The sequence below is a fragment of the Mycobacterium sp. SM3041 genome (assembly GCF_039668335.1).
In the GTDB taxonomy this organism is placed as follows: domain Bacteria; phylum Actinomycetota; class Actinomycetes; order Mycobacteriales; family Mycobacteriaceae; genus Mycobacterium.
In genome coordinates, this window is the sequence record NZ_JAYXBQ010000042.1 from 114,871 (window position 1) to 172,541 (window position 57,671).

The following is a 57,671-nucleotide window of genomic DNA, read 5'->3' on the forward strand; positions in this document are numbered from 1 at the left end:
TCCCGGATGAAACCGGGCGCGGTCCTGGTCAACACGTCACGCGGCGCCGTCATCGACGAAGCCGCACTCGTGTCCGCGCTACAGAACGGACCGCTGCAGGCCGCCGGCCTCGACGTCTTCGCCACTGAACCCGTCGATCCCGGCAACCCGCTGCTGGCGCTCGACAACGTCGTCGTCAGCCCGCACACCACCTGGTACACCGCCGACACCATGCGGCGCTACCTGGCCGAAGCGGTGGGTAACTGCGAGCGACTCGCCGCCGGACAGCCGCTCGCCAACGTGGTTAACGAAGTGAACCTCTAAACACCCGTCAAGTGGGTTACGCTCGGAGTCAACCGACCAGTTATTTGGTTGGGTGCGCCACAAGCCCACAGCCGGTCACAGGAGGCAACGATGCCCATCGCGATCACGTCCGAGCACAACGATCTGGCCGATTCGGTCCGGTCCCTGGTGGCGCGCGTCGCGCCGTCCGAGGTGCTGCACGAGGCCCTCGAGACACCGATCAGCAACCCACCGCCGTACTGGGCTGCCGCCGCCGACCAGGGCCTGCAGGGCCTGCACCTGTCGGAAGCCGTTGGGGGGCAAGGCTTCGGCATCCTCGAACTCGCGATAACCCTGGCCGAATTCGGCTACGGCGCGGTCCCCGGCCCGTTCGTCCCGTCGGCCATCGCCAGCGCACTGATCGCCGCACACGACCCCAAATCGGCCCTGCTGCCCGGCCTGGCCTCCGGCGAGACCATCGCCGCGTACGCCTTGACCTCGGGACTGACCGCCACCGCCCAGGGCGACGGACTCGTCGTCAGCGGTGAAATCCGCGCCGTCCCCGCCGCCGCGCAAGCCGCCCTCCTGGTGGTGCCCGCCGACGACCGGTGGGTCGTGCTCGATACCGCGGGCCTGCAGATCGACCCGGTCCAGAGCGTCGACCCGCTGCACCCCGTCGCCCATGTGCGCGCCGATGCCGTCCCGGTCGCCGCCGACCGCGTCCTCACCGGCCTGACGAACCCGCACGCACGGGCCCTGATCACGACGCTGCTGTCGGCCGAATGCGTCGGTGTCGCCCGGTGGGCCACCGACACCGCCGCCGGGTACGCCAAGATCCGGGAGCAGTTCGGCCGGCCCATCGGACAGTTCCAGGCCATCAAGCACAAGTGCGCCAACATGATTGCCGAGACCGAGCGCGCCACGGGCGCCGTCTGGGATGCCGCCCGGGCGCTCGACGAGCATGCGTCGGGGGACGCCGACTCCGACTACCTGTTCGCCGCCGCGGTGGCCGCCACGTTGGCACCCGTCGCCGCTCAGCACTGTGCGCAGGACTGCATCCAGGTGCACGGCGGCATCGGCTTCACGTGGGAACACGACACCAACGTCTACTACCGGCACGCCATCGCGCTGGTCGCCGGGTTCGGCCGCGCCGCCGAGTACCCGCGGCAGGTCGTGGACCTGGCCACCACCTCCGGCATGCGGTCCATCGACATCGACCTGGACCCGGACACCGAGAAGCTGCGCGCCGAGATTCGTGCGGAAGTGGCTGCGCTGAAGGCACTTCCGAGCGGACCGGAGCGCAACGCCGCGATCGCCGAAGGTGGCTGGGTGCAGCCGCACCTGCCGACACCGTGGGGCCGGGCCGCGACGCCGATCGAGCAGATCATCATCGCCCAGGAATTCAGCACCGGGAAGGTGCGGCGCCCGCAGATGGGCATCGCGGCATGGATCATCCCGTCGATCGTGGCGTTCGGCACCAGCAAGCAGCAGCAGGACTTTCTGCCGCCCACGTTCCGCGGCGACATGATCTGGTGCCAGCTGTTCTCCGAGCCGGGCGCCGGTAGCGACCTCGCCAGCTTGACCACCAAGGCCGTCAAGGTCGACGGCGGCTGGCGCATCACCGGCCAGAAGATCTGGACCACCGGCGCGCAGTTCTCCGCGTGGGGAGCGCTGCTGGCCCGCACCGACCCCAATGCACCGAAACATCAAGGCATCACGTACTTCCTGCTCGACATGAAGAGCCCCGGGGTCGAGGTCAAGCCGCTGCGTGAGCTCACCGGCAACGCGATGTTCAACACCGTCTTCATCGACGACGTCTTCGTCCCCGACGACATGGTGCTCGGCGAGGTGAACCGCGGCTGGGAGGTCAGCCGCAACACCCTGACCAACGAGCGGGTGTCGATCGGCAGCAGCGAGCCGCCGTTCCTGGCCAGCTTGGACCAGTTCGTGGGGTTCCTGCGGGACGGCGAATTCGACGAGCTGCAGCGCCACGAAGCGGGCAAGCTGATCGCCGAGGGCCACGCCGCCAAGCTGCTCAACATGCGCTCGACGCTGCTGACCCTCGCCGGTGGCGATCCGATGCCGGCCGCCGCGATCTCCAAGCTGCTGTCCATGAAGACCGGCCAGGGCTACGCCGAATTCGGGGTCGCGTCATTCGGCAGCGACGCCGTCGTCGGTGACCCGCAGCAGCCCTCCGGCCGGTGGGACGAATACCTGCTGGCCGGCCGCGCGACGACCATCTACGGCGGCACCTCCGAGGTGCAGCTGAACATCATCGCCGAGCGGCTGCTGGGCCTGCCCCGCGACCCGTAGCCGGCACTCGCCGACGGTCGGAAAACCCCCATTTCAGTGCAGAAATGGGGTTTTCCCTACTGTCTGCGGGCATTCACCCAGGTGTACCGTTGACGTAGACGGAAACATTTTTGGTGGTGATGATCATGACCACACGAGTACTGGCGACACGAGCGTCGCGCGCGCTGCGACTGGTGTTCATCGGGGCCGTCGCGATCGCGTTCACGATCCTGCCGACGGCGCTGCGCAACCCGACCGTCACGCTGCATGCGACCGGGGAACCGTGCGTCGACGGCGTCGTCCCGTGGAACCCCTACGTCGTGAACTGCAACCTGCCGGCGCGCAACACCCCCAAGGTGCGCGGCGCGGCTCCCGACGCGGGCGCCATCATCGCGTGCCACGACAAGCCCGGTTGCCTGTCCTGGTACGTCAACAACTAGGCGACTAGACGTCCATGTCGCGCAACGCGCGCTTGAGGATCTTGCCCGTGGGGTTACGCGGCAACTCGTCGAGGAAGATGACCTCGCGCGGAACCTTGTAGCGCGCCAGGTGATCTCGCACGTAGGCCTTGATGTCGTCCTCGGTGACCGTCGCCCCGTCGACCTTGACGACGAAGGCCCGCAGCCGCGCGCCGAAGTCCTTGTCGTCGACGCCGATCGCGGTCGCCTCCACCACGTCGGGGTGTCCGCTGATCAGGTCCTCGACCTCAGCGGGGAACACGTTCTCGCCGCCGGAGACGATCATCTCGTCGTCACGGCCGCTGACGTACAGGAGCCCGCGCTCGTCGAAGTAGCCGACGTCGCCCGACGACAGCATCCCGTCGATGATCTCCTTGCCACCGCCGCCGGTGTACCCCTCGAACGGGAAAGTGGTGCCGACGAAGATGCGCCCGACGCTGCCCTGCGGCACTTCCTTGCCGTTGTCGTCGAAGATCTTCACGCGGACGCCCTTGACCACCGGGCCGACGGTCGCCGGGTTGATCGACAGATCCTGCGGACGCGCGATGGTGGCGAACGAGATCTCGGTTGACCCGTAGAGGTTGTAGATCACCGGCCCCAGATCTTTGAGCGCCCGCGTCGCCAATTCGGATCCCAGCTGCGACCCCGACACGAACACGATGCGCAGGCTCGACAGATTCGGCTTCGGTGACGTCTTGTCCAGTTCGTCGAGGATGCGCGACAGCATCACCGGCACGACCACCATGGCGGTGACCCGGTGCCGCTCGATGTCGGCGAGTACGGTCGCCGGCTTGAACCGGCGCCGCAACACCAACGTGCTGCCCAGCAGCATGGCGATGGTCGAATGCAGGTAACCCAGCGCGTGGAACATCGGCGCGGGCAGGCTGGTGACCTCACCCGATTTGAACGGCACCGACGACAGCACGCCACCCACCGGGGCCAGCGACGGCGGGGCACTTCGGTTGGCGCCCTTGGGCGTTCCCGTGGTGCCGCTGGTCAGGATGATGATGGACGCGGGCTTCGCGACCTTCGGCGGCGCGAGGCTGCTGGTCCGGGCGATGACGTCGGCCAGGGATTCATCGAGGCTGCCCGACGGTTCCGCCTTGTCGGGGTTGTGCCCCAGGGCCCGCAGCTTGCCCAGCGGCGGTTCGGACAGCGCGACGGCGTCGGCGTACTCGTCGTCGTAGATGATGAGCTGCGCGCCCTCGCGTTCGGAGACCTCCTTGATCTGCGGACCCGAGAATTCGGTGTTCATCAGGATGATTCGCGCGCCGACCCGCGCCGCGCCGTACACCGAGATCAGGAACCACCGATGGTTGCGGGCCAGGATGGCGACACCTTCGCCGGCCTGAACACCCTTGGCGCGCAACGCGTTGGCCGTCGCGTTCACGGCGTCGTCGAACTCCTGGAAGGTGATGTCGCCGTCGTCGTCGATGACGGCGGTGCGGTGCGGGGTGCGGCGCGCGTTGAGCGCCGGGACCATGCCGATCTCACCCCAGCGGACGATGTCGGCCAGCATCGCCGCGATGTGCTGTGGCGATTCGAGTTTGAGCGCACCCGCTTCGAACATCTTCCGGGCGTAGTGCAATTCGGCGGCGCCGCGGTCAACATATTTACCGACCGACTTCTCCAAAGTTTCCTGAACCTTGTTTGCCACCTGTGACGGGAGGTCGGTCAGCTTCGCCATGAGCCAACCATAGGTGACACCGCGGGAAACGCGGCCAGAACTCCGGCCCCAATTCTCGGGCCAATTACGATGACTTCATGGGTGACTCGCGGTCCCTCGAGGTGGGTGGGCGCGAGGTTGTCGTGAGCAACCCCGGCAAGGTGATCTTTCCCGAACCGGGCGTGACCAAGCTCGACCTGGTCAACTACTACCTCGCCGTCGCCGACGGCGCGCTGCGCGGCGTGGCCCGGCGGCCCATGATCCTGAAGCGGTTCGTGAAAGGCATTGCCCAGGAAGCGATCTTTCAGAAGCGGGCACCGGAGAAGCGGCCGGACTGGATCGACGTCGCCGAGCTGAAATACGCGTCGGGCACCTCCGCGAAGGAAGCCGTCATCGACGAGGCCGCCGGGCTGGTGTGGGCCGTCGGCCTGGGCTGCATCGACTTCAATCCCCACCCGGTCCGGGCCGACGACCTGGAACACCCCGACGAGCTGCGCGTCGATCTCGATCCGATGCCGGGTGTCGAGTGGCCGCAGATCCTCGACGTCGCAGCTGTCGTCCGCGACGTGCTCACCGACTACGGGCTGACGGCCTGGCCCAAGACGTCCGGCTCGCGGGGCTTCCACATCTACGCCCGGATCGAGCGGAACTGGCCGTACAAGCAGGTGCGGCTGGCGGCCCAGACCGTGGCCCGTGAGGTGGAGCGACGGGCACCCGACCTGGCGACGAGTCGCTGGTGGAAAGAGGAACGCCAGGGCGTGTTCGTCGACTTCAACCAGAACGCCAAGGACCGGACGGTGGCGTCGGCCTACTCGGTGCGGTCGCGGCCCGACGCCCGCGTCTCGACACCGCTGTTCTGGGACGAGGTCCCGGGCTGCCGTCCCGAGGAGTTCACCGTGGCGACGGTGCCCGGCCGGTACGCGCAATTCGGTGACCCCTGGGCCGGGATGGACGACGCCGCCGGCGGTCTGGAGGGGTTGCTGGCGCTGGCCGAAGAACTGGGTCCGATGCCCAAAACCGAGAAATCCGGGGGCAGCACGTCGGCCGACGGACGCCGGGCGTCGCAGATGCCGCTCATCGAGGTGGCCCGGACAAAGACGCGCGACGAGGCGATGGCCGCGCTCGACGAATGGCGGGCGAAGCATCCGGAAGCGGCATCTGCGCTGGAAGCCATAGATGTTCTGGTCGACGGCATGCGCGGTCCCAGCTCGATCTGGTACCGCATCAGGATCAATTTGCAGCACGTGCCGGAGGAATTGCGGCCGCCGCAGGAGCCTCTCATCGCCGACTATTCGCCGTGGGTCGGGTACCACGGCCATCAGATGCGCCGTCCGTGACCGTTACCCCGCTGAGACCATGTTTGCTAGCTGGAGCAATCACACTTCTTAGCGATGATTTAGGACTTACTCCCCGGTACCTTAACTTGGCCACATAACTTCGATCTCGAGCCGGAGAAACGACACAGCTGTCGGGCGTCCGGCAACATCGAAGGGAGGCATCACATGGCTGTAGTGACAGGCAAGGCCACCGGCGACGCAACAACGTCTGCCGCTTTCCGCTATGGCAATCCGGCGGTCGCCTGCGGCGACGCCGAGGTGCGCGCCCAGTGCCGTCAACTGGCGACGGTGCTCACCGTCACCGGAGTCATCGACGAAACCGATGTGGACCTGGTTGCAGCGCAGGCACGGCGCTGCGTACTCCCAGAGAAGCCGTTCATCCTGGACCTGAGCGGGGTCACCTCGTTCGCAGTGTCCTGCGTCGAACTGCTCGACAAGGTCAACGACAGCTGCATCGCAGCAGGCAACGAGTGGTCTCTCATCGCATCCCAGCCGGTTTCGACCGCACTGCTGGCCTGCGGCGCAGAGTCCGCCTTCCCGACCGCAACCTCCGTCTCGGAAGCGCTGCACCACTTCTCGGACAGCATGTACGAGCGTCGCCGGTTGCTGCCGTTCCTCACCAAGAAGTCCGCGTAAGACAGGAACTGAATATGTTGATCGATCTCCGCTGGCTGAGTGCCCTGCTCCACCACCGTCGTAAGACGCAGATGGCGACGCCGGCCTTCTGACCACTTCGACCTCCAACACGGTGCCGACACCAATCTGGTGTCGGCACCGTGCTTTTTGTCGGTGTCGCCTCCTGCCTGGGCACAGGATCGAACGTCAGGCGCCGAAGTCGATGCGCACGATCGCGCTGTCGTCCCAGACACCGCGGTTCCGCGCCTTCTGCCACTTTTCCCGCCACGGCAGCCCGGCGTGCACCTGGGTCACTCCCGGAATCCTGATCAGCGGCACCAGATTCCACTGCCACCCGTAGCGCCGGTGCAACACCCGGTTGGCCTCGGCTGCGGCCCCATCCTCGAGGATCGTCGCCGTGCCAGTGAATACGGTTGCGCCGCTGCGCTTTCGGCCGCGGTAGTCGCACGCCGTCAGTTCGACTTGCGGATGTGCGCGCAGCCGTGCGGTTTTCGGACCGCGCTTGGTCCGGAACACGATCGAATCCTGCTCGACGGCGAACCAGATCGGCGTATCGACCGGCTCGCCGTCGCGTCGGTAGCTCCGGAGCATTGCGTAGCGGGTCGTGCCCAATTCACTGATGTCTGATCGCTGTGTGTTGGTAGCCATGCAGACAGTCAACGACTTAGAGTTGGCTTCAAGTCAAGGCCGAACCAGGAGTGTCATGGCCACGTTCACCATCGGCGAAGTGTCGGCGCGCACCGACGTCGCCGCGACGACGCTGCGCTACTACGAACAGATCGGCCTCATCCCGGCGCCGGCACGCACCGGGGGGCAGCGCCGCTACGACGACACCGTCATCGATCGCCTCAACGTCATCCGGGTGTGCAAGACGGCGGGGTTCTCTCTCGATGAGATCCAACTGCTGTTCGCCGACGACGCGCCCGGGCGCCCGGCCAGCCGCGCATTGGCGGAGACCAAGCTTGCCGAGATCGACGCCAAGATCGCCGAACTGCACCTCGCGCGCGCGGTCGTCGAATGGGGCATGCAGTGCACCTGTCCATCGATCAGCGCGTGCAGCTGCGGTATTCACCCCGCCAAGCCCGGGGACGCCCGGACGGCCTGAGGCCTGCTGTCAGTGCCCGCCCGCGCGGGAACCGCCGACCTCCGCCGGCAACGGCGGCGGCAGCGGCGTGGTCGGTACGGGCGCGGGAGCTCCGGTGACCGGTGTGGGCGGCGCACCCACCGGTGACGCAGCCGGCGCAGGCGTGGCGGCCGCGGCTCCGGGCAGGGGCCCGCCGCTGCGGAAGAAGGTCATGGGCTCGGACCGGATGGACTGCGAACCCGCGCTGATATCAAGTGATTTCGCGCTGACGGTATAGGTGATGCCATCGCTCGTCGCGGTGTAGCCGCCGCGGCCGTCCGCGCTCGCGGCGACGATCAGCTTCGCGCCGTCGCTGATCCGGACGCCGCGATATTGGTACTCTCCGCCGGCGCTCCTGCAGATGGCGACCCGTGACGATGCGGTACTGCCGAACGCGACCGCGGTATCGCCCGTCGGACACCGCGCCGTCGAGTCGAGGAACCCCTGGGCGTCCGTCGCGGGCTCGGCCACCACCAACGGGCTTCCGGCCAGCGCCAACACCGCACCCGTCAGCGTCGCGGCAGCCAGCCCCGCAGCACGGAATCTGAAGTCGGACATCGTCACCACCACATCACACCCTGACCGGTTCGGCGAGCGCCCACACCGCACCGCCGGCAAATGATGTGGCCGTCACAGCGGCCGGGCCTGGATGAATTCTTGGAAAACTTCAGCTTGATTTATTTACCCGGGCAGGGAAATAGTGCACGTATTGCCTGGTCAGGCGGCCGATGGGGCTTTTTGCTCGGCTAGAGGCACCTCCGTCTTTCCGCTACTTTCAGACCGCCTAATTCCGCTCTGCCTCACTGAATCCGGGGTCCATCATGCAAATCGCTGTTCGGCACAACGCACTGCCTTCGTCTCTCGTTGCCGGCATGTGCTCGGTGTGCGTCGTCGCCTCGGTAGGAGCCGCGGCACCGCTGCCCGCGCCGCACTCCCTGCAGGCGGCACATTCCGCTGTGGCCACCGTGTCCCACGTGTCCACCTACGCGGAGAAGTACTACCTGACCGCCTTCCCGGCCGATCTGCTCCAGCTGATCTCGCTGCCGTTCACGGCATACCAGACGTTCCTGAACAACCTCATCGCCGGCCCGAATGAGTTCATCAAGGCCATCAACACGCTCAACGCCGCGATCTACAACCAGACCGTCGGGCCGTTCGTCGCGCAGTTGATCCAGGGCCCGAACGCCATCATCACCGGCCTGAACACCATCAACAAGGCGATCTACAACCAGACGCTCCTGCCGATCGTCAACACCCTGATCGCGGCGCCGAACGCCATCATCAAGGGCATCAACGCGATCAACGCCACCTTCTTCAACGGCACGACCGCGAAGATCCCGGTGCTCATCACCACCGCGATCAACACCGCGATCGCCGCGTTGCAGAACCTCAGCACGCTGCCGGCCACCATCATCAAGGGGATCAGCGCCTTGCCGGGTGCCCTCATCGCCGGACTGCAGGCGCTGCCGGGCGCCATCCTGTCCGGATTCCCGTTGGCCGCAACGCCGTTGGCCGCCACCACGTCGCTGAAGACGCTGGCCTCGACCACGACGCTGCCGACCACCCAGACGCTGTCGCTGACGGCCAAGCCCGCCGCCGCCGAGGCGGAGACGCCGAAGGCCACCGGTGCGACGTCGCCCGAATCCGGCACACCGGGCACGACGCCCACGAGCACCGACACCGGTAAGACGACGGAAACCGCCGGCACCCCCACGGACAGCCAGACGGACGCCAAGGACACCAGCAAGACCGCCGGCAAGACCGACGAGAAGGCCGAGACCAAGGGCACCGACACCAAGTCGACCGACACCAAGGGCACCGAGACCAAGGGCACCGATGCCAAGGACTCGGGCGCCAAGGACACCGAGACCAAGGGCGCCGACAAGCCGGACACCAAGTCCGACAGCAAGTCCGACGACAAGGCCGGTGCCGACAAGTCGACCGACGACAAGTCCGCGAAGGCCACCTCGGGCAAGTCCAAGAAGACCGACAAGTCCGCGAAGGGCGGCAAGCACAGCGCTCCCGAGGGCGCGAGCGGTTCGGTCTCCGTTCCCGCGGGTTCGACCGGCGGCAAGCACCGCGCCCCCGAGGGCGGCAGCGCGTCGCACGCGTCGAGCAGCAGCAGCCACGACAGCTGACCACTAGCGCAACAACATTGAGGGCTGTGGCTTTTCGAAGCCACAGCCCTCAATGCGTTCCCGTAGGCGGGATCAGGATCAGTAGCCGGGTATCGCCGGAACGACCGGCGAGGACGCCAGCTGCAGCGGCGCCTGCGTCGCGGGAGCCAGCAGACCCGGTGTGGGCACCGTTACCGCCGGGGCGGTGAGGCCCGGCGCCGAAGCCACCGGGGCGGTCGCCGCACCGAGCGCACCGGAGACCGGAGCCGTCGCGGCCCCCAAGGTGCCCGGCAGTGGTGCCGTAACAGCGCCCAGCGTGCCCGGCAGTGGTGCCGTCGCGGCCCCCAAGGTGCCCGGCAGCGGGGCCGTCGCCGCGCCCACGACGCTCGACACCGGGGTCGTCGCCGCGCCCAGCGTGCCCGGAACCGCGGCCGTCGCGCCCGACAGGTTCGGCAGGCCGACCGACGGCACAGAGGGCAGCCCCGGCGGCGTCACCGGCAGGCCGCCGTTCATCAGGGCCGGGATGTTGCCGTTGGCGAGCGCCGTCATGAATGCGGGGCACTGAGTCTGGATCGCGACCTGCGTGGCGAATCCGGCCAGCGGCGGGGCGATGCCGCCGTTGCCGCTCATCTGGGTTGCCGTGCTGGCCATCTGACTACCCGGCTGCACCAGCAGCGGGCAGATCGAGGTACCCACCTCGGCGATCGCGTTGCTGACGGGTCCGTTGTTGCCGATGCCGACATCATTGAGCGCGTCATGGACGACGTCGGCCTGGGCGCGTGGTCCCCACATGAGGGCGGCGGCCACGATGGCGCCGGCCACCACGACAGGTCGCAGCACCGCGGCGGACGTCGCGATGACATCCACCGAGCCGACCTGGGTCCTTCCGGTCTTCGGCCGGCCCGGGCGGGCGGCCACCGGTCGTCTGCGGTACGTCACTTCAGTAGTTGCGGTCATCAGCACGCTCCCTGTTCCTGAGTGCTCGGCGCCACACTGGGCACTGGTTTCACTTCGGTAACGGTGGGCTACAAAAGTCACAAAAACAACACGGACCGATAACCGTTCGAACCCTATGCGTTTCGCTACCTTGATCTCTGAGACCGGGCTGAAATTCTGTCTCCTTTTCTTACGGGAGCTTCAACTCAATAACACCAGTAGTCACATTCGCCTCATTTGCACCTTTTGACACAATTTGAAAGTGGCGTCAATACTTGGGCCGAACATTGGCCGTTTCGAGCCCTGTCATCACCGACCCGACCCGCCGTCGGACGTCGAGAAAACCCCGCATCAATTGACGCCGGAGTAGGCCTTACTTTGTTCATAGGTAATGGTCAGACGCGTGTGACATACTGCACTTTGGTCAGAAAAGGGGAGGTGATCTCCGCGTGATGCCCCACGCGCGGCTGCTCGCCGCCTCCAGCCTCGTAACAGCGGGTTTGCTGGCGCTGGGCCCCGCAGCCGTCGTGGCATTGGCCGACACAGACAGCGGCAGCTCCAGCACAGGGACCTCGGGCGGCTCGACCACAGGCGGCACCACGGGCACCACAGGCACCACGACGGGCACGACCACGGGCGGCACCACCACGGGCTCGGACACTTCGTCGACGACCGGTGGCAGCACCACAACCGGCTCCACGACCACGGGATCGTCGACCACCACCGGCTCCACGACCGGCGGCAGCTCGTCACCGAACCTGCAAACCACCTTGGGCGGCATGGTCGGCCAGTTCACCCGCATCATCCAGCACCCGACCAGCGTCATCGGCGGTGCACCGCTGACGGGCCTCGTGCCGGGCGTCAAGCCCAAGCCCGGTCAGAACGCTCCGCTGCTCACCCCCGGCGGCTCGTCGACGTTCTCCGCGCCCGCGCCGGCGAACACCGGGGCACCGCAGCCGTCGGCGGCTCTGACGCCGGAACCGACGAAGAACAGCCAGGACACCGGCCCCGCGACCGAGTCCAAGCCCCCGCTGGCGCAGCTGCCGCTGGCCGCGGCCCAGGTTCCATTGACCGCACTCGATCTCGTCAAGACCACCATCCCGACGGTCGTCGACGCGGTCCCGATTCCGGGTCTCGCGGCACTACCCGTCTTCGCCGACGCCCTGATCAACCCCATCGAGACCACCGTCCGCGAGTTGGCGACGGCCGCGTCCAACCTGCCGTTCCTGCAATACACGCCGGGCATGCCCGCCATCCAGTTGCCACCGGACAGCCGGTCCTTCCCGCAGAGCGCGCCCCAGCTGCCGAAAACCTTTGCCGCAAGCACTGATTCGTTGCCACGCGACATCTCGCCGGGTGCTCCGGGCACCACCGACAAGCCGGTCCCGCCGGTCCAGCCCCGGAGCGTCTTCGCTGCCGAGTCGCACCTCGTCGCGTCGAAGGACTTCCGGCCGGGTTATCCGGACTACCTGCGGGCCGCCGGCCTCAGCGAGGTGGCGGCGGTCGCCGTCCCCGGATTCGCCGGCATCATCACGCTCACCGCCGCCGGCGGGTTGGTCGGCTACCGGCAGGCGCGCGCCACCTCGTCGGCACCCGCTCGCGCCCAGCGATTCGTCAACTAGGTCCTGGCCCAGGTCGACGGCAGCATCGGCTTCCGCACCACATCGCTCGGCACCGTCGCACGTGAACCCACCAGACCACGTGCTGTGGCGTCGAGTCCGGCACGGCTGCCAGAAGCACTGACCTCGGGTTCGGCAGGTGTGCCGGGCAGCGTCACCCGACCGTCGGCTGCCATCGATTCATGCCGGTATTGCCGCGTTTTCCGGCGCCGGCGGGCCGCGCGGCGCTCGGCCACGGCCGCGCTTGCCGCCACCGGCTCCTGAACCGGGGTGGACACCGCCTGGCCGGCCGAATCGCGCACGGTCGGCGCGGAACCTTCCCCGCCCGGGCCGACACCGACGGCGTACAGGTACGGCACGTCGGCGACAGGAACCATCGGTGCGGCGGGCGACGACGGCATCGGCGCCGAACCCGATTGCGGCGCCGGTGCGGGCGCCGCGGCCGTCGGGGCAGGCGCTCCTGGCGTCGGCAATTCGCTGTGATCCTGAACATGGTTGTCGCCCAGAGCAATTGATTCGGCAACTGGACCCGCCGTCAGCTCCGGAGCCGGCTCGGCCGGGGCTGCGGCGCTCGCTGCCGCGGCCGCCGCGGCAGCGGCCGCGGGTGCGGGTATCGCGGCGAACGGGCCGAAGTAGATGAGTGGATCCAGCACCGAGTAGGTCAGGATGCTGAACAGTTTGGCGTTCACCGCCGCCGCCGCGCCGTCCAACACCTGAGTCACCATGCTGCGCAACGGTTCCGGTAGCTCGCGGGCCCACTCGGCCAGCCCGTTGACGAGCTTTCGTATCTGTTCGACGACGATGCCCGCGGGATCGCGGAACGTGAATTGACCGGGGCCCGGCGAGGCTGCCCGGGCGGAGACACCGGCTTCCGCCGACGTGATGGCCGGCGCCGGCGATGCGGTCGGCGCCGACTCGACACTCACGGTGGACACGCCCTCGTAGACCCGCATGGTCGCAGCCGCCTGCAGCCACATCCGGCCGTAGTCGGCCTCATTCAGCGCTAGCGGGATGGTGTTGATGCCAAGGAAATTTGTCGCGAGCAGGCCGGTGTGCACGGCATGGTTGGCGGCGAGTTCGGCCAACGTCGGCATCGCCGCGACGGCCGCCGAATAGGCGGCGACGACGGTGTCGTGCCGCTGGGCGATCATCTCGGCGACGGCGCTCATCGAGGTGAGCCAGTCGAGGAACGGCCCGTGCGCGGCCACATACTGCAGGGCGGTCGGACCTTCCCACGCCCCACCCTGGACCGTCGCCAGGATGCCTGCCAATTGCGTTGCAGCGTCGGCATATTGGGCAGCCAACGCCCGCCATGCCGCGCCCGCCGCCAACAACGAGCCTGGCCCCGGCCCAGTCGAGAGCAGTGCCGAGCTCACCTCCGGCGGCAGCGTCTCCCATATCGTCGACACGCAACTTAGGCTAACCTAAGTAACGATATCGAGGTTGGCTACGTCAGCGGCCAAGGATTTCGGCCGAGGACTCCCCCGATGCCCGCCGACCGGGAAGAATCGGTCGTGACCGGAATAACCCGGCTTCCTCAATCCGTTGGGAATCGACGTGACCGAACATGAACTGAGCCCCACCGACTGGGTGCGCAAGCAGACCGAACAGATTCTCGCGCAGGGCACCACCGATGGTGTGCAGATCCTCGATCGGCCGGTGGTCCTGTTCACCACCACCGGAGCCAAGTCCGGCAAGAAGCGTCTCGTGCCGTTGATGCGCGTCGAGCACAACGGCCGCTACGCCCTCGTGGCATCCAAGGGCGGCGCCCCCGAGCACCCGTCGTGGTACCACAACGTCAAGGCCCACCCGCAGATCACCGCGCAGGACGGCGACAAGGTCTACGAGCTGACGACACGTGAGCTCGAGGGTGAGGAACGGCAGGAATGGTGGGACCGGGCCGTCGAGGCCTACCCGCCCTACGCCGAGTACCAGACCAAGACCGACCGGCTGATCCCGGTCTTCATCGCCGAATAGCGTCCCGCTCCTCCACCGCAAGCAGCCGCCGCGCGGACTGCAACAAGATGCGGTGGAGTTCGTCGTCGGGGATGTCCTGCAAGTCGGGATCCATCGCGCTGCCGTAGACGCCCGAGGTGACCAGCGACATGGTCACCCGGGTCTCGGTATCCGCGCTGTCCATGCCCAGCACCTTGCGCAGGCGCTGGTTGATGGCGCTGCACTCCTCGTGGGTTTTGACCAGGGTGTCGATGGCCGGGTCGCGATAGAAGACGGCCGTCACGCGCCGGTGCCGGACCGCGAGCTCGACGAAACCCGTGATCGCGGCCTCCTGGCGCGCCGCCGCGCTCTCCGCGGCCTCGATCGCCGTGGCCAGCTGATCAAGTTCGGCGAACACCGGACGGATCACGGCGAGCACGATGTCGTCCTTCGAGTGGAACTGGTAGTACACGGAAGCCTTGCTGACCCCGAGGTGATCGGCGATCATCTGCAGCGATGTGCCGTTCACGCCGTGGTCCGCAAACAACGCCAGGGCGGCTTCGATCACCCGTGCCCGCGCCGATCCGCGTGGCCCCACCGATTTGGCCAATCCTCGCTCCCTGTTCAACGCCGACCCGAACCGGTCGTCGTGTAGCGGCGGTCACCGCTGTTGCGGCGACGTCACCTGCGTCACACGGGAAACCCCGATGTGGGCACCGACCTGCATCAATTGATTCGCTTAACTTGTCTAAGTTTACCGTGGTGGATACGCTGAGTCTGCCGATCGGCAGATTGAAATGTGACACAGCTGGAGGTGCCGCACAAGCGGTGCGCAACGCCCCAGCTCACACGGTCCGCCAAGGCATGTCGAGCAACAAGGACGGGGAGGTCAGCGTGACCAAGGAGATCGCAGCGTGATCGGCAATGCGCTCAAGAAGGCGTGGATCCCGTTGCTCATCCTCGCCGTGGCCCTCGTCGCCGGCTTCACCGTGCAGCGCGTGCGCACCTACTTCGGCCAGAACCCCGTCATCGTCACCCCGCGCAACTTCGCCGACGATGCCAAACCGTTCAAGCCCAAGGTCGTCACCTACGAGATCACCGGCACCGGCAGCTACGCCGACATCAACTACCTCGACCTGGACGCCAAGCCCCAGCGCATCGACCACGCGCCCCTGCCCTGGAAGCTCACCCTGTCCACCACCGCACCGGCAGCGTCGCCGAACATCGTCGCCCAAGGCGACGGTGACTCCATCACCTGCGCCGTCCACGTCGATGACGAACTCAAAGACACCCGCACCTCCACGGGCGTGCACGCCCAGACCTTCTGCCTGGTGAAATCTGCATGAGCAACCACAGCCTCGATACCCCGACCGACTCGTTTCCCAAGGCCGGGCAGGCACCGCACCGGCCGCTGATCCCGCGGGTCATCCGCACGCTCGCCGTCCCGGTCATCCTGGCCTGGATCGGCATCGTCGTGGTGCTGAGCACGATCGTCCCGCCGCTCGACGAGGTCGGCAAGATGCGCTCGGTCTCCATGTCGCCGCACGACGCACCGTCGATGATCGCCATGAAGCAGATCGGTTCCGACTTCAAGGAATTCGACTCCGACAGCTCGGCCATGGTGGTGCTCGAGGGCGAGCAGCCGCTGGACGCCGCCGCCCACGCGTACTACGACCAGATCGTCGCCAAGCTCCAGGCCGACACCGCGCACGTCGAGCACGTCCAGGATTTCTGGAGCGACCCGCTGACCGCGTCGGGCTCGCAGAGCGCCGACGGCAAGTCCGCCTACGTGCAGGTCTATCTGCGCGGTAATCAGGGCGAATCGCTTGCCAACGAGTCCGTCGAGACCGTCGACAAGATCCTCAAGAGCGTCCCCGCGCCGCCAGGCGTCAAGAGCTACGTCACGGGCGCGGCCGCCCAGGCGTCCGACATGAACGTCGCCGGCGACCGCAGTTTGAAGATCATGGAGGCCGTCTCGTTCGCGGTCATCATCATCATGCTGCTGCTGGTGTACCGGTCGATCATCACGGTGCTGATCGAGCTGTTCATCGTCATGGTGCTGGTGGGCGCGGCGCGCGGCCTGGTGGCCGTGCTCGGCTACTACAAGATCATCGGCCTCTCGACGTTCGCCACCAACCTGCTGCCGATGCTGGCCATCGCGGCGGCGACCGACTACGCCATCTTCCTGATCGGCCGGTATCAGGAAGCGCGCACCGCGGGCATGTCCAAAGAGGACGCCTACTACGACATGTATCACGGCACCGCGCACGTCATTCTCGGTTCGGGTCTGACGATCGCCGGCGCGACGTACTGCCTGCACTTCACTCGACTGCCGTACTTCCAGACGCTGGGCATCCCCCTGGCCATCGGCATGGTCACCGTGGTGTTCGCCGCGCTGTCCCTCGGCCCGGCCCTCATCACCGTGGTCACCAAGTGGGGCAAGACGCTCGAACCCAAGCGCGCGATGCGGGTGCGGGGCTGGCGCAAGATCGGTGCGGCGATCACCCGCTGGCCGGGCCCGATCCTCGTCGCCACCATCGCGGTGGCGCTGGTCGGCCTGGTGGCAATCCCCGGCTACAAGACGAGCTACGACGACCGCCAGTACATGCCCGCGGACCTCACGTCCAACGAGGGTTATGCGGCCGCCACCCGGCACTTCTCCCCGGCCCGCATGAATCCCGACCTACTGCTGGTCCAGACCGACCACGACCTGCGCAACCCGGCGGACTTCCTCGTGATCAACAAGATCGCGAAAGCCATTGTGGCCGTTCCCGGTATCGCTCAGGTGCAGGCCATCACGCGGCCCGAGGGCACGCCCATCGAGCACTCGACCATCCCGTTCCAGCTGGGCATGCAGAGCACCACGCAGGTCATGAACCAGAAGTACCAGCAGGACATGATGAACGATATGCAGAAGCAGATCGGTGACATCCAGGTGAGCATCGACACCATGACCAAGATGCAGGGCATCACGGTCCAGATGTCGACCGTCATGGACAGCATGGTCGGCAAGATGCACGGCATGTTGTACGACATCGAGGATCTGCGAAACCACATCTCCGATTTCGACGACTTCTTCCGGCCGATCCGCAATTACCTGTACTGGGAACCGCACTGCTACGACATCCCGGTCTGCTGGTCCATGCGGTCGGTGTTCGACACCCTCGACGGCATCGACACCATGACGGATGACTTCCAGTCCGTCATTCCGGACATGGACAAGATGTCCGCGCTGACGAAGCAGATGGTCACGGTCATGCCTCCGCAGATCGAGACCATGAAGAACATGAAGAAGTACATGCAGATGATGTACGCCACCCAGAAGGGGCAGCTGGATCAGCAGGCCGAGGGCCAGAAGAACTCCAGCGCCATGGGTGAGGCCTTCGACAAGTCGAAGAACGACGACTCGTTCTACCTGCCGCCGGAGGCCTTCGACAGCGCCGACTTCAAGCGCGGCATGAAGAACTTCATCTCACCGGACGGCAAGTCGGTGCGGTTCATCGTGCAGCACGAAGGCAATCCGCTTACACCCGAAGGCATCTCGCACATCGATGCCATCAAGCTGGCCGCCAAGGAGGCGATCAAGGGCACCCCGCTCGAGGGCTCGAAGATCTACCTGGCCGGTAGCGCGGCGACGTTCCGCGATATGGCCGAGGGTTCCGACTACGACCTGATGATCGCCGGAATCTCCGCTCTCGCACTGATTTTCGTCATCATGCTGCTCATCACCCGGGCTGTGGTGGCGGCGGCGGTGATCGTGGCGACGGTGGCGATATCTCTTGGCGCGTCGCTGGGTATGTCGATCCTCATCTGGCAGTACCTCATCGGGCTACCGCTGCACTGGATGGTGATCCCGATGTCGGTGATCATCCTGTTGGCCGTCGGCGCGGACTACAACCTGCTGCTGGTCGCCCGCTTCAAGGAAGAGATCCACGCCGGCCTCAACACCGGCATCATCCGCGCGATGGGCAGCACCGGCTCGGTGGTCACCAACGCCGGCCTGGTCTTCGCCTTCACCATGTCGTCGATGATCATCAGCGAGCTGCGCATCATCGGCCAGGTGGGTACCACGATCGGCCTGGGCCTGCTGTTCGACACCCTGGTCGTCCGGTCGTTCATGATGCCGTCGATCGCCGCCCTCATGGGCAAGTGGTTCTGGTGGCCGCAGATCGTGCGTCAGCGGCCGAAGCCGGTGCCGTGGCCGACCCCCGCCGAGAAGGTCGACGCGACCGTCTGACCCGTCGTACCGAAAAGCGCCGCGCTGAGATCGCCTCTCAGCGCGGCGTTTTTGTTCTGTAGAGAACTCTCCAATTGCGAGATACGTCGTTTCGGTCACGAGGCACTGACGGCCATCCCGACTGCAGCCAGGGACTTTCTCGGGCCGCCGGCGGTCCCTGGGCTCGATCGCGGCGTCAGATCGCGGTCACGATTGAACTCACGCACTCATTCGCGAGGCCGGCCGGTACGGGAGCAGCGCCACGGACCCCGGGCACGCAAAATGCCCGCCTCCGCGCGACCAGGTTGTCGCTCGGAGACGGGCACAAGCGTGAGTAGGGGTTGGAATGGCGGGCCGGCCGGGCCCTGGCAGCACCGCGGCGCTGCCGGGCTACGGAATCAGGCGCCGAAGCCGCGGCCCGTGGACCACGCGAACACCGCGTAGGCCGCCGAACCCGACAGCTGATGGATTTCGGCTTCCGTGCCACCGAGTTCGCGGATGCGGTCGGCGAAGGTCGACTCGATGATGCCCGAACACGTCGACAGCAGTTCCATCAACGATGCGTCCGCCGCCGGCTGCGCCGACTCGAACTGGTTCGGCAAATGCGCTACTGCTCCCACGACCACTCCTGACCTCAAACTGATATTTCCAGCTATCTAATTTTATCGGCTAAGTACCGGTCGTGACTAGGCCTTTTGCCGTGACACTGACCAGTGTACCTAATGCGTTGTGGTGTGCGTCACATCGACGCGACCGAGATTCAACTTTGATCGCATCGTTATCACCACTGGTCCCACGGCACACTCCAGTCGCCGTTCTGCCACAGCTCCAAAGGCTTGCCGCCGGTGTTCCGCACCTCGACCACGTCGCCGGGTACGGAGAAGTTGTAGAACCACTGCGCGTTGTCGTGGTTCAGGTTCAGACAACCGTGACTGGTGTTGGTGTTGCCCTGGGCCCACACCGTCGCGTCGAGCTGATGCAGGTACACACCATCGGTGCTGACGCGCACGGCGTACGGGATGGTCTCCTTGTACCCGAGGTGGTTGTTGATCGGCAGGCCGTACGTCGACGAATCCATGACCACCGGATTGCTCTTGTCGAGCACGGTGTAAACCCCCGGCTGGGTCCAGAAACTCAGCGTCTTGCCATTGACGGTTTCGGTGCCGCCGCGCCCCATCGAGGTCGGCATGGTCTTCACCAGTGCGCCGCCGTCGTAGACGGTGACCTTCTTGGTCTTGTCATCGGCGATCGACACGTGGGACGCGCCGATGTTGAACGTCGGTCCCCCGGCCACCGACACCACGGTGCCCGGCGCCCAGTATTGCGGCGGGCGCCAGTGCGCGGTGGTGTTGTTCACCCAGTGCCACGACCCGGTCACCGGCGGGTTCGCGGTCACCGCCAGATCCCGCGCGGCGGCGGCCTCATCGACCGGAGCGGCGAAGTGCGCGACGATCACCGTGCCGACGCCGTAGGTGGCGCCGTCCCGAATCGGCGCCCCGGAGGTCATCGTGAACGAGACCGGCGGAGGCCCGGGCGGGGGCGCATCGTCGTCTGCGGATGCCACCGCGGTGGGGACGAGAAGAATCGTGGACATTGCCAATACAAACGCGCGTGCCGCCAACATGCGGTCACAGTACCGATGCTCCATTCGCCACCCCCTCTCCGGTGAATCCCTCGTTGTGCCAGCAACATTAGGGACGGGTACTGAGGGCGGCTTAGTCTGCGCCTAAGAATCGGCTGAGTGGCCGAGTAACGCCCGCCACACCGCCACGAGCGCCCGCTCCGCCGTCACAATCCGTTGCCGTCCAAGGCGAACCGCGGGCGTTCACCTAGCATCGTCATCGATGGCGCACAGGCCCGACGACTCCCCTGCGGTCCCGGTCAAGACCGCCGATCTGGTGCTGTCGGGTGGCGGCGTCAAGGCAATCGGCTTGGTCGGGGCCGTCGTCGCTCTGGGCGACGCGGGCTACCGCGTCGGCCGGGTGTCCGGGACGTCGGCCGGCTCCCTCGTGGGGGCCGTCATCGCTGCCGCGAACCGTCGTCAGCCGGCCGGGTGCCAACTCACCGGTGCCCAACTCCGGGAATTGGCGATGTCTCTGCCCTATCGCAAATTCCTGGATCCCGTTGGCACCAGCCGAATCCCGGTGCTCGGCAAGTACTGGACGGCGTTCCGTGGCCAGGGGATGTACCGCGGCGACGCCATTCACGACTGGGTCGACGGCGAGCTGCGCAATCTGGGGGTGCGGACCTTCGGCGATCTGGCGCTCAACGACCGCGAGCTGCCGCAGGAGCAGCGCTACCGCCTGGTCGTCACGGTCGCCGACATCACCCGCGGCACGCTGGTCCGGCTGCCGTGGGACTACCGCCGGATGTACGGCCTCGACCCCGACGAACAGTCCGTCGCGGACGCTGTCAGCGCGTCCATGGCCATCCCGTTCTTCTTCCGGCCGGTGACGATCACGAGCGCCGCGGGGACGACCTCGACGCTGATCGACGGCGGGCTGCTGTCGAACTTCCCGATGTACTCGCTGGATCGCACCGACGGCAAGGTCCCCCGCTGGCCCAGCTTCGGCATCACTGTGACGGCACAGCGACCCGCCCAGGGTGACGGCGACCCGAGCCCGGGTCTGGCACCGGTGATCGATCTGCCCGGAGCCCCGCATCTCCTGGAGAACCTCATCAACACCGCATTGCTCGGTCACGACCAGACTTATCTCCGGCAGCCATCCGTCGCGGCGCGCACGATAGTGGTCGACGCCGCCGGCATCGGATACCTGAATTTCGACATTTCCCAGGCCGACCGGAAGCGGCTATATGACAACGGCTACTCCGCCGCAAACGAATTCCTGAATACCTGGGACTGGCCCGCTTACCTACATCGATTTCACGCCGGTTCGGCGTGAATTCACTGCCATCTCAATAGCGTGGGCGCGGCACTCCGTCGGCGCCGATGTTCAAACCGGGGCACAGATGCACCATCGCCATATCCATCACGAAAGTCGCGGAGGCCTTGTTCACCTTCAGGGACTTGGAGATGTCGTTGACGGCGTCGCCGGTCGGCTGACCGGCGTACACGAACATATTGCAGGTCAGGCGCCCGGTTTTGAGCAGATCGGCATCGCTGCTCTGCATGCGGCCGTGCAGTTCGGTGAGATAGGCGAGCTCCGCTGCGTTGGCGGCGGCATTCGTCGGCACGCAGTCGAGCGGGTTGCCCCGTTCGGCGCAGGCCGCCATCTGGCCCGTTCCGACGTCAGCCGATGCGGGGGCAGAAAGGCCTGACGCAGCCACCGCCAGAGCCGCCAACAACTGACCGGTGATCACGCGCGCAGTCATCGCAACGACACCTCCCGCCGCCATATAAGACGCTTCCGTCAATTAATGCCGGGCACCGCCCCCGCAGTGTCCGTAACGGAATAATAAAGATTGTTCGGGCATTGCGATAACCGAACGGGAAATGAAGCTTTAACGACCTATAGCCGTAATACCGGCGAAACGGTCAGACGGCGCTTCCGGCCACTTTTTGTTCGGCGACCTGCGGCACCATTCCGGCGGCGACCAGACCGAGCTCTCCCGACGGGTCCAGCGCATCGGGCCACGGCCCGGCGAGGGCGTCGAACTCCACCTGATGACGGCCCACCGCCCGCTCCACCGCGCGCAGCGACACGCTGCAGTCACGGGCCCTGCGGCCACACGCGCACTGCTGACCGGGATGCTCGGCGCAGCCGGCCACATAACGGTCGACCGCGGCACGAAGCGTCGGATGCACGGGACGGGCCAAAGCGATGCTGCGCACCTGGCCGCGGCGCCCGATCCAGCTGGCCACCACGTCTTCACCCATGTCGTCGAGAGCCTGGACGTACGCCTCCAACTCGGCGCGCGGCGAGGGGTCGCCGGCGGCGGCCGGGCCGACGATCTCGATCACGGCGTGGCCCTGCCAGTCGACCGGCCGGAACCGCAACGTCCGCCGGCCGGAACGCACGATCTGACCGCCCGCGCTCACCATCGCGCCGTCCGGTTGGGCCGTGTCGAACAACCACCGCATTCCGATGAGCAATTCGGGGAGATGCCGGGTGACGACGCGCTCCGGTCGCTTCGAACCGAGCCCCTGACGCACCTCGGCCCGACTATGTCGCCGCGAGCCGCGCAGCCCGCTCGAATCGATCGTCATAGCAGCCTCCCAGCAAATTCCTCTTGTCCGCCGAAGAACGACGTCCGTTCCCATTAGAGCATGGCCACAGGCGGCCCGACGATACGTCAAACGACTGACATTGCGCGGTTCTCGCTAACCCAATGCGCCAAACCACGGGTAACGACTGGACCACCTGCCCCAGGGGAAACGTGTGTTACATATCGGCATTTAACTGCCATTTTTGGGATACCCGCCCGCGAAAGCACCTGGCCACCGAAAGTTTGGCGGGCCACGGCACACGCGCGCCCAGCTAATAGTCCAATAAGGTACATACCTAGGGTATGTTTACCCTTCCCCATCGGCACGCAGCTTCCCCGCCATCGATATTTACGTTGTCGGCAAACCATCCCGGGAATTCGGTCGGTAACGGCATCCTGGCGCGTCACACACCAGCCGCCCCGGGTGCGTTCGCGTGTTAGCAGAGCCATTCCGCGAGGCAGATGCAAGACTCACGACGTGTACCCGAACCGCTCGCGCCGTAATTTCCTGGCACTGGCCGTCGGTGCGGCCGGTGCCGCGATGGTCGCCGCATGCTCCAAGCCGCCGGCCTCGGGCACCGTCGCCGGCGACGGGTCGGTGACGATCAATCACGCGTTCGGATCCACCCGCATTCCGGCGCCGCCGAAGAGTGTCGTGTGCGCGGGCCTCACCGGGCAGGACGACCTGCTGGCCGTCGGCGTCGTCCCGATCGCGGTGACCGAGTGGTTCGGGAATCAGCCATTCGCCGTGTGGCCGTGGGCGCAGCCCGCGCTCGGCCCGGCCCAGCCGGTCGTCCTGAACCTCAACGACGGCATCCAGGTGGACAAGATCTCCGCGCTGAAGCCCGACCTCATCATCGCCACCAACGCGGGACTGGACGCCGACACCTACAAGAAGCTCTCGGCGGTCGCCCCGACGATCGCCCAGTCCGGCCAGGACGCCTTCTTCGAGCCCTGGAAAGAACAGGCCACCGTCATCGGGCAGGCCGTCTTCAAGGCCGACGACATGAAGCGACTCATCGACGGCGTCGATGCGAAGTTCGCCGGCGCAGGGCAGGCCAACCCGCGGCTCGGTGGCCGAAAGATGTTGATCGTCAACGGTCTTCCGACTGCGGACGGCGTCGAGATCACACCGGCGGGCTGGCGCACCGACTTCCTCACCGAGATGGGCATCGCCCTGCCGGGCGGACTCGACTCGTTCACCAAGGGGCAACACGCCTTCGTGCCCCGCGACCAGATCGCCACGGCGTTCCGCGACGCCGACGTGCTGATCTGGACGCTCGACGCCGACGAACAGCGGCCCGCGGTGCTGGCCGACCCGACCATCGCACAACTGAGCCAGGCCAAGTCCAACCGGATCGTCTTCCCCAACAAGGATTTGTCCGCGGCCATCACATTCGCCTCGGTGCTGTCCTACCCCGCCGTGGCCGATCAGCTGCCACCCCTGCTGACCGCCGCGCTGGCCTGAGGTTGCACTCGCAGCTCTGCCTGCCAAGATGTTCGACGTGACCGTCGCCGAGCGCCCCGACCAGCACGCCCGCTTCGCGCAGGTCGGATCGGCCTACTATCCGATCCTGATCGCGGTGTTCACGGCCCTGGTGATCATTTCGAACGTCACCGCCACCAAGGGCGTGGCCTTCGGGCCGATCATCACCGACGGCGGCTTCATCGTCTTTCCGCTCACCTACATCATCGGTGACGTGCTGTCCGAGGTGTACGGCTTCAAGGCCGCGCGGCGGGCGATCTATCTCGGCTTCGCCATGAATATCCTTGCCGCCCTGACCTTCTGGGCGACGATCTACCTGCCGGCCGCGGACTTCTACCCGAACCAGGCGCACTTCGAGAACGTCGTGCACTCCTACACGCAGCTGATCATCGCCGGGCTCGCCGGCTTCATCGTCGGGCAGACGATCAATGCGTGGGTCGTGGTGGCCATCAAGGAACGCACCAAGGAGAAGCACCTGTGGGCTCGCCTGGTCGGCTCGACGTTCGCCGGGCAGCTCGGTGACACGCTGGTGTTCTGCGCCATCGCCGCCAACGCCATCGGCATCAGCACCCTCCACGACTTCGTCGTCTACACCGGCCAGGGCTGGCTGTACAAGACCGCCGTCGAGGTGATCTTCCTGCCGGTGACGTACCGGGTGATCAGCTACATCAAGCGGCACGAACCAACGTACGAATTTGCTGTCTGAGCGGTTGTTAAGGCTCTTCTGGCGAGTGCGTAAGGACGCGTTAATTACCGGCTACTCGCGGGTAGGTTGGAGTGATGACCGTCACAGTGGACAAAGTTGACATGACGATGCTCGGCACCGTCCGCGACTATGGCGACCAGGCGCTGCTCCTGGAATTCAACAGCACCGCCGAGGTCCTGGCGTGGACCGACACGCTGCGCACGGCGGGTTTGCCCGGCGTGCTCGACATCGTGCCGGCGTCGCGGACCATCCTGATCAAGCTCGCCGCACCGCGATATCAGATTCCCACCGCACAGCGGCTGTCCAAGCTCCGCCTCGGCGAAATCGACAACACCGAGGCCAGCGCCCCGCAGCAGGCCGACGTGACCATCGACGTCGTGTACGACGGCACCGATCTCGACGAGGTCGCCAAGCTGACCGGGCTGACCTCCGACGAGGTGATCGCCGCCCATACCGGGTCGCTGTGGCGCGTCGCATTCGGCGGTTTCACGCCGGGCTTCGCCTATCTGGTCGGTGGCGACGAGCGACTCCAGGTGCCGCGCCGCAGCGAGCCGCGCACGCGCGTGCCGGCGGGCTCGGTGGCCCTCGCCGGTGAGTTCGGCGGCGTCTACCCGCGCGAGACCCCGGGCGGCTGGCAGTTGATCGGCCGTACCGACGCCACGTTGTGGGACCTCGAACGGGAGCAGCCGGCGTTGCTGATTCCGGGCATGCACGTGCAGTTCCGGGCAATCGGTTAGGAGCGCGACCATGACCGCAACACTCGAAATCCTCAAGACCGGCCCGCTCGCGCTCGTCGAGGACCTGGGCCGGCCCGGCCTGGCCCACATGGGCGTCAGCCGCTCGGGCGCGGCCGATCGCCGCTCACACACGCTGGCCAACCGGCTGGTGGCCAACCCCAACGACCGCGCCACCATCGAGGTGACGTTCGGTGGCTTTTCTGCCCGGGTCCATGGCGGCGGGAAAGAGGGCGTGGCGGTGGCCGTCACCGGCGCCGACGCCGATCCCTCCGCGAACGGAATCCCGTTCGGCACCAACAGCATCCACTACGCGCACGACGGCGAGGTGATCTCCCTGGGTGCGCCCCACACCGGTCTGCGCAGTTACGTCGCGGTCCGCGGCGGCTTCGTCGTCGACCCGGTGCTCGGCTCCCGCAGCTACGACGTGATGTCCGCGATCGGCCCGCGGCCGCTGCAGGTCGGCGACATGCTGACCATCGGTGCGCACACCGCGGAGTTCCCGGAGCTGGATCAGGCGCCCGTGGCGGCCATCGCCGAGGACCTGCTGGAGCTGCTGGTGGTGCCCGGCCCGCGTGATGACTGGTTCGTCGACCCCGACGCCCTGGTGCACACGGAGTGGATCGTCACCGATCGCAGCGACCGCGTCGGCATGCGGCTGAACGGCCGGCCCCTGCAGCACCGCTGGCCGGACCGCCAGCTGCCCAGCGAGGGCGCGACACGGGGCGCAATTCAGGTGCCGCCCAACGGTTTACCGGTGATCCTCGGCCCCGACCATCCGGTCACCGGCGGGTACCCGGTGATCGGTGTCGTCGCCGACCACGACATCGACAAAGTGGGGCAGATCCGGCCCGGTCAGCACGTGCGCATGCACTGGTCCAGGCCGCGTCATCCGTTTGGCGCCTGAACCCGCACAGGCACCAGCGCAGGCTGCGCAATCCTGGTAGAACGAGGGGGTGCACCCCACGGATCTCTCCCGCGTCCACAACGTTCACACGGCGCGACTGGTCCACACCGCTGATCTGGATGCCGAGACCCGGGAGGGCGCCCGGCAGATGGTCATCGACGCCTACGACGGCGATTTCTCGGATGCCGACTGGGAGCACTCACTGGGCGGCATGCATGCGCTGGTCTGCCGCCACGGCGCGATCATCGCGCACGGTGCGGTCGTCCAACGCCGGCTGATGTACCGCAACACCGCGCTGCGGTGCGGCTACGTCGAAGCCGTTGCGGTCCGCGAGGACTGGCGGGGCCAGGGCCTGGCCACGGCGGTGCTCGACGCCGTCGAGCAGGTGATCCGCGGCGCCTACGAGATCGGGGCGCTCAGTTCCTCGGATGCGGGACGGCCGATCTACACCGCACGCGGCTGGCTGCCGTGGCGGGGCACGACGTCCGTGCTGGCGCCCGCCGGCGTCAATCGCACGCCCGAAGACGACCATTCGCTGTTCGTGCTGCCGGTCTCGGTTGAGGTCGACACCACCGCCGACATCACGTGTGACTGGCGCGAAGGCGACGTCTGGTGAGGTCTTGTGAGGTTTCTGCCCACAAAAGCCCAGTTCAGCACCGCGTGTGACATAAACGTCACCGTTTCCGGGGCGGCGACACCGCTGAGCAATGGCCGGGTAACCAGCCGGAAACACGTTGTCCCTTCACTGAACGCATGAGTGATCCCGAACGGGCCCCGCTCACCGGATTTCGGGTGGCGGTGACCTCCGCACGACGTGCCGATGAGCTGTGCACCCTGCTGCGCCGCCGCGGCGCGACGGTGATCGCCGCCCCCGCCATCTCGATGGTCCCGCTGCCCGACGACGACGAGCTCCGCACCAACACCCAGGCGCTGCTCGAAGTGCCGCCCGACGTCCTGATCGCCACGACCGGCATCGGCTTCCGCGGCTGGATGTCCGCCGCCGACGACTGGGGCGTGTCAGGCGAACTGACCGATGCCCTCAGCCGCGCCCGGATCGTCTCCCGCGGCCCCAAGGCCACCGGTGCGCTGCGGGCGGCAGGCCTGCCCGAGGAGTGGTCACCCGATTCCGAGTCGTCCCGCGAGGTGCTGGGCTACCTGCTGCAGGGCGGTATCGCCGGCATGCGGATCGCCGTGCAGCTGCACGGCGCCACCGATGAGTGGGACCCGTTCCCCGAGTTCCTCGATGAGCTACGCCGCGCCGGCGCCGACGTCGTCCCGATCCGGGTGTACCGGTGGCAGCCGGTGCCGTCCGGCGGTGCATTCGACTCGCTGGTCAGCGATATCGCCGAGCGCCGGCTCGACGCCGTCAGCTTCACCTCGGCGCCCGCGGTGGCGGCGACCCTGATGCGCGCGACCGAGCTCGGCATCAATGATCAAGTGCTGGACGCGTTTCGGGGCCCGGTGCACGCCATGTGCGTCGGGCCGGTGACGGCGCGGCCGCTGGCCCGGCTCGGGGTGCCGACGTCCGCCCCCGAGCGCATGCGCCTGGGTGCGCTCGCGCGCCACATCGCCGATGAGCTCCCCGTGCTGCAGACCCGAAAGCTGCGGGCCGCCGGACACGATCTCGAGATCCGTGGTACCTGCGTCGTGGTCGACGGGGTGGTCAAGGACCTCTCGCCGGCCGGGATGTCCATCGTGCGGGCGCTGGCGCTGCGGCCCGGTGCGGTGGTGTCACGGCAGGAACTGCTGGCCGCGTTGCCGGGCAGCGGGTCGGACACCCATGCCGTCGAGACCGCGGTGCTGCGGCTACGAACCACGTTGGGCGACAAGGAGATCGTCGCGACCGTGGTGAAGCGTGGCTACCGGCTGGCGGTCGATGACTACTCGGTAGGTGCACGATGAACCCCGTCCTGGTCGCCCACGGCACCCGCAAGGGCTCGGGTGTCGCGATGATCGGCGAGCTGGCCGAGCAGGTCAGCGGACTGCTGGACCGTCGCGTGCACACCGCGTTCGTCGACGTCCTCGGGCCCACACCGGCCGAGGTGCTGTCGACGCTGCCGCCCGGACCCGCCGTCGTCGTCCCGGCCTTCTTGTCGTCGGGCTACCACGTCCACAAGGACATCCCCGCCGGCATCGCCGAAAGCGGCCACCGGGACGTCACGGTGACGCCGGCCCTCGGGCCCTCGACCGCAATGGTCCGGGTGCTCGCTGACCGACTGATCGAATCGGGCTGGCGCCCATCGGATTCCGTGGTGCTGGCGGCTGCCGGAACCTCGGACCCGCGTGCAGCCGGTGACCTGCGCCGGACGTGCGCCATGCTGTCGGCGACGCTGGGCAGCCGCGTCGAGCTCGCATTCGCGATCAGTGGCACGCACTGGGTGGGCGACGTGGTGGCCCGGCTGCGGAAGCACGGCGCCGAACGCGTCGCCGTCGCGTCGTACCTCTTGGCCGACGGCCTCTTCCAGGACCGGCTGTACACGTGCGGAGCCGACGTGGTGACCGACCCGTTGGGCCGGCACCCGGGCGTCGCCAAGCTGGTGGCACACCGGTTCCGGACGGCCCGGTTGTCGCTGGCCGCCTAGGTTTTCGGCGGAAACGCAAGGGGTACCGCGCATTTGTGGGGGATATCGCGGCCCATACTGGAGACATGGCCAAGCGGACGGGCAATGACGTAGCGCTGGACACCTACCGGTTTCTCCGTGGCGGCATGGTGGTCATGGCCGTGCTGTTGGGTGCCGCGCTGGCCGTCGAGCGCGCGCACGCCACGTGCTGGCAGACGTCGATCAGCGCCTACTACTTCACCACCGCGCATGCCGTGTTCGTGGGCGTGCTGTTCGCCATCGGCGCCATGCTGATCGTTTACCAGGGCGCCAGCGACACCGAGAACACGCTGCTCAACCTGGCCGGGGTGTTGGCCTTCGTGATCGCCGTCGTCCCCACCACGCGGCCGGTACTGCAGTGCGGCACAGCTGATCCCGTGGCAGTGCAGACGGGGTCGGCCGTACTGTTCAACGCCTGGACGGTCACGGTGGTGCTCGCCGGTTCACGCGCCGCGTCGTGGTTGTTGTTCCGGCCCAAGCGGCCCGGCACCGTGCTGGGTGCCGCCGCGAGGTGGCTGCAGCGCGCGGTGCTCGGGACCGGCGTCGTGGTGCTGATCGTGGCCCCGGACTGGTTCCGGATCAACGCCCACGGCATCGCCGCGGCCGTCATGTTCGGCGCCATCGTGCTGACGGTGTTCAGCTCGGCTTTCGGCACCGCGCCGGCGTGTGGAAGTCGTTACCGTGGCGCGTACCAGACGATCTCACTGTTGATGGCCGCCAGCTTGCTGACCGCGGTGGTGCTGCACCTGAGTCTCGACGGCTTCAATCACGCCGTGCTGATCGCCGAGATCGCGCTGATCATCGAGTTCACGGCGTACTGGGTGTTGCAGACCATCGAGGACAACAGCTGCTCGCGCTGATGCCCAGCGGCAATCAGGCTGCCACGTCGACGCCCAGCGGGCCGATCTCGACCAGACCGGCCCACACCCGGATCGGGTAGACGGGCAGGCGCACCGAGGGATCATCAAGGCAGACACCGTCATCCAGGGCGAAGGCCTGCTTCTTGATGGGGCTCTGCACGCAGACCCGGCCGGCGCGGTCACCGACGAGCCCACGGGACATCACGGCCGCACCGGAGAACGGGTCGATGTTGCCGACGGCGTACAGCGATCCGTCGTGCAGGCGGAACAGCGCGGCCTGCGAGCCGTCGGGCAGCAGCACACCGGCACCGCGGCCGGGCACCAGCCGGTGATACGAGCAGACCGCGGTCCACTCCGAACGGTCCTGGTACTGAGCAACTTCGGAAAGGTCGTTGAGCGTCATCGTGGCCTCCTGATCAACTCTTGGCGGGCGGGACGGTGGGCATGCCGATCGGCACCTTGCGGCCGTTGCGTTCGGTGAACGCGATGGTCGGGTCGGCGACGTCAGGCGCGTTGACGAACGAGACGAACTGGGTCAGCTTGGCCTTGTCCTCCAGCACGCCCTTCCACTCGCAGGAGTAGCCGTCGACGTGCCGTTCCATGGCGGCTTCGAATTCGCTTGCCAGGCCGAGAGAGTCGTTGCACACGACGTCACGGACGTGGTCGAGACCCATCTGGTCGACCCACGGCGCCGTGCGCTGCAGCCGGTCCGCGGTGCGGATGTAGAACATCAGGAACCGATCGATGTAGCGGACCAGGGTCTCATCGTCGAGGTCACCGGCCAGCAGCTGCGCGTGGGCGGGTGTCATGCCGCCGTTGCCGCCGACGTACAGGTTCCAGCCGGTCTCGGTGGCGATGACGCCGACGTCCTTGCCGCGGGCCTCGGCGCACTCCCGGGCGCAGCCGGAGACACCCATCTTGATCTTGTGCGGTGACCGCAGTCCGCGGTAGCGCAGCTCCAGATCGATGGCCATCTGCACCGAATCCTGTTGTCCGTAGCGGCACCAGTCGCTGCCGACGCAGCTCTTGACGGTGCGCAGCGACTTGCCGTACGCCTGCCCGGACTCCATGCCGCCGTCGACGAGGCGCCGCCAGATCTCCGGCAGCTGGTCCACCCGCGCACCGAACATGTCGATCCGCTGGCCACCGGTGATCTTGGTGTAAAGCCCGAAGTCCCTGGCGATCTCACCGATCAGGATCAACTGCTCCGGCGTGATGTCACCACCCGGGACGCGCGGCACCACCGAGTAGCTGCCGTTCTTCTGGATGTTGGCCAGGAAGTGGTCGTTGGAGTCCTGCAGGGCGGCCTGTTCGCCGTCGAGGATGTGACCGCTGCTGGTCGACGCCAGGATCGAGGCGATGGCGGGTTTGCAGATGTCGCAACCCTTTCCGGTGCCGAACTTCTCGATCAGCCCGGAGAACTTCCGGATCTCGGTGGCCGAGATGATCTCGAAGAGCTCGGCCCGCGACTGCGGGAAGTGCTCGCACAGCGCCTTGGACTGCTCGACGCCCTGGGCTTCCAGCAGTTGCTTGAGCAGCGGAACGCAGGAGCCGCAGGAGGTACCGGCCTTGGTGCAGGCCTTCAGGCCGGCGACGTCGCTGCAGCCGCCTTCGATCGCACCGCACAGGTCGCCCTTGGTGACGTTGTTGCACGAGCAGATCTGCGCGGCGTCCGGCAGGGCACCCACACCGAGAGCGCTTGCGCCGTCGCCGGATCCGGCGGGGGCGATGAGCGCCAGCGGGTCACCGGGCAGTGCCTCGCCGACCATCGGGCGCAGCACGCCGTACGCCGACGCATCGCCGACCAGGATGCCACCCAGCAGGGTCTTGGCATCGTCGGACAGCACCAGCTTGGCGTAGGTCTGCTTCACCGGGTCGTTGACCACGACCTGCAGGCAGTCAGGTGTGACGCCCTGCGCGTCACCGAAACTCGCGACGTCGACGCCGAGCAGCTTCAGCTTGGTCGACATGTCGGCCTCGGGGAACTCGGCGGCACCCCCGAGCAGGCGGTCGGCGACCACCTCGGCCGTGGTGTAACCGGGACCGACCAGGCCGTAGCACCGGCCCTCGACCGCGGCCACCTCACCGACGGCGTAGATGTCCGGATCGCTTGTCACGCACGACAAGTCCGTCAGGACGCCGCCGCGCTCGGCCATGTCCAGACCGGCGTCGCGGGCCAGTTCGTCTCGCGGACGTACACCGGCGGCGAAGATGACCAGGCCGGCGTCGATCAGGGTGCCGTCGCTGAGCAGCACGCGCACGCCCTCGTCGAGCGGCTCGATGGCGTCGGTGCCGACATCCAGGTGCACCGAGATGCCCAGCTTGCCGATCATGCGGGCCAGCAGCGCACCGCCGGCGTCGTCGAGCTGCTGGTTCATCGGACGGGGCGCCCGCTCGACGATGTGGGCCTGCATGCCGAACTGGCGCAACGCATTCGCCGCTTCCAGACCGAGCAGACCACCACCGATGACCACGCCGGTGTTGTTGCCGTGTTCGGCCGACCGCTGCATGGCGGCGCGGATGCCGTCCAGGTCGTCCAGGGTGCGGTAGACGAAGCAGCCGTCGAGCTGGTGGCCGGGCACCGGCGGCACGAAAGCGTAAGAGCCCGTGGCGAGGACCAACTTGTCGTACGAGATGCCGCGGCCCGACTCGGTCACCACCGTCTTGGTGGCGCGGTCGATACCGCCGACCTTGTCGGCCAGCACGAGGTCGACCAGGCCGTCGCCGTCATACCCGTTGCCCGGCAACGCCAGCTTCGACCGGTCCCAGTGCTCGGTGTAACCCGTCAGCCCGACGCGGTCGTACGCCGCGTCCGCTTCTTCGGACAGCACGGTGATGCGCCATTGGCCCGCGGTATCCCGCGAGCGCAGCGCCTCGACCAGGCGATGCCCGACCATTCCGTGGCCGACGACCACAAGGTTCTTCGCGTCCATGCCCCAAAAGGTAGGAAGCCGATATTGCGGATTGTGTTGCCGCGTGTGAATCGACCGTCACGCTCTTCTCACAGGCCTCGGCAAACGCCGGTGAAGTGAGTGGCCCCGGTCACAGACCTGGGCTTCCGAGCTACCCGACGCCGGCAGGCGGGGCGGTGGTCGGGGTGGTGTACGGGTTGTAGATCGTGGTCGTGGTGGTCGTCGTCCCGTAACCGGAGGTGCTCGACGGCGTGTAGGTGCTGGTGGACGTCGTCGTGTCATCCGTCGTCGACGTCTCCGACGTGCTTTCCGTCGTCGTCGTCGTTGTGGTCGTGGTGGTGGTCGTCGTCGTGGTGGTCCGGGTCGTCGTCCGCTTGGTGGTGGTCGGATACGTCGTCAAAACCGTAGAGTCACCGACGGGACCGGACGGCTGCTCGGACTCCTCGGAAGTCTGGATCACCTGGTAGATCAGGATGATCAGCAGGATCGCGGCGGCAACGCCTGCGGCCCACCACAACCCGTAGTTCTCCTCGGCGCCGTCGGGCTCGCTCACTGCCACCGCGCCAGAATATCGGCGGCCACCGTACCCAGAGCGCGCTGCAGGAACGGCCCGAAGCTGATGCGGCCGACGCCCAGCGGGCCGAAGGACGCGGGATCGTCGGACTCCGGGATCGCGATGGCGTTGATGGGCAACGGCAGGTCGGCGGCCAGGCGGCGATAGGTGTCGTCATCGTGGCGGCCCACCGGGTACAGGGAATCCGCGCCGGCCGCCGCGCACAGCTTCAACCGCTGCACGGCGCGCTCGTACCGGTCGGCCTCGTCACCGATCTGGCGCAGGAACAGGTCGGTGCGCGCGTTGATCACGACGTGCACCCCGGAAGCGTCTGCCGCCCTGCGCAATTCACCGACCAGGTCGGCGTGCTCCTGCGCGTCGCGGATGCGGCCGCCGTCCTTGTGCACGGTGTCCTCGATGTTCAGACCCACCGCGCCCGCGGCGAGCAGCCCGGAGATGAGGCGGCTCGGGGCCTCGCCGTAACCGGATTCGATGTCGACCGACACCGGCACGTCGACGGCCGCGGTGATCTGGCTGACGCGCGTGGTGAGGTCGTCGAACGACATGCCTTCGCCGTCGGGCTTGCCCACCGAGTCGGCGACGGGGTGGCTACCGACCGTCAGCGCGACGAACCCGGCCGACACCGCGAGCTTCGCCGACCAGGCGTCCCACACAGTCGGGAGGACGACCGGATTTCCCGGCTGGTGCAGGGCCAATAGTGCTTCGGCGCGCTGCGCCAGAACCGCGTCGGACATGGTCATACCGTACCGACAGCCACTGCCACGACATGCCGACACCGTCGCGACAAACGTGACCTGTCTCACTTTCATCTCCGGATCTGACTAGCATCCGGTGTCGTACTGTGATTTATGACACCCTTCAGCCCAAGGAGGTCGCCCGATGTCCACCACCACTGAGCTCACCGAACTGCACGAGTTGATCGGCAGTTTGCGCCGGTCCGTCAGCTCGCTGGCCGCCAAATACGGGGACTCCCCCGCCACCCGCCGCATCGCGAATGACGCCGAGCGCCTGGCCGTCGACATCGAGCGGCTGGACATCGACATCGAAGAGCTGGAATTCAGCCGCGGCATCAAGACCCAGCACGCCAAGGAAAAGATCGTGATCCCCGACCACGACTACTCCAGCGAATTCTGGAACGACCACGACGGTGGCGTCGGCGGCTGACCGACTCGGGCACGACGGCCGTCGTGCCCATCACCGCCGTCCTACAACTTCATAGGTAGGCCCTGCCCCCAACCGAAATCGAGGATGCTTTCGTGAGCGCACCCGCCGCCAACCGCCCCGGGACCGGCGTCTTCTCCCCCACGCGTGCGCAGATACCGCAGCGCACCCTGCGGACCGACAACTGGCTCAAATCCCCGATTCTCATCGACCTGGGTTTCGCCGCGTTCGTCATCTACGCGACGGTGCGCGCCTTCCAGCGGGACCACTTCTACGTCGCGGACTACCACTACCTGACGCCGTTCTACTCACCGTGTCTGAGCGTCAAGTGTGGTGCGGCCAGCGAGTTCTGGCCCCAGATTCTGCCGGCCGACGGACCGCTGTCGCTGATTCCCTTCGCGGCGCTGTCCCTGCCGTTCCTGCTGCTGTTCCGGCTGACCTGCTACTACTACCGCGGCGCCTACTACCGCACGGTGTGGCAGTCCCCGACCGCGTGCGCCGTCGCCGAACCGCATGCCAAGTACACCGGTGAGACGCGGTTCCCGCTGATCATCCAGAACACCCACCGGTACTTCTTCTACATCGCGGTCATCATCTCGGTGATCAACACCTACGACGCCATCGTCGCGTTCCACTCACCCAGCGGTTTCGGCTTCGGGCTCGGCAACATCATCCTGCTGGGCAACGTCATCATGCTGTGGGTCTACACGGTGTCCTGCCACTCCTGCCGGCACGTCACCGGCGGCCGGCTCAAGCACTTCTCGAAACACCCTGTGCGCTACTGGATCTGGACGCAGGTCAGCAAGCTCAACACCCGCCACAAGCTGTACGCGTGGATCACCCTCGGCACCCTGATGTTCACCGACTTCTACGTCATGGCGGTGTCCGCCGGGTGGTTCAGCGACCTGCGATTCGTCGGCTGAGTCAAACGTCTTGATTTTCAACGCTATTCACAACAATTTGGAGTTATTTCATGGCTGAACTCGAACGGCACGAGTACGACGTCGTCGTAATCGGAGCCGGCGGGGCGGGGTTGCGTGCGGTCATCGAGGCCCGGGAGCAGGGCCTGCGCGTGGCGGTGGTGTGTAAGTCGCTGTTCGGCAAGGCCCACACCGTCATGGCCGAGGGCGGCTGCGCCGCCTCGATGCGCAACGCGAACTCCAAGGACAGCTGGCAGGTGCACTTCGGTGACACCATGCGCGGCGGCAAGTTCCTGAACAACTGGCGTATGGCCGAGCTGCACGCCCGCGAAGCACCGGACCGCGTGTGGGAGCTGGAAACCTATGGTGCGCTGTTCGACCGGACCAAGGACGGCCGGATCAGCCAGCGCAACTTCGGTGGCCACACCTACCCCCGCCTGGCGCACGTCGGTGACCGCACCGGCCTGGAGATCATCCGCACCATGCAGCAGAAGATCGTCTCGCTGCAGCAGGAGGATTTCGCCGAGACGGGTGACTACGAGGCCCGCATCAAGGTGTTCCACGAGTGCACCATCACCGAGCTGGTGAAGGACGGTGACCGCATCGCCGGCGCGTTCGGCTACTGGCGTGAGTCGGGCCGCTTCGTGCTGTTCGAGGCGCCCGCCGTGGTGCTGGCCACCGGCGGCATCGGCAAGTCGTTCAAGGTGTCGTCGAACTCCTGGGAGTACACCGGCGACGGGCATGCCCTGGCGCTGCGGGCCGGCGCGACGCTGATCAACATGGAGTTCATCCAGTTCCACCCGACGGGCATGGTCTGGCCGCCGTCGGTGAAGGGCATCCTCGTCACCGAGGGCGTGCGCGGCGACGGCGGAGTGCTCAAGAACTCCGAGGGCAAGCGCTTCATGTTCGACTACATCCCCTCGGTGTTCAAAGGTCAGTACGCCGAGACCGAGGAAGAAGCCGACCAGTGGCTCAAGGACAACGACTCCGCCCGTCGCACTCCTGACCTGCTGCCGCGCGACGAGGTGGCGCGCGCCATCAACTCCGAGGTCAAGGCCGGCCGCGGCACCCCGCACGGCGGCGTCTACCTCGACATCGCCTCGCGCATCCCCACCGAGGAGATCAAGAAGCGCCTGCCGTCGATGTACCACCAGTTCATGGAGCTGGCCGAGGTCGACATCACCAAGGACGAGATGGAGGTCGGGCCGACGTGCCACTACGTCATGGGTGGCATCGAGGTCGATCCCGACACCGGTGCGGCCCGCACGCCCGGCCTGTTTGCGGCCGGCGAGTGCTCGGGCGGGATGCACGGCTCGAACCGGCTCGGCGGTAACTCGCTGAGCGACCTGCTGGTGTTCGGCCGGCGGGCCGGCCTCGGCGCCGCGCAGTACGTCAAGGCGCTGCCCGCGCGGCCGGTAGTCTCCGATGACGCACTGACCACGGCGGCGCGGGAAGCCTTGGCGCCGTTCGACGAACACGTCGGCGCGGAGAACCCGTACACGCTGCACACCGAGTTGCAGCAGGCCATGAACGACCTGGTCGGCATCATCCGCACCAAGGAAGAGATCGAGCAGGCACTGCTCAAGCTCGACGAACTCAAGCGCCGGATGCACAACATCACCGTCGAGGGCCACCGGCAGTTCAACCCCGGTTGGCACCTGGCCGTCGACATGCGGAACATGCTGCTGGTCAGCGAGTGCGTGGCCAAGGCCGCGCTGGCCCGCACCGAGAGCCGCGGCGGCCACACCCGCGACGACTACCCGGAGATGAGCGCCGACTGGCGCAACATCCTGCTGGTGTGCAGTGCGGGCGGCGGTGACCCGATCGTCCCCGACGTGACCGTCACCCCGGAGCAGCAGGTGCCCATGCCGGCCGAACTGCTCGCCTGCTTCGAGCTGTCCGAGCTGGAGAAGTACTACACCGACGCCGAATTGGCCGCCCATCCGGAACGGAGCCAGCGATGAGCAACAGCTACCAAGCCAATCTGCGGGTCTGGCGCGGGGACGACACCGGCGGCGGCCTCGACGACTTCAAGGTCGAGGTCAACGACGGTGAGGTGGTGCTCGACATCATCCACCGCATCCAGGCCACGCAGGCCCCGGACCTGGCGGTGCGGTGGAACTGCAAGGCCGGCAAGTGCGGGTCGTGTTCGGCGGAGGTCAACGGCCGGCCCCGGCTGATGTGCATGACGCGGATGTCGACGTTCGATCCGGCCGAGACCGTCACCATCACCCCGCTGCGGGCGTTCCCGATCATGCGCGATCTGGTTACCGACGTGTCGTTCAACTACGAAAAGGCGCGCCAGATCCCGTCTTTCGCGCCGCCGAAGGACCTCAAGCCCGGCGAGTACCGGATGCAGCAGGAAGATGTCGAGCGGTCGCAGGAGTTCCGCAAGTGCATCGAGTGCTTCCTGTGCCAGAACACCTGCCACGTGGTGCGCGACCACGAGGAGAACAAGCAGGCGTTCGCCGGGCCCCGGTTCCTGATGCGGGTGGCCGAGCTGGACATGCATCCTCTGGACACCCTCGACCGCAAGGACATGGCGCAGGACGAGTTCGGCCTGGGTTACTGCAACATCACCAAGTGCTGCACCGAGGTCTGCCCCGAGCACATCAAGATCACCGACAACGCGCTGATCCCGATGAAGGAGCGCGTCGCCGACCGCAAGTACGACCCGATCGTCTGGCTGGGGAACAAGCTCTTCCGGCGGTAGGTTGCCGATCCGGCGGGGCCGGCGATGTTTCGGCGTACGCTCGGAAGGGCAGCCAATCCTTGACGAAAGGCAGCCAGATGGGCCAATCAGAAACGCACAGCGTCAACGACATTCGGACCGCGATCCGCGAGCTCTCCTTGCGCGCCGAACTGGCCCGCAAGGAAGGGCGGCCTGACGACGCCGCTGAACTCGAGGCGCGGGTCGCGGGGTATCGCCAGGAGCTGGCCTCCCGGCCCTGACTCAGGCCTCCAGGCGGCGGAATGCGCTGCGGTGGAAGACCATCGGCTCGACGTCGGGGTTGATGACGATGTCACTGATCGCCAGGACCACGATGGTGTGATCGCCGGCGGGAACCAGCTGATCGATCGACGTCTCGAGCCACACGCTGGTGCCGTGGATGAACAGCGCACCGTTGTCGCGAGCCTCGGTTTCCAGGCCCGCGAAGCGGTCGCCGGTCTTGGCGGCCAGGGTGCGCGCCGCGGCGTCGTGCTGCTGACCCAGCACGCTGATGCCCAGGGCCGGCAGGTCCTTGAGCTTCGGCCAGGTCGTCGACGTGTTCTGCACACAGAACGACACCAGCGGCGGTTCCAGCGACACGGGCACGAAGGTGCTGGCGGCCAGGCCGACCTTCTCGCCGTTGACGTGGGCTGCGATGGCGACGACGCCGATCGGGAAGTGGCCGAACGCCGCGCGCAGGGATGCCGGGCTGAGATCTGTAGAGCTCATAGTCCGTCCATCTTCACATGGCACTCCCCGAGGCACCCGAGCAAGCGTCCGCTTGGCGGGAACGCCCTGCTACCGGCCGAGGTAGCGCGCCAGCGAGTCTTCGGCCGCCTCGGGTATGAATCCCGTTGATTCCAGCTTCTGGGTGTCGAGCACGCTGTTGCGCGGCCGCGGGGCCACCGCGCCGGTCGCCGAGGCGAAGTAGGCCTCGGTGCTGACGCCTGTCACCCGCGCCGGGTCGTGGCCGGAGAGCTCGAACACCCGGCGGGCGATGTCCGCCCACGACATCGCCGGACCCGAACCGGTGACGTTGTACGTCCCGTACGGCGCGCCGGTCGTGGTCAGGTGCCGGATCGCCCGGGCCAGCTCGGGGGTGAACGTCAGCCGCCCGACCTGGTCGTCGACCACGGACGGGTCGACGCCGCGCTCGGCCAGCGACGCCATGGTCTGGACGAAGTTGCGGCCGTCCCCGATCACCCACGACGTCCGCAGGATGTAGTGCCGCGGCACCGTCGCGACGATCTGGTCGCCGGCCGCCTTGGTCTGGCCGTACACGCCGAGCGGGGCGATCGGGTCGTCCTCCCGGTAGGGCGAGTCAGAGGTGCCGTCGAACACGTAGTCACTGGAGAGATGCACCAGCGTGAGGCCGCGGGCGGTCGCGATACGGGCCAGCGCGGCAACGCCGGTGACGTTGACGGCCCAGGCGTCGGCTCGCCCGCTCGGGGTCTCGGCCGCGTCCACGGCGGTGTACGCGGCGGCGTTGATGACGGTGTCGTAGTCCTGCCACCGCAGCACCGACTCGAGGTCACCGAACAGGTCCACCTGCTCGCGGGTGACGAACTCGAAGCTGGGGTCGTCACCGTATTCGGCGCGCAGGGCCCGGCCGACTTGGCCATTGGCGCCCAGTACCAAGGTCTTTCGCGGTGCGACCGGCTGGATGTCCGCCAGCCGGGGATGCGTCCGATCTTTGGCCGAGAGCTCGGCGCGTTCGAGCGGAATCGGCCAGTCGATGGCCAGCGTCTCGTCGGCCAGATTCACCGAAACATACTGCGCGTCAGCCGAATAGTGGTCGTTGACGAGGTAGACGTACGCGGTGTCGGGCGCCAGGGTCTGGAACGCGTTGCCGACCCCACGGGGCACGAACACCGCCCGCGACGGATCGAGCTCGGCCGTGAACACCGCGCCGAACGTCGGCCCGCCGCGCAGGTCGACCCAGGCGCCGAAGATCCGGCCCGTCGCCACCGAGACGAACTTGTCCCACGGTTCGGCGTGGATGCCGCGGGTCGTGCCCGCCGCGTCGTTGAAGGAGATGTTGTTCTGCACGGGCCCGAAATCCGGCAGCCCGAGCGCCATCATCTTCTCACGCTGCCAGTTCTCCTTGAACCAGCCGCGGTTGTCGCCGTGCACCGGCAGGTCCCAGACGGTCAGGCCCGGAATCGGTGTGGCATTGGCGGACAACGGTTTTCCGTATTCGGTCACGGGTTGCCCATCACTCACTGGCCCTGGCTCGCGTAGCGCGCTTCGGTGGCGTCCTTGACCGGACGCCACCATGCCTCGTTGTCGCGATACCAGGCGATGGTGGCGCGCAGCCCGTCGGCGAAGTCGACATATTTTGGCTGCCAACCGAGTTCGGTGCGCAGCTTGGTCGAATCGATGGCGTAACGCAGGTCGTGTCCGGCGCGGTCCGTCACGTGGTCGTAGCCGTCGGCCGGCTGGCCCATCTGAGTCAGGATCATCTCGATGACGGTCTTGTTGTCCTTTTCGCCGTTGGCGCCGATCAGGTAGGTCTCGCCGAGGCGTCCCTTCTCGATGATCGTCAGCACGGCGGACGAGTGGTCATCCACGTGGATCCAGTCCCGCACGTTGCGGCCCGCGCCGTAGAGCTTCGGCCGGATACCGCACAGCACGTTGGTGATCTGCCGCGGAATGAACTTCTCGACGTGCTGGTAGGACCCATAGTTGTTGGAGCAGTTGGAGATTGTGGCGCGGACGCCGAACGAGCGTACCCACGCCCGGACCAGCAGGTCACTGCCGGCCTTGGTCGACGAATAGGGCGACGACGGGTTGTAGGCCGTGCGTTCGGTGAACTTGGCGGGGTCGTCGAGTTCGAGGTCGCCGTAGACCTCGTCGGTCGAGATGTGGTGCAGTCGGGTGCCGTGCTTGCGGACCGACTCCAGCAGCGTGAACGTCCCGACCACGTTGGTGTGCAGGAACGGTTCCGGATCGCGCAGCGAGTTGTCGTTGTGTGATTCGGCGGCGAAGTGCACCACGACGTCCGTCGTCGCCATCAGCTCGTCGACCAGCGCGGCGTCGGCCACGTCACCCAGGACGAACGTCATCCGCTGTTCGGGCAGGCCGGCAAGGGATTCCCGGTTGCCCGCATAGGTCAGCTTGTCCAGCACCGTGACGTGATGGTCGGTGTGGGCCAGGACGTATCGGACGAAGTTGGCGCCGATGAATCCGGCGCCCCCGGTGACCAGCAGCCGTGCCATCAGTACCCCCTGCTCAGCAGGTCCAGCAGGTACGTGCCGTAGCCGGACTTCACCAACGGCTCGGCGCGCTCGCGCAGCTCGTCGCTGCTCAGATAGCCACGCCGCCAGGCGATTTCCTCGGGCACCCCGATCTTCAGACCGGTGCGGCGCTCGATGGTCCGAACGAACTCGGCGGCGTCGGTCATCTGATCGAACGTCCCGGTGTCGAGCCACGCCGTGCCGCGCGGCAGCACCTGAACCCGTAACCGGTTCTGCGCCAAGTACGTTCGGTTGATGTCGGTGATCTCGTACTCGCCGCGGGCACTGGGCTTCAACTCGCGCGCGATCGATACGACGTCGTTGCTGTAGAAGTACAGTCCAGGCACGGCGTAGTTGCTCTTCGGCACTGCGGGCTTTTCCTCGAGCGAAACCGCCTGCCCGGCATCGTCGAATTCGATGACGCCGTAGGCCGAGGGTTCGGCGACCCAGTAGCCGAAGATCGCGCCGCCGTCGACGTTGTTGAACCGCTGCAGCTGCGTGCCCAGGCCTGGGCCGTACAGCAGGTTGTCGCCGAGGACGAGCGCCACGCTGTCGCCGCCGAGGAAGTCGGCGCCGATGGTGAAGGCCTGCGCGAGCCCATCGGGCGACGGCTGCTGGGCGTAGCTGATCGAGACGCCGTACTGCGATCCGTCGCCGAGCAGCCGTTCGAAACTCGGCGCGTCGAGCGGCGTCGTTATGACCAGGATGTCGGTGATCCCCGCCAGCATCAACGTGGACAGCGGGTAGTAGATCATCGGCTTGTCGTAGACCGGGATCAGCTGCTTGGACACCCCGGCGGTGACGGGGTGTAGTCGCGTGCCCGCGCCCCCGGCCAGGATGATGCCTTTCACCCGGCCATCCTGACATATGCGCACCGCGTCAGGTGCTCACCGAGCGGACTCAAGCGCAGGCTCGGAGGCCAGGACCTTGCCGTTCTGCACGATTTCCAGGCCTGACGACGAGACGTGGTACTCGGCGGCATCGGGATCGTTGAACGCGACGAAGCCGTCACCGGACTCGTTCACCGTGCCCAATCGGATCGTCGCACCGTCGGAGATTCGATAGCCCAGGTAATACAGCACCCCGACGCGGCTGCGGCAGATCACCACCGCCGACTGCGCGGTGCGCAGGATCATCGCGGCCTCGTCGGCTCCCGTGCACCGGGCGGCGCCGTTGTAGGTGGTGAAGCCGCGGGTGTCGGCGTCGGGCAGCACCATTCGCGCCGTGGTGGGCACCAGTGAGGTCGGGGGCTCCGGCTCGGTGGACTCGACCGACGTCACGGTCACGCCCGTCGGCTCGGACATGGTCGTCGTGGCCTCCGCCGAAGTCGTTGGGCCGCTGCGTCCGTCATGTCCGCGCATCAGCACGACGCCGACGAAGACCAACGCCACCACCAGCAGGATGCCCACACCGATCAGCGCCCAGGCCGTGGGACTCATTCCGGACCGCGGCGTCGGCGACGGATCTGCTTGGCGCACAAGGCCCATGGGTGCGGGCGGCGGCGCGGATGCGACAGTCGGCACACCGGGTACCGCGTGTGCGGCGGCGACCGGGGGCAGCGTCGCCGCCGCACCACGCGCCAGCGCCGCGGCGAAATCCCCGCACGAACGGAAGCGGTCAGCGGGCCGGCGGGCCATCGCAATGGCCATCACGGGGTCCAGGTCGGCGAGGTCCGGGCGGACGTCGGCCAGTCGTAGCACCACACCACTGACACGCTGGCTGATGAGCACGACAGGCGTCGAATCGCCGCCTGGGGGCTGGCCGGTCAGCAACTGAAAAGCGGTGGCGGCCAAAGCGTATTGGTCGGATCGACCGTCAAGCGGCTCACCGAGCAACTGCTCCGGCGCGGCATAGTTCGGCGTGCCGAGCGTCATGTTCGTCGACGTCAGGCCGTCGAAATCGTCGACGCGCCGGGCGATCCCGAAATCGGCGAGCAGTACCCGCCCGCGACCCGGGCCGCCCGCGCCCAACAGGATGTTCGCGGGTTTGACGTCGCGGTGCAGCAGTCCTCGGCTGTGCGCATGATCCAGCGCGTCGGCGATCGCGGTGACGATCGCGATCACCTGGTCCCGCGGCATCCCGCCGGGGCACTGCGTCCGGAGCACGTTGCCGGCGTCGGAGCCCTCGACGTAGTCCATCGAGATCCACAGGCGCCCGTCGTATTCGCCGCGGTCGTGCACTCCGACGATGTGCTGATGCCACAACGTCGCCGCGGCGTCGGCCTCGCGTTCGAAGCGCCGCCGGTATTCGGCATCGGCGGACAGGGAGGCCGGCAGAACCTTCAGCGCGTCGGTGCGGGGCAGCCGCGGATGCTGGACCAGATACACCTCACCCATGCCGCCGGCACCCAATTTCCTGACCACGGTGAAACCGGCGAAAACCGATCCATCGGGCAGCGACATGGTCGGATCGTAACTGCCAGAACGCGAATCGGCGGCCACTCGAGACTCGCCCGAGTGGCCGCCGGCCGACGCATCGCCTTACCGCTTGTCCATGATGCCCTCGATCTGGTCGACACCGTGGATGCCGCTGTTCGTATCGCTGGCCAGGACGATGAGCCCGTTGCCCTCGTGGTTGAGCGTGACCAGCATGGTCTCGTGCGCCATCGCGGCGTGCTTGTTGCCGTGGTTGTAGAGCGGCGTGACGACGTCCTCGTTCAGCTTGGCGAAGAAGTTGGTGTCGATGCCGTTCGCGTTCCAGGCCCGGTACTGATGCTTGCTGTTCTGGACGAAGGTCTTGTCGTGGTCGGTGACCTCGATGACCTGGTCGACCCACTTGTGCTCGTCCTTGCTGACCTTGCCGGCCTTGACGGCCCGGTCGATGTCTTCGCGGGCGGGGCCGTAGAGCCGGGTCAGGTGGATGTGCAGTTGGTCGTATCCGCGGCCGTCCTGCGAGTTGATGCCGAGGGCCCAGTCCGGCGAGCTCCCGAAGTGGATCGAGTCGTAGGCGTCCTTGAAGTAGTTGGGGGCGTCCGAGCGCAGCAGGTTGGGGCATTCGATCCCGGTCTCCCGGACCGTCGGCACCACCAGCAGATCCTGGACCGCCTTGATGTCGTGCTTGCCCGGGTGCACAGCGAAGCCACGGGTCGAGTCATTGCCCGGCCACTGGACCTGCAAGTTGTGACCCGGGTTCTTCGGCGAGTGCTCTCCCACGCCGTGCGCCGGCGGCTTCACGCCGTCCCAGATCTTGTCGTCCTTGTGGGTGAGGTCGCACTCCATGAAATGCTGCGTGCCCGTCTCGGCGTGGGCGGCGGGCGAGAGACCGAACGCCAGCGCCGGCGCTGCCACCAGGGCGGCGGCGGCCGCGATGCGGCGGGTGAAGCGGGAGCGGGTGGTCACGGTCGTGGTGGTCATATCGTCTCCTGAAGGTTGTGGGCCGTTTTGGCGTTGAAACAACCTTCGCGGAACCGACGGCCCAGGTCAGTCCGCTGATCGGGCCCTCGACCGGACGAAATCGGCGTCCCCCGATCGGGGGACACGCACCGCTCGGCTCGCTCGCCGCCGCTGGGCGGCCCACAACTTCTCCTGTGCCCGCAGCACCACGAGTCCGGGGCTTCCTCGACCCTCCGCCGTCGACTTCGTCACCCAGATGACGCTCCATCCCCGCGATTCGAGCTCGGCGGTGTGGCTGTGCACCCATTCGCGATATCCCGGCATATCGGCGTCCTCGTCACACTCGACGGCTACCTGCCACCGCGGCCAACCCAATGCCGCCCGAGTGCAGACCAATCCCCACTCGTCGTAGAACGGGATCTGCGTTCGCAGTCCTGGAATGCCCGTGCGGCGCAGCAACAGCCGGGTCTGCGTCTGCAACGGAGACTCTGAACCGCCATCGGCCTGCGCCAGCGCAATCCGCAGTCGGTCCACACCCCGAATACCCCGATTGGCTTCGGCCAGCGCCCACACGTGTGCCGGGTCCAAGCCGGTCACGTTCAACAATGCATCCAGCGTCGGTATCGCCTGGTTTTCGGGTAGGAGCCGGCCCAGATCGAATGCCGTCCGCGCCGCAGATGTCACCCGCATGCCGCCGGCCATGCAGACGTCGTCGGGAGCGAGCGCATATGAATGCACCGTGAGTCCGGCCGGCGAGTGCCGGTTGGACCGCACGACCTCTGCCGGCGCGTCCGCATCGAGCCACTCGGTCCCGTGGACGGCCGCCGCTGACAACCCGCACAACACCGCATCCGGCCCGGCGAACAACCACGCCGCCTCGGCGCGCAGCCTCGCCGTCAATGCCACCTCGTTCGCAAGGTAGACACCCCGGTAGACGGCACGGTAGCCGGTGCGGAGCGCTTGTCTGGTCAGGAGTCCGGTCTGCACGGCGGCGCTGCCGAGAAACGGTCTGTTCATGCGGCGAGCATCGCTGTGACCACCGACAGATCCGATTCTTCGACCAGTGGTTATCCACAGGGCAGGAGCTGTTGCCCCCTGGCGCTGCCGGTCTCCACAACCATCCGGACCGCGTTGCTACAGCGAATGTGCATGTTCGGATTGAGATTTCGCGGTTTTGCGGGCCAAACCTGCACACTCGTCGTAGCACCGCGCATCGCATGCAGCACCTGACCGGCAAACCAGGTACCACCGGTCACATGTGAGTTGAGTAACCTGGCGCCATGTCCGATGCGTCGATCCTGTCCGTGCTGCGCGAGCGCGCCGGCGCGACTCCCGACGACGTGGCCTACACCTTCACCGACTACGACCACGACTGGGACGGCGTCACCGAGAGCCTGACCTGGGCCCAGCTGTACCGTCGCACCCTCAACGTGGCGCACGAGCTCCGCATGCACGGCGTCCCCGGCGACCGCGCGCTGATCATCGCGCCGCAGGGGCTGGCCTACATCGTCGGGTTCCTGGGCGCCATGCAGGCGGGTTTCATCGCGGTGCCGCTGTCGGTCCCGCTACCGGGTTCGCACGACGAGCGGGTGAGCGCCGTCATCACCGACACGTCGCCGACCGTCGTACTGACCACCGCGGCCGCGTTCGACATCGCCGCGCAGAACGTGGACGACGGTGCCTCGATGGTCGCCGTGATCGCCGTCGACACCCTCGATCTGGATGCCGAGCGGGACTTCGATGAAGAAGTGCCGGCCGGCCCGGACATCGCCTACCTGCAGTACACGTCGGGGTCGACGCGGTTGCCGGCCGGCGTGATGATCTCGCACAAGAACCTGCGGACGAACATCGAGCAGTTGCTCGCCGATCTGCTGTCGCAGCACGGCGGCGAGCTGCCGCCGGGGTCGACGCTGGTCTCGTGGCTACCCTTCTACCACGACATGGGCCTGGTGCTCGGGATCGCAGTGCCCATCTTCTCCGGCCACAAGGCCGACCTCATGAGTCCGATCGCCTTCCTGACGCGCCCGGTCCGCTGGCTGCAGGCGCTGTCGCGAAACAACCCGGCGTGGTCGGCGGCGCCGAACTTCGCGTTCGATCTCGCTACGCGCCGCGTCACCGACGAAGAGATGGCCGAGCTCGACCTCAGCGGCGTCATCGGCATCAACAACGGCGCCGAGCGCATCCACCCGCCCACCCTGATCAAGTTCGACGAGCGTTTCGCGGCCGTCGGCTTCCGGCCCGAGATGATGGTGCCGTCCTACGGCCTGGCCGAGGCCACGCTCTATGTGGCCAGCGGTGCGCACGGCCGACCGCCCGAGGTCGTCGAGTTCGCCGCCGAAGAACTGACGCAGGGCATCGCCTTGCGCAAACCCGGTGGGACGCCGCTCATGCGGTACGGGCGGGCGCCCTCGCCGCTCCTCGAGATCGTCGATGCCGACACCTGCCAGGTATGCCCCGACGGCGTCGTCGGCGAAATCTGGGTCCGTGGCGACAACGTGTCCGCCGGGTACTGGCGCAAGCCGGAGCAGACCGGGTCCGCCTTCGACGCGACGCTGGTGAACGCCCCCGAGGGCACCCCCGAGACCGGCTGGCTGCGCACCGGAGACCAGGGCTTCATCTCAGATGGCGACCTGTTCATCGTCGGCCGCATCAAGGACATGCTGATCGTGCGCGGCCGCAACCACTACTCCGACGACATCGAAGCGACGGTACAGAAGATCAGCCGGGGACGGGTGGCGGCGATCGCCGTGACCGACGACCACACCGACCAGCTCGTCACGATCATCGAGCTCAAGGCGCGCGCCGACGCCGCGACGCTCGACGGGCTGAAAAACGATGTGGTGGCGGCGATTTCGCGGGCACACGGGTTGCAGGTCGCCGACGTCGTTCTGGTGGAAGCCGGGTCCATCCCGACCACCACGAGCGGCAAGATGCGGCGGTCGGCGTGTGTCGAGCAGTATCGGCAGGGACAGTTCATCCGGTTGGACGCGTAACCGCACCGCATGTGGATCACCCTGTTGGTGATGGCGGTCGCGGTCAGCCTGGAGCCGTTCCGCATCGGCATGTCCGTTGTCATGCTGAACCGGCCGCGCCCGCACCTGCAGCTGGCGGCATTCCTGTGCGGCGGTTTCCTGATGGGCCTGTCCGTCGGCGCGGTGGTGCTGTTCGTCCTCGAGGCCCGGCTACCCGCTTGGGCCTCAGCGCATTTCAACCTGCCGACGGTCCAGATCGTGATCGGCGTATTGGCGTTGGCGGCCGCGGTGCTGCTGGCCGTGACGAAGGGGCGCGAGCGGACCGTCCCGGACTGGCTGACCCGGCTGCTCACCGGCCGGTCGCTGTGGGTCGCCGGCGTGGCGGGCCTGGGCATCGCGCTGCCCTCGGTCGACTATCTCGCGGCGCTGGCCGTGATCGCCGCCGCGCACCTCGATGCCGGGGTGCGAATGGGTGCGCTGGTGACCTTCAACGTGGTGGCGTTCTCGCTGGTCGAAATCCCGCTGCTGGCCTACCTCATCGCACCGCAACGCACGCGCACCGCAATGAGTAACCTGCACAACTGGATTCGCGCGCGGCAGCGCCACGAGGTCGCGGGCCTGCTGGCGGCGGTGGGTGTTGTGCTCGTCGCCGCGGGTGCGGTGGGGATCTAGAGCGCCGTTGCGCGAGCGTGCAGCCAGCGCTTCCCGAACCCCGGATCCGCGATCTGTGTGCACGCTCGCGAACCGCCGGGCCGCGCATCGTCGCGAATGTGCAGACAGCGCATCCCTACGCAATATTCCACGATCTGTATGCACGCTCGACGAGGGATGCCGGTGCGGGTTCACCAGTTGCGGCCCAGGCTCGAGCCACCCGGGCCAGCACATCACTTTCGGCGTGCCGCTTGACGACACGTATCCGGGTCCAGCCCAACTCATCGAGGTCTTCTGACCGAAGGATGTCGTGAGCGAACTGGCGCGGGTCGTTGCGGTGATGGTCACCGTCGTACTCGACCGCCAGCTTGTAATCCCCCCACCCCATGTCGAGGTAGTACTGCCGCTTGCCGTCGGCGCTCCGCACCGGAATTTGCGTGGCCGGTCTCGGGTACCCGGCTCGAATGAGCAATAGCCGTAACCAGGTCTCGGGTGGCGACTCGGCACCCGCGTCATAGAGGTCGAGGGCGGCGACCAATTGCCGCATGCCGCGCGCGCCGTGATGTTCGAGCGCAAGCCGGCGGACGGCATCCGCCGTGCAACCGGTTGCGTTGCCGAGTGCGTCGAGCCGAGCGATCGACTCATCGAGGGTGCCGCGGCGGCCGATGTCGAAGGCCGTCCGCTCAACGCTGGTGAAGGGAAGTCCGCCGCGAACAACGACGTCGTCTGCCGCCAACTGAACCTTGTGCGTGACGATTCCAGCTGGTGGCCGGCGGCCCGACCAGGCCAGTTCGATCGGGAGGCGATCTTCGATGTAATCGGCGCCATGCAGGCGCGAGGCGGTAAGGCCGGCAATCACCCCACCGCGCCGTGACCACAACCAGGCCGCCGTGGCTCGGTGGTAGATCGTGAGGTCGTCACCCGACTTGTCGGTGTAGACGTCGGGGAACATCGCGATGTACCGGGAGCGCAATTGATGCTTCCGCACTCGCCCGGCGGCAACCGCCTCGCTACCGATGAACGGGGTCTGCACAAGCACTCACATTGCGGCATCGCAGGTATCGCGGGAACCGCGAAGGCACGATCTGTGGATGGATCGCGCACTGTGGATAGCCCGCTCAGTTCCGCGAAAGTGCAGCCAGCGCGCCCCAAACGCGATTCTCGCGATCTACACGCACACTCGCGGAATCACCAAGGGAGACAAAGCCGCGAGTGTGCAGCCAGCGCGCCCGTCGCGCCGGATCCGCGATCTGTACGCACACTCGCGGACCGAGCGTGGCCGCGCAGCCCCTAGTGCGCGCTCGGCCCGTGGCTCAGCACGTAGTTGATACCCGACATCAGCTGTGACACCGGGTCGGCGGCGCCACCGAAGGCGGCCTGCGTCGCCGGGGCGGTGGCGGCGGCGGGGTCGTAGCCGTTGACGGGATCAACGGTGACCGGTGCGGTCGCCGGGTCGTCGTTGCGCGAATATCCGGCATCCACCATGGGTTTCATCACGGCGTCGAGGTGATTCATGTCCGCTTCGGACATGCCGAGGTACTTGAACGGCACGACGAGCGGCAGGTGCTGCTCGGGGATCATGTACGTCGTCGTCGTCGCGCCGCGGGAGTTGACGGTCTTGATGACGTTCTGCGGCGGCACGTTCTTCGGGTTGGTGAACGCCACCGCGGTGTGGCCGGTGGCCAGGCCGACGACGGCGTTCGCGAGCGCCATCAGATTGTCCGGGCGGTCCGGCCAGTCGGCGATGCTGTCGTACGCGGAGATGAATTGGTAAGTGTCGTACTGACTGTCGACCACCGGCGGCATCAGGAAGTCGAGCGCGGGGACCGTGCTGCCGACGGGGTAGGTCTGCCGCAGGAAGCTCTGCGTCCACGGGTTGATGGCGAGCGGGTCACCGTAGGTGGCGAACGACAGCTCGTTCGGTGGCGGCGCGGCCGGGTCGTACGCGAGCCGGTCCTGCACGGCGTGCACGACCATGGCGCCCTCGGACAGGCCGATCACCGTGCCGGGGCCGCCGGCCTGAACGCGGTTGATGACGTTGTTCTTACCGACCTCGACGGACTCACCGATGCTGGGTCCGTTCAAGCCGATCTCGGGCATCTTCTGATGTAGCTCGTCGATGCCCGGGATGACGCTGAGCACGTGGCCCTGCACCTGGCCGGCGGGGTAGTCGACGATCTCTCGATTGAGACCCGGGAACCAGTCGGCGCCCGTACGACGGATGTACTCGTCGTACGGGATGCCCATGACGTGCGCGCCGCCGAGTGCGTACCCACGGCCGGGGGTGCCGATCGGCGGGATGGCCGGCACGAGCGGGCCGCCGGAGCCGGCGTCAGAGCTGGAACCGGGACCGGTCCAGGGCTCGTCGGCCGTCGCGATCCAGTCGGCGAGGGGCCCGGAAGCACCGACCGTCAACAGCGTGGTGGCAATCGCCAACGAGCTGGCAAGTCGCTTGTTCATACGTTGCTCCCCTGCGGTTTCGGGCGGGACGGCCACCAGTTCGCTTCTCCGACGAGCGTGGCCATGGCAGGCACGGTGATGGTCCGCACCAGGAAGGTGTCCAGCAGGATGCCGGCGCCGATGACGAAGCCGCCCTGGATCACGGTACCGATGCTGGAGAACAGCAGACCCCACATGGAGGCCGCGAAGATCAGGCCGGCCGCGGTGATGACGCCGCCGGTCGACGACAGCGTGCGGATGATGCCGTACCGCATGCCGTGTGGCGATTCGTCACGCATGCGCGAGACGAACAGCATGTTGTAGTCGGCGCCGACCGCGACGAGCACCACGAAAGCCAGTGGTGGAACGGTCCAGTGCAGCGGCTGGTGGAACAGGTACTGGAACACCACGACGCCGATGCCGAGCGCCGCGAAGTACGAAAGCACCACGGAGCCAACCAGATACAGCGGCGCGATCAGCGACCGCAGCAACAGCATCAGAATCAGCAGCACCACCGCGACGGTGACGATGATGATGAACCGGATGTCGTTCTGGTAGTAGTCGCGGGTGTCCTTGAGCGCCACGGGATAGCCGCCCATCGACACCGTGGCATCCGACAGCGACGTGTTCGGCTGGGCGCCGCGGGCGGTGTCGCGGATGGTGTTGACCTGGTCCATCGCCGCGGCGCTGAACGGATCGAGTTTGGTGAGCACGAGGTACCGCACCGAGTGTCCGTCGGGCGAGATGAACATCTTGGACGCCGACTTGAAGGCCTCGAGCTGCAGCACCTCGGGCGGGATGTTGAAGCCCGCCTGGGTCGGGCCGCCCGCGTTCTGTTTCATCGACAGCAGGAAGGCGCCGGCCTGGTCGAGGCCCGACCGCATCAGCTGGATCTGTTCGACGACCTCGTCGACCCCGTTGGCGACTTCGCGGCTGCCGCTCGCCGACCGATCGGCGCCCTGGCGCAGTTTGGTCAGATTGGCCTGCGCACCCGCGGGACTGTCCATCCCCATGGTGCGCATCACCTTGGTCAGGTTGGTCATCGCACTCTGGAGTTGCTGCACCGACGCGTTGAGCGTCTTCTGATCCTGCATCGTCTGCAGCTGCCCGGCGAGCTTGTTGATCTCGTCGATGGTGCCGTCCTGGCGCGCTTCTTCCAGACGCTGGAAGTGGCCGCGGGTTTCGGCGCACGACAGGTCGAGGTCGCACACCGCGTTGTTCTGCAGCGCCGCCAGCACCGGTCCGACCCAGCCGAACATGTCTTTGGCCGCCGTGTAATTCAGCCCCAGCGTGTTGCCCAGCTTGCTCACGCTGTTGACGAGCTTGGCCGCGACTTCCACGTTCTGCACCAGCTTGTTGCCGCCGTACTGGCTGCGGATCGCGGTGAAGGCGTCGAGCGTCGTCTGCAGTTGCGTGGCGATCTGGCCGACCTGGCCGCGCACGTCGGCGAGGTTGGTCGCGAGGGTGTCGGCGCCCTTGGCCAGCCGGTTGATGTCGTTGGTGCGCTGGCCGATCATGCCCGCGCCTTCTGTCAGCCGGTCACCGACCAGGCCGGCCTGGAAGGTGGCCCGGAACTCCGGCGGCACCTCGCCGAGGGGACGGGTGATGCCGCTGACCATGGCGACGTCCGGTAGCTGGCTGATGCGCGACGCCATCTGCTCCAGGTCCGCGAGGGCCTGCGGCGAGCGCAGGTCGCGCGGCGATTGGACGAGGACGTAGGACGGCACCGACTGGTTGACGTTGAAGTGGCTCTCGAGCGCGGCGTACCCGATGGAGCTCGGGGCCGACGCTGCGACGGCCTTGCGGTCGTCGTAGTTGAACTTCGCGAAGCCCGCGGCGCTGGCCAGCAGGAGCAGCACCAGCAGGCTGGCCACCAGGTGCAGCTTCGGTCGGCGGACGATGCGCGCGCCGGACCGCCGCCACAGCTGTGCGGTGATCTCGTTGCGCGGTTTGATCCAGCCCCGCGGCCCGACGAGCGTGATGATCGCGGGCAGCAGCGTCACCGCGGCGAGGAACGCCACCAGGATGCCGATGGCCGACGAGACGCCAACCGTGGAGAAGACGCCCATCTTGGCGAAGCTGATGCCGAGGAAGGTGACGCCGACGGTCGCGGCCGACGCCGTGATGACCTTGCCGACGGAGCCCAGCGCCCGCCGGACAGCGTCGGTCGATTCCAGGCCCTGCCGCACATAGTCGTGGTAGCGGCTGATCAGGAACACCGCGTAGTCGGTGCCCGCGCCGAAGATCATGGCGCTCAACAGGATGATGGCCTGGTTCGACACTCCCAGCCCGGTCAGCTGCGACAGCCCGGCGACCGTCGCCTGCGCGATCACCAGCGACATGCCGATGCCGGCGAGCGGAAGCATCATCGTGACGGGATTGCGGTAGACGACCAGCAGCACGAGGAGCACCAGGACCGCGATGGCGATCTCGATGGGCATCCGGTCCTTCTCACCGGCGACGGTGAGGTCGGCGACGGTGGCCGCGGGTCCGGAGAGGTGGATCTTCAGCGGGCTGCCGGCGGTGCTGTGCCGCACGATGTCGGCCACCCGGTTGTAGGCGGCGTACGACTGCGGTGTCCCCAGCGCGCCGGCCAGGCCGACGGGCAGCACCCAGGCCTTCTTGTCCTTGCTGGTCATGAAGTTGCGCAGCGGCGGGGTGCTGATGAAGTCCTGCATCATGACGACGTCGTGCGGGTCGTCGCGCAGGGCGTCCACCAACTTGCGGTAGGTGGCTTCGTCGTTGCGATCCAGGCCGCGGTCGTTGATCAGCACGACGAGCAGCAGGTCGTCGGTACCGGGTTCCTTGAAGGCCTCGGTCATGTGCCGGGCGGCGACGTTCGACGGCGCATCGGCGGGCAGCATCGCCAGCGGATGCTTCTGGGCCATCTCGTTGAGGCTGGGGACGGCCAGGGGCAGGGCCACCGCCAGCGTGATCCACAGGCCGATCACCGCCCAAGGCCACCGCACCACAAAATCGGCTAGCCGTCGCAAGTGGTCACCAGTTCCCGCCGTCGGCGATCCGCGTGCAGACCGACTTCATCGCTTCCAGGTACCGGGTCACGGACTTCTTGGCGATGGGGTTGTCCGGGTACATGACCTCCATGACCGTGCCGCCCTCGTAGCGGAAGACGTAGATGGTCAGCTGGTAGGAGTACCGGCCATCGGAGTAGATGCCGATGTTGTTGGCGTATCCCATCTCGGTGGCGGCCAGGATGGTGTTGAGTGGCGCCGCGCCGCCGTGCAGGAAGTTCGACACCGGGAAGTTGGGCCGCGGCCAGTCCAGCCACGGTGCGAGCTCCAGGACGCGGTAGTACGGAACCCGCGCCATGTTGAGGTTGCCGTCGAACGACTCCTGCGCCGCCCAGGCGGCTTCGTTGAAGGTCGCCGCGGCGATCGGCACGGTGATGGGCACCAGTCCGGTGAACCAGCCCTGCGTCATGAAGTTGTCCGACGTGCGCCGGGTGTCACGCGGGGTGAGCCCGTAATACGTTGCAGCACCGGTCAATTCGTGCTCGACCTGGGCCATGCAGGCGAACAGGCCGCCGACGAAGCGGGCACCGGCCGCCTCACAGGCAGACTCGAACCGTGCCGTCTGCTCGGGGTCCATGAGCGATTCGCCGACCATGTCGCCGACCGACGGCTCCATGGCGTTCCCCAACGGCAACGGGAACTCCGGCATGCTGTTGTTGTTGTTCTCAGCAAACTCGATCCAGGCCTGCACCTCGGGAGAGTCGACGGTCAGCGCCGAGGTGCGCTCGTGCTCCTGGACGCACCATTCGTCGAAGCTGCCGGCGTCGGGCAGAGCAAACGCTGAGCCCCCTGTTGTCAATGCTGTGTACCGGCCATGAGCCTCCAGCATCGTGATGCCGATGAGCGCCGCGTCGCCGTGGACGTGGTCGATGGCCGCATAGAAGTTGAAGCTGTCTTCGCTCTGGACGATGCCGAAGGAGAAGCAGCCCCACTCGAGCGGTGTCGGGATGTCCACGAGGTGCTTGCGGACGTCCTCGACCGCCAGTTCACCGTGGTTGACGGGCTCGAACTCGAGGTCCTCGGGGTCGGTGAGGGTGTGCCGGAGGATGTCGCCGTCGTCGGTGTACTCGAACCAGCTGCGGTAGGTGTCGTGCCTGCGCAGATAGGAGTTCAGCGCTTCGTTCATGGCCGCGATGTCGCACTGACCAGGGACTTCGCACGTCGCGATGATCTGCCGGGAGTACTCCAGACCCGAACCGGTGCGCTCGACGACACCGCGGATGTGCTGGCCCTGCATGTAGCTGACCGGCACCGAACTCACAGGTGCCTGCCGGGCCACTTCGCGAGCCGCCTCGGTGGGGTGCCAGGAGGTCAGAACACCTGGGATCGGCGTCCAATCATCGATCTTTCCGATCGTGATCTTCCCGATTCGCAATTACTTTCCTCCCAGGTTTGGGCACACAGAGGCCCGGCAACACTGTTGGCGCCATCAACATACCCCGGCAACCTTTGCCGGCGCCGTTACGCCTGGTGGGGCGGTCCGCGCTGACCAACCACCACCGGCGCACATAATCCTCGTGCTTCAGCAACCTACATGTAATACTGGCCCGCAGAAGATGAGCTGGCCGTGGCCGTTCGGAAGATCAACTGGCCATTCATGACTGAGCCGGCCGTCAAGTAGATCTGCCGACCAATCGTCGAGGCCGGCCGTTCGCAACATAAATTCTGGCGCTGAACACGGTCTCCTGCGTGGGATCGGATGTCACCGGCAAAACGCGGGAGGACTGCTTTTTCATGGCAACGATCGAAGGTCCGGAAACGTCCAGCTTCGCGATCGTCGGGTACGCCGCGCGCTTCCCCGGAGCCACCGACGCCGAATCCTTCTGGGAGATGCTGCGCGAAGGCCGGGACGCCGTATCCGAGGTGCCACAAGATCGGTGGGACGTCGACGAGTTCTTCGATGCCGACCCCGACGCCCGCGGCAAGATCATCACCCGCCGCGCCGGCTTCCTCGATGACGCCGTCGGCTTCGACGCCCCGTTCTTCGGGGTGTCCACTCGCGAGGCCAAGATGATGGACCCCCAGCAGCGCCTGCTGCTGGAGATGGCATGGCGTGCCGTCGAGCATTCGGGCACCGCGCCGTCCGCGCTCGCCAACACGCAGACCGGTGTGTTCATCGGCCTGGCGACCCACGACTACCTCGGCATGGCCTCGAGTGAGCTGACCTACCCGGAGATCGAGGCCTACATGGCCATCGGCACCTCGGGCGCCGCGGCGGCCGGCCGCATCAGCTACCGGCTGGGCCTGCAGGGTCCGGCGGTCACCGTCGACACCGCGTGCAGTTCGTCGCTGGTGGCCGTCCACCAGGCGTGCCAGGCCCTGCAGCTCGGCGAGTGCGATCTCGCGCTGGCCGGTGGCGCCAACGTCATCCTGAGCCCGGCCACCATGATCACCTTCTCGCAGTCCCGCATGCTGGCCCCGGACGGCAAGTGCAAGACGTTCGACGCCTCCGCCGACGGCTATGTGCGCGGCGAGGGCTGCGGCGTCATCGTCGTGAAGCGGCTCGAGGACGCCATCCGTGACGGCGACCGGATCCGGGCCGTCATCCGCGGTAGCGCCATCAACCAGGACGGCGCCTCCGGTGGCCTGACCGTCCCCAATGGCGTTGCGCAGCAACGTGTTATCGCCGAGGCGCTGGAGCGCGCGGGCCTGACGCCCGGCGACGTCGGGTACCTGGAGGCGCACGGCACCGGCACGTCGCTGGGCGACCCGATCGAGGTGCAGGCCGCGGCCGCGGCGTACGGCACCGGCCACGACGCCGACAACCCGCTGCTGATCGGCTCGGTGAAGACGAACATCGGACACCTCGAGGCCGCCGCGGGCGTCGCCGGGATCATCAAGGTCATCCTGTCGCTCGAGCATCAGGAACTGCCGAAGCACCTGCACTTCAAGAACCCGTCGCCGCACATTCCGTGGGACCGCATCCCGGTGAAGGTCGTCGACGAGGCCACCGCCTGGGAACGCGGCGACCGGCCGCGCGTCGCGGGCATCAGCTCGTTCGGCTTCTCCGGCACCAATGCCCATGTGCTGCTTGAGGAAGCTCCCGCCACCGCGCCGGCGCCGGCACCGGCCGAGGAGCCCGACGACCGGCGCTTCACGGTGCTGCCGCTGTCGGCCCGGACCCCGGCAGCGCTGCTGCAGTCCGCCGAGGACTACCGCAGCTGGCTGGCCGCGCACCCCGAGGCCGGCCTCGCGGATGTCTGCATCACCGCCGGTGCGGGCCGCGCCCACTTCGAGCACCGCGCCGCGCTCGTGGTGAATTCCCTCGATTCCGCGCGCGAATTGCTCGGCGCGCTGGCCGACGACCGTCCGGCGCCGGGTCTGGTGCGCGGAACGTCCGCCGACAAGCCGAAGACCGCGTGGCTGTTCCCGGGTCAGGGCAGCCAGTTCGCCGGCATGGCCAAGGAGCTGTTCGAAACCGAGCCGGTGTTCGCCGAGACCGTGACGCAGTGTGCCGACGCGGTTGCCGACATGCTCGAAAAGCCCTTGCTGGACGTCATTTTCGACGGTCCGGAAGAGACACTGCGGCTCACCAGCTACGCCCAGCCGGCGATCTTCGCCGTCGAGATGGGGCTGGCCCGGCTGTGGCAGTCGTGGGGTTTCGAGCCCGACGTGGTGCTCGGCCACAGCGTCGGCCAGTACACCGCGGCCTGCGTCGCGGGCGTGTTCAGCCTCG

At 67.1% G+C, this 57,671-nt stretch carries 52 protein-coding genes and 1 pseudogene (2 of these 53 only partly in view); 28 read left to right on the top strand and 25 right to left on the bottom strand.

The genetic code is table 11. The annotated features are described in order from the left end of the window. The 3 genes from VXD91_RS11810 to VXD91_RS11820 all read left to right on the top strand — a co-directional run. Window positions 1-303 carry the 3' end of a 2-hydroxyacid dehydrogenase gene (locus tag VXD91_RS11810; protein WP_346415490.1) on the top strand. The gene continues 681 nt to the left of window position 1, outside the view, so 303 of the gene's 984 nt are visible here — the last part of the coding sequence; the start codon falls outside the window, past its left edge; its stop codon occupies window positions 301-303. A gap of 90 nt (window positions 304-393) precedes the next feature. Beyond that, window positions 394-2,574: an acyl-CoA dehydrogenase gene (locus VXD91_RS11815; protein WP_346415491.1), complete on the top strand. Its 2,181-nt coding sequence runs from the start codon at window positions 394-396 to the stop codon at window positions 2,572-2,574. Window positions 2,575-2,699: 125 nt separating this feature from the next. Next, window positions 2,700-2,993 carry a hypothetical protein gene (locus VXD91_RS11820; protein ID WP_318984737.1) on the top strand — a complete coding sequence of 98 codons (294 nt, stop codon included), beginning with the start codon at window positions 2,700-2,702 and terminating at the stop codon, window positions 2,991-2,993. A gap of 4 nt (window positions 2,994-2,997) precedes the next feature. Here the strand turns inward: VXD91_RS11820 and fadD2 are convergent, their stop codons facing one another. Next, complete coding sequence (gene fadD2, locus VXD91_RS11825) at window positions 2,998-4,698, bottom strand: long-chain-fatty-acid--CoA ligase FadD2 (protein ID WP_318984738.1); 1,701 nt, start codon at window positions 4,696-4,698, stop codon at window positions 2,998-3,000. 77 nt (window positions 4,699-4,775) lie between these two features. On the opposite strand from fadD2, the gene ligD reads away from it, so the two are divergent. Further along, window positions 4,776-6,014, top strand: a complete 1,239-nt coding sequence (ligD, locus tag VXD91_RS11830) for a non-homologous end-joining DNA ligase (RefSeq protein WP_133425879.1) — start codon at window positions 4,776-4,778, stop codon at window positions 6,012-6,014. Window positions 6,015-6,179: 165 nt separating this feature from the next. Beyond that, entirely contained in the window at window positions 6,180-6,650 is a 471-nt protein-coding gene (locus tag VXD91_RS11835; RefSeq protein ID WP_073694664.1) for an STAS domain-containing protein, read from the top strand. Between the two features lie 186 nt (window positions 6,651-6,836). Here VXD91_RS11835 and VXD91_RS11840 read toward each other — a convergent pair whose 3' ends face one another. Further along, window positions 6,837-7,298 (bottom strand): PPOX class F420-dependent oxidoreductase, encoded by a 462-nt coding sequence (locus tag VXD91_RS11840; RefSeq protein ID WP_318984739.1) that lies wholly within the window; start codon window positions 7,296-7,298, stop codon window positions 6,837-6,839. A 55-nt stretch (window positions 7,299-7,353) separates the two neighbouring features. Between VXD91_RS11840 and VXD91_RS11845 the strand changes: the two genes are divergently transcribed. Then, entirely contained in the window at window positions 7,354-7,755 is a 402-nt protein-coding gene (locus tag VXD91_RS11845; protein ID WP_318984740.1) for a MerR family transcriptional regulator, read from the top strand. A gap of 9 nt (window positions 7,756-7,764) precedes the next feature. Here the strand turns inward: VXD91_RS11845 and VXD91_RS11850 are convergent, their stop codons facing one another. Continuing rightward, window positions 7,765-8,331 carry a hypothetical protein gene (locus VXD91_RS11850; RefSeq protein WP_318984741.1) on the bottom strand — a complete coding sequence of 189 codons (567 nt, stop codon included), beginning with the start codon at window positions 8,329-8,331 and terminating at the stop codon, window positions 7,765-7,767. A gap of 263 nt (window positions 8,332-8,594) precedes the next feature. Between VXD91_RS11850 and VXD91_RS11855 the strand changes: the two genes are divergently transcribed. Further along, window positions 8,595-9,911, top strand: a complete 1,317-nt coding sequence (locus VXD91_RS11855) for a hypothetical protein (protein ID WP_346415494.1) — start codon at window positions 8,595-8,597, stop codon at window positions 9,909-9,911. 78 nt (window positions 9,912-9,989) lie between these two features. Here the strand turns inward: VXD91_RS11855 and VXD91_RS11860 are convergent, their stop codons facing one another. After that, a complete protein-coding gene (locus VXD91_RS11860; RefSeq protein WP_346415495.1) occupies window positions 9,990-10,847 on the bottom strand; it encodes a hypothetical protein in 858 nt (285 codons plus the stop codon). A 428-nt stretch (window positions 10,848-11,275) separates the two neighbouring features. Between VXD91_RS11860 and VXD91_RS11865 the strand changes: the two genes are divergently transcribed. Beyond that, window positions 11,276-12,448: a hypothetical protein gene (locus VXD91_RS11865; protein ID WP_318984744.1), complete on the top strand. Its 1,173-nt coding sequence runs from the start codon at window positions 11,276-11,278 to the stop codon at window positions 12,446-12,448. Here VXD91_RS11865 and VXD91_RS11870 read toward each other — a convergent pair. Further along, complete coding sequence (locus VXD91_RS11870) at window positions 12,445-13,854, bottom strand: PPE family protein (RefSeq protein WP_318984745.1); 1,410 nt, start codon at window positions 13,852-13,854, stop codon at window positions 12,445-12,447. The genes VXD91_RS11865 and VXD91_RS11870 overlap by 4 nt on opposite strands. A gap of 148 nt (window positions 13,855-14,002) precedes the next feature. Between VXD91_RS11870 and VXD91_RS11875 the strand changes: the two genes are divergently transcribed. Next, window positions 14,003-14,422, top strand: coding sequence for a nitroreductase family deazaflavin-dependent oxidoreductase (locus VXD91_RS11875; protein WP_133425869.1), 420 nt, complete (start codon window positions 14,003-14,005; stop codon window positions 14,420-14,422). Here the strand turns inward: VXD91_RS11875 and VXD91_RS11880 are convergent. Then, window positions 14,409-14,990 (bottom strand): helix-turn-helix domain-containing protein, encoded by a 582-nt coding sequence (locus tag VXD91_RS11880; RefSeq protein WP_166427985.1) that lies wholly within the window; start codon window positions 14,988-14,990, stop codon window positions 14,409-14,411. The genes VXD91_RS11875 and VXD91_RS11880 overlap by 14 nt on opposite strands. 304 nt (window positions 14,991-15,294) lie before the next feature. Between VXD91_RS11880 and VXD91_RS11885 the strand changes: the two genes are divergently transcribed. After that, a complete protein-coding gene (locus VXD91_RS11885; protein ID WP_346415496.1) occupies window positions 15,295-15,726 on the top strand; it encodes an MmpS family transport accessory protein in 432 nt (143 codons plus the stop codon). Beyond that, window positions 15,723-18,617, top strand: coding sequence for an MMPL family transporter (locus VXD91_RS11890; RefSeq protein WP_346415498.1), 2,895 nt, complete (start codon window positions 15,723-15,725; stop codon window positions 18,615-18,617). Before VXD91_RS11885 ends, VXD91_RS11890 begins: the two co-directional genes overlap by 4 nt. A gap of 377 nt (window positions 18,618-18,994) precedes the next feature. Here the strand turns inward: VXD91_RS11890 and VXD91_RS11895 are convergent, their stop codons facing one another. Together VXD91_RS11895 and VXD91_RS11900 are read right to left on the bottom strand one after the other, a co-directional pair. After that, entirely contained in the window at window positions 18,995-19,216 is a 222-nt protein-coding gene (locus VXD91_RS11895; RefSeq protein ID WP_346415499.1) for a hypothetical protein, read from the bottom strand. Between the two features lie 161 nt (window positions 19,217-19,377). Further along, a pseudogene (locus VXD91_RS11900) lies at window positions 19,378-20,100 on the bottom strand (L,D-transpeptidase); the annotation flags it as partial. A gap of 340 nt (window positions 20,101-20,440) precedes the next feature. Here VXD91_RS11900 and VXD91_RS11905 point away from each other — a divergent pair. Beyond that, entirely contained in the window at window positions 20,441-21,499 is a 1,059-nt protein-coding gene (locus VXD91_RS11905; RefSeq protein WP_346415500.1) for a patatin-like phospholipase family protein, read from the top strand. A gap of 13 nt (window positions 21,500-21,512) precedes the next feature. Here the strand turns inward: VXD91_RS11905 and VXD91_RS11910 are convergent, their stop codons facing one another. Then, the gene (locus VXD91_RS11910) at window positions 21,513-21,929 is read right to left on the bottom strand and encodes a DUF732 domain-containing protein (RefSeq protein ID WP_212808012.1); all 417 of its coding nucleotides are present in this window, start codon (window positions 21,927-21,929) and stop codon (window positions 21,513-21,515) included. Between the two features lie 163 nt (window positions 21,930-22,092). Further along, window positions 22,093-22,764, bottom strand: coding sequence for a hypothetical protein (locus tag VXD91_RS11915; protein WP_133425863.1), 672 nt, complete (start codon window positions 22,762-22,764; stop codon window positions 22,093-22,095). 477 nt (window positions 22,765-23,241) lie between these two features. Here VXD91_RS11915 and VXD91_RS11920 point away from each other — a divergent pair, with 477 nt between their 5' ends. From VXD91_RS11920 to VXD91_RS11955, 8 genes are all read left to right on the top strand, one after another. Beyond that, complete coding sequence (locus VXD91_RS11920) at window positions 23,242-24,231, top strand: ABC transporter substrate-binding protein (protein WP_212808011.1); 990 nt, start codon at window positions 23,242-23,244, stop codon at window positions 24,229-24,231. A 28-nt stretch (window positions 24,232-24,259) separates the two neighbouring features. Beyond that, window positions 24,260-24,955 (top strand): queuosine precursor transporter, encoded by a 696-nt coding sequence (locus VXD91_RS11925; protein ID WP_133425861.1) that lies wholly within the window; start codon window positions 24,260-24,262, stop codon window positions 24,953-24,955. A 74-nt stretch (window positions 24,956-25,029) separates the two neighbouring features. After that, a complete protein-coding gene (locus VXD91_RS11930) occupies window positions 25,030-25,692 on the top strand; it encodes an allophanate hydrolase subunit 1 (RefSeq protein ID WP_212808010.1) in 663 nt (220 codons plus the stop codon). A gap of 10 nt (window positions 25,693-25,702) precedes the next feature. Then, window positions 25,703-26,596, top strand: a complete 894-nt coding sequence (locus VXD91_RS11935; protein ID WP_133425859.1) for a 5-oxoprolinase/urea amidolyase family protein — start codon at window positions 25,703-25,705, stop codon at window positions 26,594-26,596. A gap of 49 nt (window positions 26,597-26,645) precedes the next feature. Beyond that, window positions 26,646-27,212, top strand: a complete 567-nt coding sequence (locus VXD91_RS11940; protein WP_133425858.1) for a GNAT family N-acetyltransferase — start codon at window positions 26,646-26,648, stop codon at window positions 27,210-27,212. A 137-nt stretch (window positions 27,213-27,349) separates the two neighbouring features. After that, on the top strand, window positions 27,350-28,498 hold the full coding sequence (locus VXD91_RS11945; RefSeq protein WP_133425857.1) for a uroporphyrinogen-III synthase: 1,149 nt from the start codon (window positions 27,350-27,352) through the stop codon (window positions 28,496-28,498). Next, window positions 28,495-29,178: a sirohydrochlorin chelatase gene (locus tag VXD91_RS11950; protein ID WP_133425856.1), complete on the top strand. Its 684-nt coding sequence runs from the start codon at window positions 28,495-28,497 to the stop codon at window positions 29,176-29,178. Before VXD91_RS11945 ends, VXD91_RS11950 begins: the two co-directional genes overlap by 4 nt. Before the next feature lie 65 nt (window positions 29,179-29,243). Beyond that, window positions 29,244-30,056 (top strand): hypothetical protein, encoded by an 813-nt coding sequence (locus tag VXD91_RS11955; RefSeq protein WP_212808009.1) that lies wholly within the window; start codon window positions 29,244-29,246, stop codon window positions 30,054-30,056. A 13-nt stretch (window positions 30,057-30,069) separates the two neighbouring features. Here VXD91_RS11955 and nirD read toward each other — a convergent pair whose 3' ends face one another. From nirD to VXD91_RS11975, 4 genes are all read right to left on the bottom strand, one after another. Then, window positions 30,070-30,459, bottom strand: coding sequence for a nitrite reductase small subunit NirD (nirD, locus tag VXD91_RS11960; protein ID WP_212808008.1), 390 nt, complete (start codon window positions 30,457-30,459; stop codon window positions 30,070-30,072). Between the two features lie 13 nt (window positions 30,460-30,472). After that, on the bottom strand, window positions 30,473-32,989 hold the full coding sequence (nirB, locus tag VXD91_RS11965) for a nitrite reductase large subunit NirB (protein ID WP_212808007.1): 2,517 nt from the start codon (window positions 32,987-32,989) through the stop codon (window positions 30,473-30,475). Between the two features lie 130 nt (window positions 32,990-33,119). Next, the gene (locus VXD91_RS11970; RefSeq protein WP_212808006.1) at window positions 33,120-33,527 is read right to left on the bottom strand and encodes a hypothetical protein; all 408 of its coding nucleotides are present in this window, start codon (window positions 33,525-33,527) and stop codon (window positions 33,120-33,122) included. Beyond that, window positions 33,518-34,276 (bottom strand): isocitrate lyase/phosphoenolpyruvate mutase family protein, encoded by a 759-nt coding sequence (locus VXD91_RS11975; protein ID WP_029105699.1) that lies wholly within the window; start codon window positions 34,274-34,276, stop codon window positions 33,518-33,520. The genes VXD91_RS11970 and VXD91_RS11975 overlap by 10 nt, the downstream gene beginning before the upstream one ends. Before the next feature lie 145 nt (window positions 34,277-34,421). On the opposite strand from VXD91_RS11975, the gene VXD91_RS11980 reads away from it, so the two are divergent. From VXD91_RS11980 to VXD91_RS12000, 5 genes are all read left to right on the top strand, one after another. Next, window positions 34,422-34,706, top strand: coding sequence for a hypothetical protein (locus tag VXD91_RS11980; RefSeq protein ID WP_064986061.1), 285 nt, complete (start codon window positions 34,422-34,424; stop codon window positions 34,704-34,706). Between the two features lie 92 nt (window positions 34,707-34,798). Then, window positions 34,799-35,626, top strand: coding sequence for a hypothetical protein (locus tag VXD91_RS11985; RefSeq protein ID WP_064986059.1), 828 nt, complete (start codon window positions 34,799-34,801; stop codon window positions 35,624-35,626). Between the two features lie 50 nt (window positions 35,627-35,676). Then, window positions 35,677-37,587 (top strand): fumarate reductase/succinate dehydrogenase flavoprotein subunit, encoded by a 1,911-nt coding sequence (locus VXD91_RS11990; protein ID WP_212808005.1) that lies wholly within the window; start codon window positions 35,677-35,679, stop codon window positions 37,585-37,587. Next, entirely contained in the window at window positions 37,584-38,336 is a 753-nt protein-coding gene (locus tag VXD91_RS11995; RefSeq protein WP_029121197.1) for a succinate dehydrogenase/fumarate reductase iron-sulfur subunit, read from the top strand. Before VXD91_RS11990 ends, VXD91_RS11995 begins: the two co-directional genes overlap by 4 nt. A 77-nt stretch (window positions 38,337-38,413) precedes the next feature. After that, on the top strand, window positions 38,414-38,575 hold the full coding sequence (locus VXD91_RS12000; RefSeq protein ID WP_166427982.1) for a hypothetical protein: 162 nt from the start codon (window positions 38,414-38,416) through the stop codon (window positions 38,573-38,575). 1 nt (window position 38,576) lies between these two features. Here VXD91_RS12000 and VXD91_RS12005 read toward each other — a convergent pair whose 3' ends face one another. The 7 genes from VXD91_RS12005 to VXD91_RS12035 all read right to left on the bottom strand — a co-directional run bounded on the left by VXD91_RS12005 (window position 38,577) and on the right by VXD91_RS12035 (window position 45,918). After that, window positions 38,577-39,062, bottom strand: coding sequence for a flavin reductase family protein (locus tag VXD91_RS12005; protein ID WP_212808004.1), 486 nt, complete (start codon window positions 39,060-39,062; stop codon window positions 38,577-38,579). A gap of 69 nt (window positions 39,063-39,131) precedes the next feature. Then, window positions 39,132-40,538 (bottom strand): bifunctional dTDP-4-dehydrorhamnose 3,5-epimerase family protein/NAD(P)-dependent oxidoreductase, encoded by a 1,407-nt coding sequence (locus VXD91_RS12010; RefSeq protein ID WP_212808003.1) that lies wholly within the window; start codon window positions 40,536-40,538, stop codon window positions 39,132-39,134. A gap of 14 nt (window positions 40,539-40,552) precedes the next feature. Further along, window positions 40,553-41,551 (bottom strand): dTDP-glucose 4,6-dehydratase, encoded by a 999-nt coding sequence (rfbB, locus tag VXD91_RS12015; RefSeq protein WP_212808002.1) that lies wholly within the window; start codon window positions 41,549-41,551, stop codon window positions 40,553-40,555. Next, the gene (rfbA, locus tag VXD91_RS12020) at window positions 41,551-42,420 is read right to left on the bottom strand and encodes a glucose-1-phosphate thymidylyltransferase RfbA (protein ID WP_212808001.1); all 870 of its coding nucleotides are present in this window, start codon (window positions 42,418-42,420) and stop codon (window positions 41,551-41,553) included. The genes rfbB and rfbA overlap by 1 nt, the downstream gene beginning before the upstream one ends. A 36-nt stretch (window positions 42,421-42,456) precedes the next feature. Beyond that, window positions 42,457-43,971: a serine/threonine-protein kinase gene (locus VXD91_RS12025; protein ID WP_346415502.1), complete on the bottom strand. Its 1,515-nt coding sequence runs from the start codon at window positions 43,969-43,971 to the stop codon at window positions 42,457-42,459. Between the two features lie 78 nt (window positions 43,972-44,049). Next, window positions 44,050-44,922, bottom strand: coding sequence for a CDP-diacylglycerol diphosphatase (locus tag VXD91_RS12030; RefSeq protein WP_346415503.1), 873 nt, complete (start codon window positions 44,920-44,922; stop codon window positions 44,050-44,052). Between the two features lie 66 nt (window positions 44,923-44,988). Then, on the bottom strand, window positions 44,989-45,918 hold the full coding sequence (locus VXD91_RS12035) for a hypothetical protein (RefSeq protein WP_346415504.1): 930 nt from the start codon (window positions 45,916-45,918) through the stop codon (window positions 44,989-44,991). A 263-nt stretch (window positions 45,919-46,181) separates the two neighbouring features. Between VXD91_RS12035 and VXD91_RS12040 the strand changes: the two genes are divergently transcribed. Beyond that, complete coding sequence (locus VXD91_RS12040; RefSeq protein ID WP_346415505.1) at window positions 46,182-47,894, top strand: AMP-binding protein; 1,713 nt, start codon at window positions 46,182-46,184, stop codon at window positions 47,892-47,894. A 9-nt stretch (window positions 47,895-47,903) separates the two neighbouring features. After that, window positions 47,904-48,545 carry a GAP family protein gene (locus tag VXD91_RS12045; protein WP_346415506.1) on the top strand — a complete coding sequence of 214 codons (642 nt, stop codon included), beginning with the start codon at window positions 47,904-47,906 and terminating at the stop codon, window positions 48,543-48,545. A gap of 115 nt (window positions 48,546-48,660) precedes the next feature. Here the strand turns inward: VXD91_RS12045 and VXD91_RS12050 are convergent, their stop codons facing one another. The 4 genes from VXD91_RS12050 to VXD91_RS12065 all read right to left on the bottom strand — a co-directional run bounded on the left by VXD91_RS12050 (window position 48,661) and on the right by VXD91_RS12065 (window position 55,370). Next, window positions 48,661-49,557, bottom strand: a complete 897-nt coding sequence (locus VXD91_RS12050) for a hypothetical protein (protein WP_346415507.1) — start codon at window positions 49,555-49,557, stop codon at window positions 48,661-48,663. Window positions 49,558-49,814: 257 nt separating this feature from the next. After that, window positions 49,815-50,984 (bottom strand): acyltransferase PE, encoded by a 1,170-nt coding sequence (gene pe, locus VXD91_RS12055; RefSeq protein WP_133425846.1) that lies wholly within the window; start codon window positions 50,982-50,984, stop codon window positions 49,815-49,817. Then, window positions 50,981-53,956: an RND family transporter gene (locus VXD91_RS12060; RefSeq protein WP_293022589.1), complete on the bottom strand. Its 2,976-nt coding sequence runs from the start codon at window positions 53,954-53,956 to the stop codon at window positions 50,981-50,983. The genes pe and VXD91_RS12060 overlap by 4 nt, the downstream gene beginning before the upstream one ends. A 4-nt stretch (window positions 53,957-53,960) precedes the next feature. Continuing rightward, on the bottom strand, window positions 53,961-55,370 hold the full coding sequence (locus VXD91_RS12065) for a condensation domain-containing protein (RefSeq protein ID WP_346415508.1): 1,410 nt from the start codon (window positions 55,368-55,370) through the stop codon (window positions 53,961-53,963). Window positions 55,371-55,729: 359 nt separating this feature from the next. Here VXD91_RS12065 and VXD91_RS12070 point away from each other — a divergent pair, with 359 nt between their 5' ends. Beyond that, window positions 55,730-57,671, top strand: partial view of a type I polyketide synthase gene (locus VXD91_RS12070; RefSeq protein WP_346415509.1) — the 5' portion only. The gene runs 9,092 nt beyond the window's last position; 1,942 of the gene's 11,034 nt are visible here — the first part of the coding sequence; its start codon is at window positions 55,730-55,732; its stop codon lies beyond the right edge, outside the window.

Coding starts and splice junctions, on each gene's coding strand:
- nirD (WP_212808008.1), bottom strand. CDS start 30,459: ATGACGCTCAACGACCTTTCCGAAGTTGCTCAGTACCAGGACCGTTCG.
- VXD91_RS11820 (WP_318984737.1), top strand. CDS start 2,700: ATGACCACACGAGTACTGGCGACACGAGCGTCGCGCGCGCTGCGACTG.
- VXD91_RS11835 (WP_073694664.1), top strand. CDS start 6,180: ATGGCTGTAGTGACAGGCAAGGCCACCGGCGACGCAACAACGTCTGCC.
- VXD91_RS11845 (WP_318984740.1), top strand. CDS start 7,354: ATGGCCACGTTCACCATCGGCGAAGTGTCGGCGCGCACCGACGTCGCC.
- VXD91_RS11935 (WP_133425859.1), top strand. CDS start 25,703: ATGACCGCAACACTCGAAATCCTCAAGACCGGCCCGCTCGCGCTCGTC.
- VXD91_RS11925 (WP_133425861.1), top strand. CDS start 24,260: ATGTTCGACGTGACCGTCGCCGAGCGCCCCGACCAGCACGCCCGCTTC.
- VXD91_RS11860 (WP_346415495.1), bottom strand. CDS start 10,847: ATGACCGCAACTACTGAAGTGACGTACCGCAGACGACCGGTGGCCGCC.
- nirB (WP_212808007.1), bottom strand. CDS start 32,989: ATGGACGCGAAGAACCTTGTGGTCGTCGGCCACGGAATGGTCGGGCAT.
- VXD91_RS11855 (WP_346415494.1), top strand. CDS start 8,595: ATGCAAATCGCTGTTCGGCACAACGCACTGCCTTCGTCTCTCGTTGCC.
- VXD91_RS11840 (WP_318984739.1), bottom strand. CDS start 7,298: ATGGCTACCAACACACAGCGATCAGACATCAGTGAATTGGGCACGACC.
- VXD91_RS11815 (WP_346415491.1), top strand. CDS start 394: ATGCCCATCGCGATCACGTCCGAGCACAACGATCTGGCCGATTCGGTC.
- VXD91_RS11905 (WP_346415500.1), top strand. CDS start 20,441: ATGGCGCACAGGCCCGACGACTCCCCTGCGGTCCCGGTCAAGACCGCC.
- VXD91_RS11995 (WP_029121197.1), top strand. CDS start 37,584: ATGAGCAACAGCTACCAAGCCAATCTGCGGGTCTGGCGCGGGGACGAC.
- pe (WP_133425846.1), bottom strand. CDS start 50,984: ATGAACAAGCGACTTGCCAGCTCGTTGGCGATTGCCACCACGCTGTTG.
- VXD91_RS11950 (WP_133425856.1), top strand. CDS start 28,495: ATGAACCCCGTCCTGGTCGCCCACGGCACCCGCAAGGGCTCGGGTGTC.
- VXD91_RS12025 (WP_346415502.1), bottom strand. CDS start 43,971: ATGTCGCTGCCCGATGGATCGGTTTTCGCCGGTTTCACCGTGGTCAGG.
- VXD91_RS12045 (WP_346415506.1), top strand. CDS start 47,904: ATGTGGATCACCCTGTTGGTGATGGCGGTCGCGGTCAGCCTGGAGCCG.
- VXD91_RS11980 (WP_064986061.1), top strand. CDS start 34,422: ATGTCCACCACCACTGAGCTCACCGAACTGCACGAGTTGATCGGCAGT.
- fadD2 (WP_318984738.1), bottom strand. CDS start 4,698: ATGGCGAAGCTGACCGACCTCCCGTCACAGGTGGCAAACAAGGTTCAG.
- VXD91_RS11890 (WP_346415498.1), top strand. CDS start 15,723: ATGAGCAACCACAGCCTCGATACCCCGACCGACTCGTTTCCCAAGGCC.
- VXD91_RS11945 (WP_133425857.1), top strand. CDS start 27,350: ATGAGTGATCCCGAACGGGCCCCGCTCACCGGATTTCGGGTGGCGGTG.
- VXD91_RS11850 (WP_318984741.1), bottom strand. CDS start 8,331: ATGTCCGACTTCAGATTCCGTGCTGCGGGGCTGGCTGCCGCGACGCTG.
- VXD91_RS12040 (WP_346415505.1), top strand. CDS start 46,182: ATGTCCGATGCGTCGATCCTGTCCGTGCTGCGCGAGCGCGCCGGCGCG.
- VXD91_RS11975 (WP_029105699.1), bottom strand. CDS start 34,276: ATGTCCGACGCGGTTCTGGCGCAGCGCGCCGAAGCACTATTGGCCCTG.
- VXD91_RS11990 (WP_212808005.1), top strand. CDS start 35,677: ATGGCTGAACTCGAACGGCACGAGTACGACGTCGTCGTAATCGGAGCC.
- rfbB (WP_212808002.1), bottom strand. CDS start 41,551: ATGGCACGGCTGCTGGTCACCGGGGGCGCCGGATTCATCGGCGCCAAC.
- VXD91_RS12030 (WP_346415503.1), bottom strand. CDS start 44,922: ATGACCACCACGACCGTGACCACCCGCTCCCGCTTCACCCGCCGCATC.
- VXD91_RS12005 (WP_212808004.1), bottom strand. CDS start 39,062: ATGAGCTCTACAGATCTCAGCCCGGCATCCCTGCGCGCGGCGTTCGGC.
- VXD91_RS11930 (WP_212808010.1), top strand. CDS start 25,030: ATGACCGTCACAGTGGACAAAGTTGACATGACGATGCTCGGCACCGTC.
- VXD91_RS11910 (WP_212808012.1), bottom strand. CDS start 21,929: ATGACTGCGCGCGTGATCACCGGTCAGTTGTTGGCGGCTCTGGCGGTG.
- VXD91_RS12000 (WP_166427982.1), top strand. CDS start 38,414: ATGGGCCAATCAGAAACGCACAGCGTCAACGACATTCGGACCGCGATC.
- VXD91_RS11955 (WP_212808009.1), top strand. CDS start 29,244: ATGGCCAAGCGGACGGGCAATGACGTAGCGCTGGACACCTACCGGTTT.
- VXD91_RS12035 (WP_346415504.1), bottom strand. CDS start 45,918: ATGAACAGACCGTTTCTCGGCAGCGCCGCCGTGCAGACCGGACTCCTG.
- ligD (WP_133425879.1), top strand. CDS start 4,776: ATGGGTGACTCGCGGTCCCTCGAGGTGGGTGGGCGCGAGGTTGTCGTG.
- VXD91_RS11915 (WP_133425863.1), bottom strand. CDS start 22,764: ATGACGATCGATTCGAGCGGGCTGCGCGGCTCGCGGCGACATAGTCGG.